This is a genomic window from Acidobacteriota bacterium, assembly GCA_026393755.1.
Lineage (GTDB): Bacteria > Acidobacteriota > Vicinamibacteria > Vicinamibacterales > JAKQTR01 > JBAXOX01.
In genome coordinates this window covers 57,672-115,342 of record JAPKZO010000018.1, presented here as the reverse complement: position 1 = coordinate 115,342, position 57,671 = coordinate 57,672, and the positions used below count along the sequence as shown (strand labels likewise).

46 protein-coding genes and 1 tRNA gene (2 of these 47 cut by a window edge) are annotated in these 57,671 nt (G+C 65.0%); 19 read left to right on the top strand and 28 right to left on the bottom strand.

What is annotated here, in order from left to right; genetic code table 11:
* From NTV05_06855 to NTV05_06845, 3 genes are all read right to left on the bottom strand, one after another.
* On the bottom strand, window positions 1–21 hold the 5' portion of the coding sequence (locus NTV05_06855) for a hypothetical protein (GenBank protein ID MCX6544121.1). It extends 1,845 nt beyond the left edge of the window; only the first 21 of its 1,866 coding nucleotides appear in the window; it begins with the start codon at window positions 19–21; the stop codon falls past the left edge of the window.
* A 75-nt stretch (window positions 22–96) separates the two neighbouring features.
* The gene (locus tag NTV05_06850) at window positions 97–972 is read right to left on the bottom strand and encodes a PEGA domain-containing protein (GenBank protein ID MCX6544120.1); all 876 of its coding nucleotides are present in this window, start codon (window positions 970–972) and stop codon (window positions 97–99) included.
* Window positions 973–1,145: 173 nt separating this feature from the next.
* The gene (locus NTV05_06845) at window positions 1,146–2,423 is read right to left on the bottom strand and encodes a peptide MFS transporter (GenBank protein ID MCX6544119.1); all 1,278 of its coding nucleotides are present in this window, start codon (window positions 2,421–2,423) and stop codon (window positions 1,146–1,148) included.
* Between the two features lie 355 nt (window positions 2,424–2,778).
* Between NTV05_06845 and NTV05_06840 the strand changes: the two genes are divergently transcribed.
* The 3 genes from NTV05_06840 to NTV05_06830 all read left to right on the top strand — a co-directional run bounded on the left by NTV05_06840 (window position 2,779) and on the right by NTV05_06830 (window position 8,713).
* Entirely contained in the window at window positions 2,779–4,122 is a 1,344-nt protein-coding gene (locus NTV05_06840) for an efflux RND transporter periplasmic adaptor subunit (protein MCX6544118.1), read from the top strand.
* A complete protein-coding gene (locus NTV05_06835; GenBank protein MCX6544117.1) occupies window positions 4,119–7,355 on the top strand; it encodes an efflux RND transporter permease subunit in 3,237 nt (1,078 codons plus the stop codon). The genes NTV05_06840 and NTV05_06835 overlap by 4 nt, the downstream gene beginning before the upstream one ends.
* A gap of 131 nt (window positions 7,356–7,486) precedes the next feature.
* The gene (locus NTV05_06830; protein ID MCX6544116.1) at window positions 7,487–8,713 is read left to right on the top strand and encodes a hypothetical protein; all 1,227 of its coding nucleotides are present in this window, start codon (window positions 7,487–7,489) and stop codon (window positions 8,711–8,713) included.
* A gap of 80 nt (window positions 8,714–8,793) precedes the next feature.
* Here the strand turns inward: NTV05_06830 and NTV05_06825 are convergent, their stop codons facing one another.
* Both NTV05_06825 and NTV05_06820 read right to left on the bottom strand, forming a co-directional pair.
* Window positions 8,794–9,807: a DUF72 domain-containing protein gene (locus NTV05_06825; protein ID MCX6544115.1), complete on the bottom strand. Its 1,014-nt coding sequence runs from the start codon at window positions 9,805–9,807 to the stop codon at window positions 8,794–8,796.
* Between the two features lie 88 nt (window positions 9,808–9,895).
* Window positions 9,896–10,690 carry a 4Fe-4S binding protein gene (locus NTV05_06820; protein MCX6544114.1) on the bottom strand — a complete coding sequence of 265 codons (795 nt, stop codon included), beginning with the start codon at window positions 10,688–10,690 and terminating at the stop codon, window positions 9,896–9,898.
* A gap of 71 nt (window positions 10,691–10,761) precedes the next feature.
* Here NTV05_06820 and NTV05_06815 point away from each other — a divergent pair, with 71 nt between their 5' ends.
* Complete coding sequence (locus NTV05_06815) at window positions 10,762–13,272, top strand: penicillin acylase family protein (protein ID MCX6544113.1); 2,511 nt, start codon at window positions 10,762–10,764, stop codon at window positions 13,270–13,272.
* A 561-nt stretch (window positions 13,273–13,833) separates the two neighbouring features.
* Window positions 13,834–14,073 carry a hypothetical protein gene (locus NTV05_06810; protein ID MCX6544112.1) on the top strand — a complete coding sequence of 80 codons (240 nt, stop codon included), beginning with the start codon at window positions 13,834–13,836 and terminating at the stop codon, window positions 14,071–14,073.
* A gap of 56 nt (window positions 14,074–14,129) precedes the next feature.
* On the opposite strand, the gene NTV05_06805 is transcribed toward NTV05_06810, so the two are convergent.
* On the bottom strand, window positions 14,130–14,435 hold the full coding sequence (locus tag NTV05_06805) for a hypothetical protein (GenBank protein ID MCX6544111.1): 306 nt from the start codon (window positions 14,433–14,435) through the stop codon (window positions 14,130–14,132).
* 143 nt (window positions 14,436–14,578) lie between these two features.
* On the opposite strand from NTV05_06805, the gene NTV05_06800 reads away from it, so the two are divergent.
* From NTV05_06800 to guaA, 3 genes are read left to right on the top strand one after another with little or no spacing between them, the layout of a single operon-like run.
* A complete protein-coding gene (locus NTV05_06800) occupies window positions 14,579–16,462 on the top strand; it encodes a gamma-glutamyltransferase (protein ID MCX6544110.1) in 1,884 nt (627 codons plus the stop codon).
* Between the two features lie 16 nt (window positions 16,463–16,478).
* Window positions 16,479–17,657, top strand: a complete 1,179-nt coding sequence (locus NTV05_06795) for a PLP-dependent aspartate aminotransferase family protein (GenBank protein MCX6544109.1) — start codon at window positions 16,479–16,481, stop codon at window positions 17,655–17,657.
* A 57-nt stretch (window positions 17,658–17,714) separates the two neighbouring features.
* Window positions 17,715–19,535 carry a glutamine-hydrolyzing GMP synthase gene (gene guaA / locus NTV05_06790; GenBank protein ID MCX6544108.1) on the top strand — a complete coding sequence of 607 codons (1,821 nt, stop codon included), beginning with the start codon at window positions 17,715–17,717 and terminating at the stop codon, window positions 19,533–19,535.
* 46 nt (window positions 19,536–19,581) lie between these two features.
* Here the strand turns inward: guaA and NTV05_06785 are convergent, their stop codons facing one another.
* On the bottom strand, window positions 19,582–21,942 hold the full coding sequence (locus NTV05_06785) for a glycyl radical protein (protein ID MCX6544107.1): 2,361 nt from the start codon (window positions 21,940–21,942) through the stop codon (window positions 19,582–19,584).
* On the bottom strand, window positions 21,939–22,844 hold the full coding sequence (locus NTV05_06780) for a glycyl-radical enzyme activating protein (GenBank protein MCX6544106.1): 906 nt from the start codon (window positions 22,842–22,844) through the stop codon (window positions 21,939–21,941). Before NTV05_06780 ends, NTV05_06785 begins: the two co-directional genes overlap by 4 nt.
* A gap of 141 nt (window positions 22,845–22,985) precedes the next feature.
* Here NTV05_06780 and NTV05_06775 point away from each other — a divergent pair, with 141 nt between their 5' ends.
* Together NTV05_06775 and NTV05_06770 are read left to right on the top strand one after the other, a co-directional pair.
* Window positions 22,986–23,162, top strand: coding sequence for a hypothetical protein (locus NTV05_06775; protein ID MCX6544105.1), 177 nt, complete (start codon window positions 22,986–22,988; stop codon window positions 23,160–23,162).
* Window positions 23,159–24,157 carry an NADH:flavin oxidoreductase gene (locus NTV05_06770; protein MCX6544104.1) on the top strand — a complete coding sequence of 333 codons (999 nt, stop codon included), beginning with the start codon at window positions 23,159–23,161 and terminating at the stop codon, window positions 24,155–24,157. The genes NTV05_06775 and NTV05_06770 overlap by 4 nt, the downstream gene beginning before the upstream one ends.
* Before the next feature lie 44 nt (window positions 24,158–24,201).
* On the opposite strand, the gene NTV05_06765 is transcribed toward NTV05_06770, so the two are convergent.
* From NTV05_06765 to NTV05_06720, 10 genes are all read right to left on the bottom strand, one after another.
* Window positions 24,202–24,636 (bottom strand): type II toxin-antitoxin system VapC family toxin, encoded by a 435-nt coding sequence (locus NTV05_06765; GenBank protein MCX6544103.1) that lies wholly within the window; start codon window positions 24,634–24,636, stop codon window positions 24,202–24,204.
* Window positions 24,633–24,932, bottom strand: coding sequence for a type II toxin-antitoxin system prevent-host-death family antitoxin (locus NTV05_06760; protein ID MCX6544102.1), 300 nt, complete (start codon window positions 24,930–24,932; stop codon window positions 24,633–24,635). The genes NTV05_06765 and NTV05_06760 overlap by 4 nt, the downstream gene beginning before the upstream one ends.
* Before the next feature lie 82 nt (window positions 24,933–25,014).
* The gene (locus NTV05_06755; protein MCX6544101.1) at window positions 25,015–25,581 is read right to left on the bottom strand and encodes a Uma2 family endonuclease; all 567 of its coding nucleotides are present in this window, start codon (window positions 25,579–25,581) and stop codon (window positions 25,015–25,017) included.
* A 155-nt stretch (window positions 25,582–25,736) separates the two neighbouring features.
* Window positions 25,737–27,485, bottom strand: coding sequence for a hypothetical protein (locus NTV05_06750; GenBank protein ID MCX6544100.1), 1,749 nt, complete (start codon window positions 27,483–27,485; stop codon window positions 25,737–25,739).
* A 152-nt stretch (window positions 27,486–27,637) separates the two neighbouring features.
* A complete protein-coding gene (nrfD, locus tag NTV05_06745; protein ID MCX6544099.1) occupies window positions 27,638–28,813 on the bottom strand; it encodes a polysulfide reductase NrfD in 1,176 nt (391 codons plus the stop codon).
* Between the two features lie 12 nt (window positions 28,814–28,825).
* Entirely contained in the window at window positions 28,826–29,446 is a 621-nt protein-coding gene (locus NTV05_06740; protein MCX6544098.1) for a 4Fe-4S dicluster domain-containing protein, read from the bottom strand.
* Between the two features lie 156 nt (window positions 29,447–29,602).
* Window positions 29,603–30,073, bottom strand: a complete 471-nt coding sequence (locus NTV05_06735) for a multiheme c-type cytochrome (protein ID MCX6544097.1) — start codon at window positions 30,071–30,073, stop codon at window positions 29,603–29,605.
* A 115-nt stretch (window positions 30,074–30,188) separates the two neighbouring features.
* A complete protein-coding gene (locus NTV05_06730; GenBank protein ID MCX6544096.1) occupies window positions 30,189–31,541 on the bottom strand; it encodes an amino acid permease in 1,353 nt (450 codons plus the stop codon).
* Between the two features lie 222 nt (window positions 31,542–31,763).
* A complete protein-coding gene (locus NTV05_06725; GenBank protein ID MCX6544095.1) occupies window positions 31,764–34,001 on the bottom strand; it encodes a TonB-dependent receptor in 2,238 nt (745 codons plus the stop codon).
* Window positions 34,002–34,215: 214 nt separating this feature from the next.
* Window positions 34,216–35,133 (bottom strand): AEC family transporter, encoded by a 918-nt coding sequence (locus NTV05_06720; protein MCX6544094.1) that lies wholly within the window; start codon window positions 35,131–35,133, stop codon window positions 34,216–34,218.
* A gap of 106 nt (window positions 35,134–35,239) precedes the next feature.
* On the opposite strand from NTV05_06720, the gene NTV05_06715 reads away from it, so the two are divergent.
* A complete protein-coding gene (locus NTV05_06715) occupies window positions 35,240–36,763 on the top strand; it encodes a bifunctional UDP-sugar hydrolase/5'-nucleotidase (GenBank protein MCX6544093.1) in 1,524 nt (507 codons plus the stop codon).
* Window positions 36,764–36,776: 13 nt separating this feature from the next.
* Here NTV05_06715 and amrB read toward each other — a convergent pair whose 3' ends face one another.
* Window positions 36,777–38,303: an AmmeMemoRadiSam system protein B gene (amrB, locus tag NTV05_06710; protein MCX6544092.1), complete on the bottom strand. Its 1,527-nt coding sequence runs from the start codon at window positions 38,301–38,303 to the stop codon at window positions 36,777–36,779.
* A gap of 101 nt (window positions 38,304–38,404) precedes the next feature.
* On the opposite strand from amrB, the gene NTV05_06705 reads away from it, so the two are divergent.
* Window positions 38,405–39,601 (top strand): aminotransferase class I/II-fold pyridoxal phosphate-dependent enzyme, encoded by a 1,197-nt coding sequence (locus NTV05_06705; GenBank protein ID MCX6544091.1) that lies wholly within the window; start codon window positions 38,405–38,407, stop codon window positions 39,599–39,601.
* Here NTV05_06705 and NTV05_06700 read toward each other — a convergent pair.
* On the bottom strand, window positions 39,591–40,130 hold the full coding sequence (locus tag NTV05_06700) for an RDD family protein (GenBank protein ID MCX6544090.1): 540 nt from the start codon (window positions 40,128–40,130) through the stop codon (window positions 39,591–39,593). The two genes, NTV05_06705 and NTV05_06700, sit on opposite strands and share 11 nt — an antisense overlap.
* A gap of 136 nt (window positions 40,131–40,266) precedes the next feature.
* Between NTV05_06700 and NTV05_06695 the strand changes: the two genes are divergently transcribed.
* Window positions 40,267–43,029: a UPF0182 family protein gene (locus NTV05_06695; protein MCX6544089.1), complete on the top strand. Its 2,763-nt coding sequence runs from the start codon at window positions 40,267–40,269 to the stop codon at window positions 43,027–43,029.
* Window positions 43,030–43,033: 4 nt separating this feature from the next.
* On the opposite strand, the gene NTV05_06690 is transcribed toward NTV05_06695, so the two are convergent.
* Window positions 43,034–45,337 (bottom strand): DUF5916 domain-containing protein, encoded by a 2,304-nt coding sequence (locus NTV05_06690; protein ID MCX6544088.1) that lies wholly within the window; start codon window positions 45,335–45,337, stop codon window positions 43,034–43,036.
* 169 nt (window positions 45,338–45,506) lie between these two features.
* Between NTV05_06690 and NTV05_06685 the strand changes: the two genes are divergently transcribed.
* A tRNA-Pro gene (locus NTV05_06685) sits at window positions 45,507–45,583 on the top strand.
* A 23-nt stretch (window positions 45,584–45,606) separates the two neighbouring features.
* Here NTV05_06685 and NTV05_06680 read toward each other — a convergent pair.
* The 4 genes from NTV05_06680 to NTV05_06665 form a co-directional block, all read right to left on the bottom strand.
* Complete coding sequence (locus tag NTV05_06680; protein MCX6544087.1) at window positions 45,607–46,038, bottom strand: hypothetical protein; 432 nt, start codon at window positions 46,036–46,038, stop codon at window positions 45,607–45,609.
* Window positions 46,039–46,564: 526 nt separating this feature from the next.
* Complete coding sequence (locus NTV05_06675; protein MCX6544086.1) at window positions 46,565–47,008, bottom strand: hypothetical protein; 444 nt, start codon at window positions 47,006–47,008, stop codon at window positions 46,565–46,567.
* 103 nt (window positions 47,009–47,111) lie between these two features.
* On the bottom strand, window positions 47,112–48,395 hold the full coding sequence (locus NTV05_06670; GenBank protein MCX6544085.1) for a type II toxin-antitoxin system HipA family toxin: 1,284 nt from the start codon (window positions 48,393–48,395) through the stop codon (window positions 47,112–47,114).
* A 9-nt stretch (window positions 48,396–48,404) separates the two neighbouring features.
* On the bottom strand, window positions 48,405–48,701 hold the full coding sequence (locus tag NTV05_06665) for a helix-turn-helix transcriptional regulator (GenBank protein ID MCX6544084.1): 297 nt from the start codon (window positions 48,699–48,701) through the stop codon (window positions 48,405–48,407).
* A 273-nt stretch (window positions 48,702–48,974) separates the two neighbouring features.
* Between NTV05_06665 and NTV05_06660 the strand changes: the two genes are divergently transcribed.
* Window positions 48,975–49,556, top strand: coding sequence for an outer membrane beta-barrel protein (locus NTV05_06660; protein ID MCX6544083.1), 582 nt, complete (start codon window positions 48,975–48,977; stop codon window positions 49,554–49,556).
* Between the two features lie 99 nt (window positions 49,557–49,655).
* Here NTV05_06660 and NTV05_06655 read toward each other — a convergent pair whose 3' ends face one another.
* From NTV05_06655 to NTV05_06645, 3 genes are all read right to left on the bottom strand, one after another.
* Window positions 49,656–51,695, bottom strand: coding sequence for a PAS domain S-box protein (locus NTV05_06655; GenBank protein ID MCX6544082.1), 2,040 nt, complete (start codon window positions 51,693–51,695; stop codon window positions 49,656–49,658).
* A 294-nt stretch (window positions 51,696–51,989) separates the two neighbouring features.
* Window positions 51,990–53,294, bottom strand: coding sequence for an Nramp family divalent metal transporter (locus tag NTV05_06650; GenBank protein ID MCX6544081.1), 1,305 nt, complete (start codon window positions 53,292–53,294; stop codon window positions 51,990–51,992).
* 76 nt (window positions 53,295–53,370) lie between these two features.
* A complete protein-coding gene (locus NTV05_06645; GenBank protein ID MCX6544080.1) occupies window positions 53,371–54,876 on the bottom strand; it encodes a DUF853 family protein in 1,506 nt (501 codons plus the stop codon).
* A 113-nt stretch (window positions 54,877–54,989) separates the two neighbouring features.
* On the opposite strand from NTV05_06645, the gene NTV05_06640 reads away from it, so the two are divergent.
* The 4 genes from NTV05_06640 to ftcD form a co-directional block, all read left to right on the top strand.
* Window positions 54,990–55,280, top strand: coding sequence for a type II toxin-antitoxin system prevent-host-death family antitoxin (locus tag NTV05_06640; protein ID MCX6544079.1), 291 nt, complete (start codon window positions 54,990–54,992; stop codon window positions 55,278–55,280).
* A complete protein-coding gene (locus NTV05_06635; protein ID MCX6544078.1) occupies window positions 55,277–55,786 on the top strand; it encodes a type II toxin-antitoxin system VapC family toxin in 510 nt (169 codons plus the stop codon). The genes NTV05_06640 and NTV05_06635 overlap by 4 nt, the downstream gene beginning before the upstream one ends.
* Window positions 55,783–57,213 carry a PhoH family protein gene (locus tag NTV05_06630; GenBank protein ID MCX6544077.1) on the top strand — a complete coding sequence of 477 codons (1,431 nt, stop codon included), beginning with the start codon at window positions 55,783–55,785 and terminating at the stop codon, window positions 57,211–57,213. The genes NTV05_06635 and NTV05_06630 overlap by 4 nt, the downstream gene beginning before the upstream one ends.
* Window positions 57,214–57,301: 88 nt before the next feature.
* Window positions 57,302–57,671: the 5' portion of a glutamate formimidoyltransferase gene (ftcD, locus tag NTV05_06625; GenBank protein ID MCX6544076.1), read on the top strand. 1,316 nt of this gene lie beyond the right edge of the window; only the first 370 of its 1,686 coding nucleotides appear in the window; its start codon is at window positions 57,302–57,304; its stop codon lies off the right edge, out of view.

Sequence of the window (57,671 nt, the reverse complement as noted above, 5' to 3'; positions counted from 1 at the left end):
GCGTTGCGAGGGGTGTGGCATGGCCGAACAGGAACTCTGGAGGCACCGTGTCGCGCGTAGCGTATCACGCCCGCCCCCTCGGTCTCTTGTGTCGGCCTACTTTCGATCGCTCAAGCTGACGTTCAGCGATACGGTCTCGCCAGCCTTGACCGCGACCTCCGTGGTGAAGGGCACGAAGCCCGGCTTGCGGACATCAATCCTGTGAGGCCCGACAGGCAGGCTGACGACGAGCCGATCGAGGCCCTGCGCGCGCTGCCAGAGCTCGCCGTCAATGACGACATCGGCATCAAACGGCTGCACGCGGACCGTTACCTGGCCCAGCGACACGTCCTCGGCAGCCGGCCGGCGCGGCATCTGGCCCCGAGCCTGGTCATCGCGCATAGGCGGAGGCGCATAGGCGTCGGCGGGCTCGTCGCCGATGCCTTGCGGCGCGTCGGCCGGAACGGGCCGCGGTTCGAACGGATCGCCCGGGCCCAGCCGTTCGAGGGTCCCGCGGATCCTCAGGCTCGAGCGAGGGGCGAAGTACATTCGGCGGACGAGGCTTCGAAACCCGTCCTCGTACACGACGATCTCGTGTGCGCCAGCCGACAGATACAGGCGATCGAAGAACCCGTCGAAATCGCTCACGTTGCCCGCGAAGTAGCCGTCGACGTACACCTCGGCCGACGAAGGCTTTACGTCAACCCTCACCTCCGCCGACGTGTCCACGAACCGATACCGGTACGGCGGATAGGGTCCACGCGGCTGATAGCCGTACGGCGGGTACCACTGTGCATCCCCCATGGCGTACCGCGAATCGACATACCAACCCAACAGGCCGCCAATGGCCACGCCAGCCGCGACGTGCGCTCCGGCGCGAACGCCGCCATGCCCGCCGCGCGATCGACGCGCCTGGGCCTCGGAGGGCTGGGCCGACACGGCCAGCGCCGCCACGATCAGCAGGACGACCATCAGGGGACTCTTGATTCGCATCGGACACTCCTTACAGTTTCGCTGCTCGGTTCCGTGCAACGAAGATGCCAACCAGACCCGCGGCAGACTGGGCCACTTCTTCCGGGTCTTGATGGCGGTCGCGGAGAGCAACGTCCTCTGCAAGCCACACCAGGCGTCCTCTATCAGGCCGTCTCGATCTTCACCACTGGTTGCTACGCGCCCGCTTTCGCGAAGACTCTGTCGAGCCTGGTCTTGGCCAGCGCCGTCAGCGCGGCCGCGACCAGGCAGAGCCCCGCGACCAGGAGGAAGAAGCGGCTGTGCGCCAACGTCTCCCAATACTGGCCGACGAATCCCGCCAGGTACCCACCCGCCGCGGTCGCCACGAACCATGCGCCCATCATCGTCGCGCGATGCCGGGCCGGAGCAACCTTCGTCACCAGCGACAATCCCATCGGGCTCAGGCAGATCTCGCCCAGCGCGATCACCAGGTACGCCGACACCAGCCAGCTCGGCGAAACGCGGCCGGTGTCGCCGCCGACCAGGCCCGCCACGGCCATGATCCCGAATGTCGCGGCCGTCAGCAACATGCCGAGAATGATCTTGCTGACCGTCGACGGCTCGCTGTTGCGCCGCCGGAGCGCGCTCCACAGCATGACGAGCAGCGGCGAGAAGAGGATGATGCCGAGCGGATTGACGAATTGGAACGTCTCGGGAGGAATCGACGTGGCCGTGTTGTTCTTCGCCCAGAACGTGAGCGTGAGTCCGTTCTGATAGAACGCCACCCAGAAGGCAATCACGATGACGAAAACGACCAGCAGCGCGACGATGCGCAGAAACGCGTCGGAGGAGGGTCCATCGGCGGCGGCGGCCGCCGTGTTCGTCTTCTGTGCGCCGGCCGGCAGGTAGCGCTTGCCGGCCGTGAACACCACCACTGCCAGGATCATCGCCACGGCCGCGGACATGAAGGCCGCGCTCCACCCGTAGTGTTCCCGCAGCCACGCCACCACGAGCGGCGCGATGAACGCGCCGGTGTTGATCCCCATATAGAAGATGTTGAATGCCGCATCCCGCAATTGGGGCCGATCGGTGTACAGGCCGCCGACAATCGTCGAGACGTTCGGCTTGAGCATCCCGGTGCCGCCGGCGATCAAGGCGAGGGCCAGGAAGAATGTCGGGCCGCCGCCGGTCGCCAGGACGAACTGGCCGAGCCCCATCAGCACCGCCCCGATGATGACGGCGCGGTAGAAGCCGATCCAGCGATCCGCCAGGAACCCGCCGACCAGCGGCAGGAAGTACACCGCCCCGAGAAAGGCGCCATAGACCTGGGCGGTCTTGGCCTGCGGAAACCGCAGGTACTCATCCATGTAGAGGGTGAGCAGCGCCATCAGGGCGTAGAAACTGTAGCGCTCCCAAAGTTCGGTAAAGAACAGGACATAGAGACCTGCGGGGTGTCTGGCCGAGTTCGGGGATGCGGTCGGTTCGGTTGTCATAGGGCGCTACCTGGGTCGCCGACGGAGTCGATCACTCAGGACCACGTGCTGAGCGAGCGCTTCTCGGCGGATGACCTCGAGCCAGTACCCAACCGTCATGGCGAGTCGAAGCACAAGGCGAACGGCATTGTCGCACGGTTCCGCCCTGGAATCACTCCTGACGTCTCCAGCTGACGTCTCCAGACCGCCTCCTCGGGCGCCTGTAAACACCTGGTTCAGTGAGTCGTATATCGTAGGTGGTCGGGAGGGGTGTGGTCTGTCCTGTCCTGTCGTGGCAGCGCCCTTCGGCCACCGCGTGAGTCCGGGATGTCCCCGGCAACCAGGGCACTTAACGATCTTCCGCAGTCATTACAACATGGCACGTCTTCCTATCGCCCGATATCCGAAGTCTTTTGCGGCCCTTGGTCTGCTGGTCGTAGTGGGCCTGGTGGTGATCTGGACTCAATACAGGAAACCCGCAACCACGCAAGGCGGGCGCGGGTCGCGCGAGGCAGTGGCGGTCCGGGTCACAAAAGTCCAGCGAATCGCCGTCCAGCGGCAGGTGGAACTCTCTGGCACGCTGCTGGCGATCGACCAGGCGAAGGTCAGCAGCGAGGCCGCCGGCGTGATCCGCGACGTGCCGATTCAGATTGGCTCGATTGTCGCCGCCGGCGGACCGCTTGTCGTCCTGGACAAGCGGGAATACGCGCTCTCGCTCGATCGCGCGGAGAGCGCGCTGCGACAGACCCGGGCGCAGTTGGGCATGACGGGGCCGCTTGGGGAGAGTGATAATCCGCCGCCAGACGACGAAGTCGCGTCCGCGCGCAACGCCTACGCGACCTTCGTGGACGCCAAGGCCAGCGCGGACCGCGCCAAAGTCCTTGCTGGCCGGGGCCTGCTCGCCCCATCGGAGTTGCAGGCGACGGACACGAAGCTCAAGGTGGCGGAGGCGGCCTACCAGTCGGCCAGCGACACGGTTCGCGGCCAGAAGGCTCTGCTGCAGGATCGCCGGGCGTCCTACAACCTGGCGCTCAAGAAGGTCAACGACACGGTGGTGCGCGCCCCCTTCTCGGGCATCGTCGCCGACCGGCCCGTGCAGGCCGGCGAGTTCATCGGCGAGCGGACTATTGTCGCGACGATCGTCCGGGTGAACCCGCTGAAGGTGCGCACGGGCGCGCAGGAGAAGCATGCGGGCACGATCCGACCCGGGCAGGAGGTCCAGTTCCGCGTCGAGTCGTATGGCGACACTGTCTTCGGCGGGAAGGTGGCGTACGTGAGTCCCTCACTGGATCAGACCATGAGGACCTTCACGGTGGAAGCGCTGGTGGACAACGCCGATCAGCGGCTCAAGCCAGGGTTCTTCGCCAAGGGCGTCATCCTGACCAAGAAGGACGAGGGCGTGCTGGCGGTGCCTGAGACGGCGGTGTCCACGCTGGCGGGTGTCTCGTCGGTGTACGTCGTCCAGGACGGCCGAATCACCCAGCAGCAGATTACGCTGGGCGTCCGCCAAGGCAATCTCTGGGAAGTCGTCGACGGGCTTAAGGGTGACGAAACGCTGGCTAACAACCGGCTCAACGAGCTGGCGACCGGCACGAGCGTGCAGATTGGCACGGGCGAAGCGGGCGGCGGACAACGTGGCGGCGGCGGCCGGCGCGGGCAGGGCGGCGGTCGGCGCGGAGGTCAGCGCGGCCAGGGCGGCCAGCCGGGAGGCGAGTCATGAAACTCGCGGATGTCAGCGTCCGGCGTCCCGTCTTTGCGGTGATGATGAGCGCGGCGCTCATCGTGCTGGGGTGGTTCTCGTACCGGCAACTCGGCCTCGACCTGATGCCGAAGACCGACTACCCCACCGTGACGGTGAGCGCGTCGCTGCCGGGGGCGAGCGCCGAGGAGATCGAGACGACGGTCACCAAGCCGATCGAGGCGGCCGTCAACACGATCAACGGCATCGACGAATTGCGGTGCAGCTCGAGTCAGGGAAACGCGCGCTGCTCAATCACGTTCGTGCTGGAACGCGAGATCGAGGCGGCCACGCAGGATGTGCGCGACAAAGTGGCGGGCGTGCATTTTCCGCGTGACACGGATCCGCCCAGCGTCACGAAGATGGATCCCGATTCGGCGCCAGTCATCACGATCGTTGTGTACGCCAAGCGAGCGCCGAAGGAACTGACGCAGATCGCGGACACGCAGATCAAGCAGGTGCTCGAGACGGTGCAGGACGTCGGCGAAGTCAGCCTGATGGGCAACCGCCGGCGGGAGATCCGGGTACTGCTGAACCCCAGCCGGCTCAACGCCTATTCGATCACCACGGCTCAGGTCGCCAGCGCGGTCGGCCGGCAGAACATCGAGACACCAGGCGGCAGCTTCACGGCCGGGCCGGCGGACATCTCGATGCGGACGATGGGGCGGCTGCGCGATGTGCGTGACTTCGAGAGGATTGTGCTCGCGTACAAGGAGGGGTCGGTCGTCACGGTGGGTGACGTGGCGCGGGTGACCGACTCGAACGAGGAGGTCCGCAGCCAGACGCGGTTGTGGGAAGCCTCGATGGGCAAGGACGCCCAGGGCGAGAACGCCATCTCGCTCTCCATCCGCAAGCAGTCCGGCACCAATACGGTCGAGGTGGTGGACCGGGTGCTGGCGCGGCTCGACCGCATCAAGTTGAACCTGCCAGCCGATATCAGCGTCAAGACCACGCGCGACCAGTCCCGCTACATCCGGAAGTCGTTCGAGGAGATTCAGTTCCACCTGGTGCTGGGCGGGTTGTTCGCGGCGCTGGTGGTGTTCTTCTTCATCCGGAACATCCGGGTCACGCTGATCGCGGCCGTGGCAATTCCGACCTCGATCATCGGCACGTTCACGGCCATGAAGGCGCTGGGCTTCACGCTCAACAACATGACGATGCTGTCGCTGTCGCTGGCGACCGGTATCGTCATTGACGACGCCATCGTGGTGCTGGAGAACATCTTCCGGTACATCGAGGAGAAGGGGGTCTCGCCGAAGGAAGCCGCGATGAAGGCGACCGGCGAGATCGGCCTCGCGGTGATGGCGACGACGCTGTCGCTGGTGGTCATCTTTCTGCCCGTCGCCTTCATGACGGGCCAGGTCGGACGCTACTTCTACAGCTTCGGGATCTCGTCGGCCACGGCCATCATGATCTCGATGTTCGTGTCGTTCACGCTCACGCCGGCGCTCTGTGCGCACTTCCTGCGGGCGGCAGACGCCCGGCAGGGGCACCAGACACAGACCAAGCAGCGCGGGTTCTACGCGTGGATGGACAAGAAGTACGGCGTGATGCTCGAGTGGTCGCTGGCGCACCGCAGAACCATGCTGGCCATCGCCGGCGGCGTGGCAGTGTCGGCCGCGTTGCTCTATCCGTACGTCGGCAAGGAGTTGGTGCCCGACGACGACCAGAGCGAGTTCAGCGCGAACCTGCGGCTGCCGAGAGGGACCAGCTTCAATCGGACGCTCCAGTACGTGACGCCGATCGAGGGCGAGTTGCGGCAGGCGCTCGGGGACAACCTCGACGCGATGATGGTGTCGATTCAGAACGGCAGCGCAAACTACTCCGTCCAGCTGACGCCGATCACCGAGCGCACGCAGTCGCAGCAGCAGTTGATGCAGGTCGCGCGGAGAGTCCTTGGCAAGTACCGGAACGCCCGGACCAGCGTCTCCGGCGGCACCGACATATCCGGCGCGTCAAGCGGCGGCGGGCCGCGCGGAGGCGGCGGCAGCACGAACCGCCTGACGTTGATCCTCCAGGGACCAGACGTCGAAGAACTGCAGAAACTCGCCTACGCCGGTGCCGATTTGAAGGGCACGATCCAGATGCCCGGCGCCGCGTCTCTGCTCGCCAAACTCCGCGAAATCAACGGCGTCACCGACTCGGACACCAGCTTCGAGCCCACACAGCCCGAACTGCGCATCACGATCGACCGGCAGCGCGCCGCGGACATGGGCGTGCCGCTGGATACGATCTCATCGACGTTGCGGACCCTGGTCGGCGGCGAAGAAGTGTCCAAGTTCAAGGACGGCGACGAGCAGTACTCCGTGACGCTGCGGCTCGACGACCAGTTCCGGCAGGATCCGCAGGCGATGGGCGACCTGGTCGTGCCTGCCAGCGGTGGACGCATGGTGCGGGTGAATGAGGTGGCTACGCTGGCCCTGGGCAATGCGCCGGCCTCCATCGATCGCTACAACCGGATGCGCCAGATCTCGGTCAACGCGAATCTGGACCCGTTGAAGATCAAGCTCGGCGACGCCATCAGCCAGGCCCGCGTGAAGGTGGGCGAACTGGATCTGAAGGCGGGCTATCAGGTGACCTTCGGCGGCAGCGCGAAGACGCTGAGCGAGGCGGGCAGCGATTTCGTGCTTGTCATCATCCTGTCGATCGTCTTCATCTACATGGTGCTGGCGTCGCAGTTCAACAGCTTCGTCCACCCGCTCACCATCATGACGGCGCTCCCGCTCAGCCTGCCGGCCGGTCTCCTGACCCTGATGCTGTTCGGCATGACGATCAACGTCTACAGCGCCATCGGCCTGATGATGCTGTTTGGCATCGTCAAGAAGAACTCGATCCTCCAGGTGGACTACACCAACACCCTGCGCGCCGAGGGCATGGAACGCCACGCGGCGCTGATGGCGGCCAACCACGTCAGGCTGCGGCCCATCCTGATGACGACGCTGTCAATCGTCGCGGGCATGCTGCCGATCGCGTTCGGCCGGGGCGCCGGATCGGGCTCCCGCGCGTCGATGGCGGTGACGATCATCGGCGGCCAGATTCTCTGCCTGCTGTTGACGTTGCTGATTACGCCGGTGGTCTACTCGTACTTCGACGACCTGCGCGAGGTGAAAGCGACCGACGTGCTCAAGGCGCTGTTCAGTCGCCTGGCTGGCCGCAGGGCCGCCAGGGAGGTTCTGCCTGGCGCCCAGCCGACACCTGAGCCGCAGACCGACTGACGCCAACTAATTACACTCCAATCCGGGCCAAGTCGTTGTAGAATTAGCGAGACTTTTCACACGGCGGCCCGGTCTGGCTCCCCAGCGGTCGGACGTCCCGCCAGCACTGCCCCCATTTGGAGACCGTTCCGATGTTTTCAAAATTCTGCGTTCCTCGTACTCTGATTCTGCTGGCGCTGATTGTCGTGCTCGCCGGCGCGATGGATCTGCTGGCCGCCAGCAACGCTTCCGCCCAGGCGGGCGGGGATCAGTACAAGACCCTCGCGAGGCTGGGCGGCGTCAACCGATTCGACCAGCCGATAAAGGACACCAGCGCCGTCCAGAAATGGATCGCCAAGAAGCGGACCCAGGACGGCCTCAAGCAGGTGTTCGACAAGGCCGGGTTGGCCTCGCTGACCACTAACGTCATCGACATCCTGACCAAGGCGGATCCGGCGCAGTTGACGGAGACCGAATTCCAGCCCGGCAGCACGATGGTGTGGATGGCGTTCCGGCGCGGTGGCGGCAGCAAGACCGACATCGTGCGCAACGTGAAGTGGGGGGGCAAGAAGCCGTTCGCGGGCTTCTCGTTCATCATCGACGATATGAGCCAGACCTACACCTTCATCGTGCCGAAGCCGTGCGCGAACATCGCGCTCGTCTCCAGTGAGCCGAGCCGTGAGAAGGCGCGTCTCGATGCGGAGCGCGCGGCGAGGGAGAAGGCCGAAGCCGACCGGCTGGCCGCCGAGAAGGCCGCGGCCGAGAAGGCTCGCCTCGAGGCCGAACGCCGGGCACGCGAAAAGGCCGAAGCCGACCGCCTGGCCGCCGAGAAGGCCGCGGCCGAGCGGCTGGCGAAAGAACGGGCGGAAGCCGAGCGGATCGCCAAGGAGAAGGCGGAGGCCGAACGCCGTGAGTTCGAACGCCTCGAGAAGGCGAAGTTCTTCGTGTCGGGGCTGTTCGGCAAGGAACGCCGGACCCGCACGACCAGCTCGGTTGATACCACCGTGTGCTCGCCGCTGGCCGGCATCAAGGCCGGGGCGGAACTCAAGGTCGGCCCGAACGTGAAGATCAACCCGGGAGCCGGCGTCGCGATCAACTTCGAGAAGTCGAGCAACACCGCGCTGTTCGCGGAAGTCGAGCTCAACGTCTACTCGAAGGACCAGAAGAGCTACATCGGAGCCGGCCTCGGCGTCTGGGACGTGACGCACACGGACTGGGTCTCGCCGACCGCGTCGGTGCAGTTCGGCCGGGAGATGTGGAACAACACGAAGCACAGCAAGCTGTACTTCGTGGGCGAGGGCCGCTTGTTCCTCAACAAGATGTCCGACATCTCGAACAACTACCAGTTCTGGGCCGGCCTGCGCTGGGTCGTCCGGTAGGAGAAGCGGCCCGAGGGCCGCGCCAAGGCTATCACCACGGGCGGTACATCGACTCCACGTCGATGCACCGCCCATTTTGTTTAGCGGGAGTGGAGTTCGGCGACGAACCGCTCGGCGAGCGCTTCGATGGTCAGCGGAGACGAGCCTTCCGCCTTGTTGTTGACGAGCAGGTACACCTGACGACTGCCAGTGGCCGCACGGCGAACGATATCCAGCACATCCTTCCGCATGATCTCGTCGGGCTCGACTAGTTTGTCGAACGGCGCGAACACCTGCCGCTGATCTTCATACCACGTACCCGGCCGCAGCAGCAGCCGGAGCATCACAAACGGCTGGCTCTCGGGGGGAACCGTCCGTGTCTGCGCCCCAGGCAGCGGCATGGCCGACCAGTAGTTGTACACATGCGCGCAGCCGTGCCTGGCCAGCACGTTCTTGTAGGGATCAGTCAGCGCCCACTTGTCTCGAATCTCGACGGCATACTGAAACTGGTCGGGCAGTTGTTCGAGAAACCGATCGAGGGCCTCGATAAACGGTGTGGCGTCTGTGTGTTTGGCGCCAGCCGGCGGCGAGAACTGGAAGATGAACGGTCCGCAGTGGCGCGAGAACGCGCGCGAAAACGGCTCTATCAGTTCCGCCATCACGCGCGCGACCGACAGGAAGTCCGGATTGGCGCTGTGGCGCCCCATCCCCTGCAGGGTGGCCGCAGTGACCGCGGCGGGCGCTTTCGCACAGCACGGGAAGCCCTCCGGGAGCTGCTCCGCATAGTGAAGCAGGTCGTGTTCGTGAACCGGGGCGTAGTAGCTGCGGTCGATTCCGACGGTGCGAAGCAGCGGGTGCTGAGCGTATTCCCGGAGCCCGTCCTTGGCGAGGACCGACGCCGCGCGCTTGCGTGCGTAGACGATGCCTTGCCATCCCGGGAAACTCCAGGAACTGGTCCCCATGTGGAGGTTTGGTGGAAGGCCGGCCGCCAGCACGCGGAACCGCTCGTATCGCTGCTCGAGCGCTGAACCCGGCGAGGGCCAGGCCGCAGCCCGCCCACGGCGCTTCTGACCGCCCGGATCGTGCCCGAACAGGCTGAGTTGATCGTCGGTCACCCCTCGATTCTGGCGCAGACGGGGGGGCGGCGACAACTCCGACCGGCTCCGAGCGATTCCCGCCCGGGTGATGCGGCCGGCAAACGCCCTACGGGTTCGAGTCGGTCAGGACGTCGCCTCGGATGCCGATCTGGATAACGCGGAGCGGGATCTTTCGAGTCGCCGCCGCCAGGGCCTGCTGCGCCAGGCGCACCAACCCCGAACAGCACGGCACTTCCATGATGGCCACCGTCAGCGACTGGATGTCGGCGTGGTCCACCATCGCGGTGAGCTTCGCGACGTAGGACTCCAGATGTTGATCCAGTTTCGGGCACGCGATCGCGAGGCCGCTGCCGTCGAGAAACGCACCCTGAAAGTCAGGCACGGCGACCGGTACGCAGTCGGCGGCCAGCAACACGTGTCTGCCCTGGAAGAAGGGCGCCGTCGGCGGCACCAGATGCAGTTGCACAGGCCACTGGCGCAGCCTCGAACCCGACGCCGATGGCGCCGGTTCAGGCCGGGACGCCTGCGGGGTCCGATCCTGGAGAGGAATCATCCGGGGCTGGGGAATCCGATGGGGTGTCGCCTCTTCGTCGAACACCTGTACGCGGCTTCCGGGACACCCTCCCGTCGCATGCTGCCCGTCATGCAAAGCCTGGCCTGGCTGAGCCGCCCGAGCGGCGACGGCCCGTTCGTCGAATTCCGGCGCGTCGCGCCGAATCACCGTGAGCGCGCCGGTTGGACACTCGCCGACACACGCTCCCATCCCGTCACAGAGCACGTCGGCCACGACCCTGGCTTTGCCGTTGATGATGCGAAGGGCCCCTTCCACACATGAGGGCACGCACTGGCCGCAACCGTCGCAGAGTTCCTCATCGATTGAGATGATGTCCCTGGTCCCCATATCTCGATGATAGTGGCAAAGGGTCACCTTCCGATATGATGTTCCCGAACACGATACGCGACGCTGAACCTATGGCCTCTGCACCCCCTCCCCAGACCGCGCGCCGCTCCGTTCGCCGATGGCTGTGGCGCAGCCTGCTGACCGTGCTCATCCTCTTGGTGGCCGTGACGGCGTTCGTCTTCTGGCGGCTCCGCGCACCGCTGCCGGATACCACAGGCACGCTCCGCGTCGAGGGCCTTCGAGGTCGAGCGGAAGTGGTTCGGGACGTGGATGCGATTCCGCACATTCGCGCCGGAAGCGAGGCGGACGCGCTCTTTGCGCTCGGCTACGTCCACGCCCAGGAACGCTTGTGGCAGATGGAGTTCCAGCGCCGTGCCGCTCAGGGACGGCTGTCCGAGATTCTCGGAGCTCCCGCGCTGAAGACCGATAAGTTGTTGCGCACGGTTGGACTTGCGCGCGCCGCCGCGCTCGCGTGGCCGAAGGTCGCGCCGGACGCGCGGGCACAGATTGAAGCCTACGTGGCCGGCATCAACAGTTTTCTTTCGACCCATCGCGGCGGAAGCCTGCCGGTCGAGTTTGCCATCCTGCGAACCTCGCCAGAGCCGTGGCGGGGTGAAGATGTCCTGGCGTCTCAGAAGTCACTGGCGTGGCTGCTCAGTACGAATTGGACTGACGAGTTGTTGCGCGTGCGCATATCGGCCCGGGTCGGCGAGGTGGCCGCCAGTCACCTGGTGCCCGCGTACACGCCGGACGGTCCGGTCATCGTTCCATCAGAGGGGCTGCCCGAACCAGCCGCGGCCGTCGGGCCTGCGCCCGAGGCGCTTCCGGGACGAAGCGCGCCGGCTCCGGACGATCGGAAGCGGGATCTGACAGGTCGCGCGCCGTACCCCACAAAGGCAGTGCTGGCCGATCTCGCGGCGCTAGCCGACACGATCGGTGAGATTGCGCCAGGGACTCCCGCCGGTGGCGGCAGCAATAGCTGGGTGCTCTCGGGTGCGCGCACGACGACGGGCAAACCGCTGCTGGCCAACGATCCGCATCTGGCCGGACAATCCCCGGCCGTCTGGTACCTCGCGCACATCACCGGCGGCCAGCTCGACGTGATCGGCGCGACCCTGCCCGGCGTCCCGGGCGTGTTGATTGGCCACAATCAACGGATCGCCTGGGGCATCACCGCGCTGCTTGGGGATTCGCAGGATCTGTTCGTGGAACGCGTCACGGCGCGGGACGAGGCGGAGTACGACGGCGCCCTGGAGCCGATGACAATTCTGCACGACGTCATCAAGGTGCGCGGGCAGGCCGACGTGCCGCTGCGCATCCGTACGACGAGGCACGGCCCTATCCTGTCAGACGTGCTCGACCGTCCTCAGGCGACACTGGCGCTGCGCTGGACCGGGCTCGATGTCGAGGACCATACCGTCGAGAGTTTCTCGCGAATCAACACGGCTCGGACGTGGCCGGAGTTTGTCGCGGCGCTCGGATCGATGCACACGCCGCTCCTGAATTTTGTCTTCGCCGATGTCGACGGCAACATCGGCTACCTCGGACCCGGTGCCCATCCGGTCCGTTCCGGTGAGGACGGCACGAGGCCGGTGCCAGGCTGGACGAGCGACTCGGACTGGCGCGGCTACATCCACGAGAGCGAGTGGCCACGCGCCTTCAATCCGTCGCGCGGCTTTCTCGTCACGGCGAACAATAAAGTGATGCCGGACAGCTACCCCTTCCCGCTGGGGTCGAGCTGGGAAGCCCCTTACCGGGCCGCCCGCATCATCGACATGATCCAGAGCGGCGGCCGATTCGCCGTGGAGGATCTGACGCGGATGCAGCGGGACCTCAGGTCGGCGCAGGTCAAGGCCGTGCTGCCGTTCCTGCTCAAGGCCCGCCCGATTGATCCGGCCAGCCGCGAGGCGATGGACCGTCTCCGCGTGTGGGACGGGACCCTGGCGGGCGAGAGCCCGGATGCCGCGCTGTATGAGGCCTGGTATGACGCCACGGCGCGGGGCCTGTTCGAGGACGAGCTTGGCGAGGATCTGTTCAACGAGTACTGGGGAAATCGGAGCGTGGTCGCCAAGGCGATTGATACGATGATCCAGACTAACGATCTGGCGTGGTGCGACGATGTGCGGACGGCAGAGCCGGAAACGTGCGAGACACTGCTCGGCCGGACGCTGCAGCAGGCGCTGGAGGTGATGGGCCGCCGGCAGGGCTCCACGAAGGTCGCGAGCTGGCGCTGGGATAGGGTGAACGCCGCCCGGTTCCCGCATCTGCCCTTTGACAGCATCTCGGGGCTGCGGCGATGGTTCAGCCGAGACGTGCCGCGCGGCGGGGACACGTTTACCGTCACGCCGGTGATGCCGATCCGCGATCGGACCATCGTCTCGTCCTACCGGCAGATCATCGACATGGCGTCGATCGACGCGTCCAAGTTCATCATCCCGATGGGCCAGTCCGGCCACGTCTGGAGCCCGCACTACGCCGACCTGCTCGACAAGTGGAACAAGACCGAGTACCTGCCGATGCGATTCTCGAGAAGCGCGGTCGATGAAGCGACCGCCGAGCGCCTTGTCCTCGAGCCCAGGTAGGCAGCCGGGGAGACGGACAACTCCGGTTGCCATCAGGCCGTGCAAATGCCGCGTTCCAGCTAACCACGGGAATGGCCGCACTCTGCCGTCGACGGCTTTCGACGGTCCCGATTGCTCGGATGCCGAGCAACTCCAACGCCGCAAAGCATTTGTCTCTCACCGACCTTTCCAGGACAATACCGGCGGTAAGCAGCCACGACGCTTGGGGAGGTGGACGGTTTTTGTGTCCGATCCAGGGGATCACGCGATCCACGTATTGAATGTTCGGGGGAATAGAAGAGACAGAAAGACAGGAACACGGACACGGATCGATCTGGGGGCGAACCGGGCTGAGGCGGGCCATGAGGCCCGTCTCGATCAGCTCCGCCGGGCCCGCAGACGTTGCGAACGCTGAGTCCGCGGCACCCGGGTGGAAGTGGTCGGCAGGGCGAAGAATTCCAAGACGACGATTCCGAACAGGCGCTCTACCGGACCGGCGCCGGTGATATCGTGGGCGCCGGCGGGCAAGCGCTTACGTTAGCTGGCCTTGCCGACTGGTAGGTTCTCGGGCACAATCAGCCGGTGACATTCGATGTCATTGGCAGGATCGAACGGATTGAGACGATCGCGGCGGGTCCGAGCGTCAAGATTCTCTCGATTCTTCGGAAGGCGTACGGGCGCGGCCGTTGGCGGAAGTTGAAGGGGATCGCGACTATCCGGCTGCCGAATGGAAATCTGCGTCGGGTAGAGCTACATTGGTACGAAGCCCATGGCATAGGTAAGCGCGATCTCAAGATTAAGGACTACCTGGGCACGCCATGAAGAGACCGGCCAAACAGTTTGCGTTGTGCCTCGAGAACGCGGGGAACGAAGCCTCGCTAATTCTCGGCAAGGTCTATCGAATCCTGCCCGACGCCCGCGCAGCCAAGGACGATCTTGTACGGATCGTCGACGAGAGCGGAGAAGACTACCTTTTCGACAAAGGTCAGTTCGCTTTCGTCGAGTTCCCCCAAGCTGTGAGGAATAGAATCCTCGCTCTTCAGAAAGCCAGCTGACGCGCTGCACGCGACGGCGGCGGTGGGATCGGTTGGGGGAAAGTAGATTCGCGAAGTGCGCGCCAGCCGCGGCTGAAGCGCGAGCCGTCCGACCGCGCGCCTCCTGGTGGGCTCCGACGTGCCGGTCATGTGCAACCGCCAGGGCCCTCCGTTTTCCATGAGAGCATTTGTGGGTCCGAGCGCCGCGCCAGGGCGACCATCATTGCGGCATAATGATCCGACCGCAGGTTTCCCGAGCCGGCAATCAGGCGGCCACGATTCCAGGAGATGCGATGCGTTCAGCTGTGCAGTTCATCACGTTTCGCGCGCGGGTGGTCGTCGCCGCCGTTGTCGTCGTGGCGCTCGCGCTCTCGACATTGCTGTGGGCCCAGCGCACCGTGAAACCCGCGCTCCATGGCCGCCACTGGGTGGCGATTACCGGAAAGCCGCTCGGCGCCACGGCCGGCGCGATGATCTTCCAGCGGGGCGGCAACGCCGTCGATGCCGCATGCGCGATGCTCGGCGCCGTCACGACGATGTGGGACACGCTTAGTTGGGGCGGCGAAACCCAGGCGCTCATCTACAACCCGAAGACGAAGAAAGTCGTGGCCATCAACGCCCTTGGCGTCGCTCCAACCGGCGCGACACCGGCGTTCTTCAAGGGCCGCGGCATGAAGTACCCGCCGGAGTACGGCCCACTGGCGGCCGTGACGCCCGGGACGCCCGGCGGCCTGATGGTCATGCTGGCCGAATTCGGCACGATGAGCCTGAAAGATGTGCTGGCTCCCGCGATCCAGATGGCCGACGGGTACCCGGTTGAACAGCAGCTGACCAACTCGATCGAACGGGAGAAGAAGCGCATCAAGGAGTGGCCGTACTCGAAGGCGGTGTTCCTGCCCCACAGTGGTCAGACGCACGAAGCGCCGGAGCCGGGAGAGGTCTTCAAACAGCCGGACCTGGCGGCGACTCTGCGAAAGCTGGTCGAGACCGAGCAGGCCGCGCGTACGGCGGGCAAGTCTCGCAAGGATGCAATCTACGCCGCCTACGATCGATTCTACAAGGGGGACATCGCCGAAGAGTTCGTGCGGGGGGCGCGGGAACAGGGCGGCCTGCACACCATGGCAGACCTGGCCAGCTGGAAGGTCTACATCGAGGAACCGCTCGTCACCGATTACAAGGGCATCCAGGTCTACAAGCTGAACACCTGGGTGCAGGGCGCGGTGATGCTGCAGGCGCTGAACATGCTGGAGCAGATCGACCTCAACGCGATGGGCTACAACAGCACGCGCTACATCCACACGCTGTACCAGGTGATGAACCTCGCGTTTGCCGACCGCGACTTTTATTACGGCGATCCGACCCTGCCGCCGGCCGTGCCCATCAAGGGGCTGCTGTCGAAGGAGTACGCGAAGGCTCGAGTGAAGCTCATCGACTGGGACAGGAACGATCCCAACGTCAAGCCAGGCGATCCCTATCCGTTCGAGGGCAAGACTAATCCGTTCCAGAAGTTCCTGGATGGCTGGAGCACCAGGCCGGTCGTCGACGCCGCGAAGCTCTCTGCCGAACGGCGCGCGGCCGTCGAAGAGGTGTTCAATCGCGGGACCACCTCCATCGAAGCCGCCGACGAGGAAGGCTGGGTCGTGTCTGTCACGCCAAGCGGCGGATGGGTGCCCGCGGTGATTGCCGGAAGGACAGGCATCGGCATGAGCCAGCGAATGCAGGCGTTCGTGTTGAACGAGGCGGAGTGTCCGTTCAACGTGGTGGCGCCTGGACGCCGGCCGCGATCAACACTGACGCCAGGCCTTGCGCTCAAGGACGGCCGGCCCTTCCTGTCCTCTGCCGTACAGGGTGGCGACACGCAGGATCAGAACCTGCTCCAGTGCTTCCTGAACATCGTCGAGTTCGGCATGAACGTGCAGCAGGCCGTCGAAGCGGCCAATATCAACAGCTACCAGATGCGCAGCACGTTTGGCGCGCACCCGTTCGTGCCCGGCAAGCTGACGTTGAATGAACTGACGCCGCCGGGGGTGAGGGCCGACCTCGGGCGAATGGGCTACACGATCGACTATCAAAGGCTGACCTCCGGCCCCATCAACGCAATCTTCTTCGACCGGGTACACGGGACCATGTGGGGCGGCTCGAGCAACCACGGCGAGGATTATGGCATCGCGTGGTAGAAGACACGAAGGCACCATGACTGATCGCACACTCGGCATCAACACACTCGCCATCCACGCGGGAGAAGCTCCCGACCCGTCGACGGGCGCCCTCGTTCCGCCGCTTCATCTGGCGACGACCTATCACCTCGGCACGACGGAGAACGGCGCGGCCATCTTCGCCGGCGAGAAGGACGCGTTCGTGTACAGCCGGTGGTCCAACCCGACGGTGGCGACATTTGAGCGGAAGGCCGCGGTGCTGGAGCACGGCGAGGCCGCTGTTGCGACGGCCAGCGGCATGGCCGCGATTTCGGCGGCCCTCCTCACCGTGGTCAAGGCGGGCGATCACATCGTCGCCACACGGGCCATCTATCCGAGCACATATCACCTGATGGTGCAGCAGCTCGGATCGCTGGGCGTCGAGTCGACGTTTGTGGATGCGACCGACCCCGCGAACGTGCAGGCCGCCATCCGGCCGGCGACGAAGCTCATCTACCTGGAAACACCCGGCAATCCCCTGCTGTCATTGTGTGATCTCCAGGCGATTGGCCTGATGGCCCGCGCGGCCGGCATTACGTCCATCTGCGACAACACGTTTGCCAGCCCCATCAATCAGCGCCCGCTGGACCTTGGCATCGACGTCGTCGTGCACAGCGCGACGAAGTATTTCTGCGGCCACGGCGACGCCGTCGGCGGGCTGGTCATCTCGACCCGGGCGTTCATCGATCGGTGCCTGACGGAGCCGCTGCGGTACTACGGCGGCATCATGGCCCCGTTCACCGCGTACCTGATGATTCGCGGCACGCAAACGCTTCCCCTCCGCGTCGAACGCCACAATGCCAACGCCCTGCGGCTGGCGCAGTGGCTCGAACAGCACCCCGCGGTGGCGTTTGTCAACTATCCGGGGCTGCCCTCCCATCCGCAGCACGCCCTTGCGAAACGGCAAATGACGGGCGGCTTCGGGGGAATGGTGTGCTTCGATCTCAAGGGCGGAGTCGCGGCAGGGGCGCGGCTGATGAACGCGGTCCGCGTGTGCTCGCTCGCCGTCAGCCTCGGCGACGCGCGCACCCTCATCACCCATCCGGCCTCGACCACCCACAGCGTGGTCTCGCGCGAGGCGCGGCTGGCGCAGGGCGTGACCGACGGGCTGGTGCGGCTCTCGGTCGGGCTGGAGAACGTCGAAGACCTGATGGCGGACCTGGAGCAGGGATTGTAATGGGGTCTGACCCCATATAGCGAAAGGTGATGGGGCCTGACCCCATCGACTGACTTCATGCAGCATGATGCGATTGCGGTTGTGGACTTCGGCGGGCAGTACGCGCACTTGATCGCGACCAAGATCAGACGTCTTCACGTGCTGGCGGAGATCCGCCAGCCCGAAGACGCGGTCGAGGCCTTCCACCGCTACAAAGGGATCATTCTCTCGGGCAGCCCCAGCCTGTCATCGTTCGGCGAGGACTCGGCGTACACAAAGGCCATCTACGATCTCGATGTGCCCATCGTCGGCTTCTGCTTCGGCCACCAGGAGATCGCCAAACACTACGGCGGCACGGTCGTCAATGGCGGGCGCGAATGGGGACCGGCCGACCTGCAGGTGGTGGGCAGTTGCCCGATCTTCAAGGGGCTCGGCACGACTGAGCGAGTCTGGATGAGTCACTTCGATTCGGTGACCAGTGTCGGCCCTGGCTTCGAGGAGGCCGGCTACACGACGCTCGGCGTGTCAGGCACACCACACCGTTTTGCGGCGATCAGTTCAAACAGCCTCCGCCGATATGGAGTCCAGTTTCATCCCGAAGTGGACAACACCGTGCACGGCACCGAGATGATCGCCAATTTCGTCTTCGGCGTCTGCGGCTGCCACCCTTCGTGGACGATGGAGCGGTACGTCGAGGAGCGGGTGGAACAGGTTCGGCGGCAGGTGGGAGACCAGTCCGTGTTCCTGTTGGCCTCCGGAGGCGTGGATTCGACTGTGGCGGCGCGAGTGCTTGGCATGGCGATTGGGCCGGAGCGGCTCCATCTGCTGCACGTCGACAACGGATTGATGAGGAAGGACGAAAGCCAGGCCGTGCTCGACACGTTTCGGCAGTTCGGTCTCGATCGGAATCTCCATTTCGTCGATGCGACTGACGCGTTTCTGACCGCGCTCGACGGTGTCGTTGGGCCCGAGCAGAAGCGGCGCATCATCGGCGACACGTTCATCAAGGTGTTCGAGGACGAGGCCAGGCGCCTGGGCATCGAGGGCCACATGCTCGGGCAGGGCACGATCTATCCCGATACGATCGAGACGGGCGGCACCAAGCGGGCCGACACAATCAAGACGCACCACAACCGGGTGCCGATCATCGAGCGGATGATTGAGCAGGGCCGCGTGGTAGAGCCCCTCGCCGATCTGTACAAAGTCGAGGTGCGCGAACTGGGTGAGAAGCTCGGACTGGCCCACGATCTGGTGTGGCGTCATCCATTCCCTGGGCCCGGACTCGGCGTGCGGCTCCTGTGTTCGACCGGCGTGGAAAGCCGGGACGGATTCGACCAGACGGAGCCGGCCGTCGCCGCTGTGGCCGCCAGATTCGGAGTGGCGGCCATCGCCCTGCCGATCAAGTCGGTCGGCGTCAAAGCCGACTTGCGGTCTTACGAGCACCCCGTGCTCGTGACCGGGCAGGCGCCGTGGGAGACGCTGCTCGAACTGGCAGCGGCGCTGTTTCGTGAAGCCCCCGGCATCAACCGGTGCATCTGGAATCTCGGAGCGGTTCCGCCGGCACGTGTGCGACCGCTGGCCGCAACGGTCACTCGGGCACGGCTCGACGTGTTGCGCGACGCCGATCACCTCGTCATGGACGGCCTCCGCCGTCACGGCATCCACGAGGCGATCTGGCAGTGCCCGACGGTCATGGTGCCGATGGAGATTGATGGACGCGGCCGCGAATTCGTGATCGTGAGGCCGATCCACTCCGAGCGCGCGATGACGGCGACGCCCGCCGAGCTGCCGGCTGCCCTGCTGAGCGAGTTGCGGGATCAGGTTCTGCGGCTTCCGGGCGTGAGCGGTCTGGCGCTCGACATCACCACCAAGCCGCCGGGAACGATTGAGTGGGAATAGCCGCCTTCGCCCTGAGCATCTCGAAGGGCTACGGCGCCCAAGGCCGCTAGAACCCCTGGTGCTCGGTCCTGGCGATGATCTCGTCCTGCAGCGGCCTGGTCAGGTCGCAAAAGTAATCGCTGTAGCCCGCCACGCGCACGATCAGGTCGCGGTGCTTTTCGGGATGCCGCTGCGCCTCGCACAACGTCTCGGCCGTCACGACGTTGAACTGGATGTGATGACCGCCCATGCGGAAGTAGGCGCGGACCAGATGCGCGATCTTCTCGAGCCCGTCTTCGCCCGCGACGACCTGCGGCGTGAACTTCTGATTCAGCAGCGTGCCGCCGGTTCGCGAGTGATTGAAGCGGCTCGCCGACTTCAGCACCGCCGTCGGGCCCCGGCGGTCGGCGCCCTGCACCGGCGAAATGCCGTCCGACACCGGTTCGTACGCCTTCCGGCCGTCGGGCGTCGCCCCCGTCACCGACCCGAAATACACGTGGCACGTCGTCGACAGGTAATTGACGTGATACTCCCCGCCCCTGGTGTTGGGTCGGCCGTCGAGCGTCTCGTGCAACAGATCGCAAATAGCGACCAGGATCGCATCGGCGTAGGGATCGTCGTTGCCGTAGCGCGGCGTCGCGTTCCAGAGCGTTTGACGCAGGGCTTCCCTGCCCTTGAAGTTGGTACGCAGGGCGTCGATCAAGGCCGCCATCGTGATGTCGCGGCGCTCGAAGACGTGCGACTTGATTGACGCGAGGCTGTCGGAGGTCGTGGCGGGCCCGACCGGCATCATGTAGGTGGTGTTGTACCGGGCGCCGCCGTCGTTGTAGTCCTTCGCTCGATCGATGCAGTCGTCAATCAGGATCGACAGGAACGGCGCCGGCATCTCGGTCGCGTAGATCCGCTCGATCACCTGATTGCCGCGCACCTTCACGTCGACAAAGTGCCTCAGCTGTCGGCTGAACGCGGCGAAGGCCTCGTCGTATGTCTGCCAGGCGATCGGGTCGCCGGTCTCGATCCCAACCTGCGCGCCGGTGCGAGGATCGAGCCCGTTGTGCAGGGTGATCTCCAGCACCTTCGGCAGATTGAAGTACCCGGTGAGGATGTAGGCCTCCTTGCCGAACGCGCCCACTTCGACGCACCCGCTGGTACCGCCGCACCGGGCGTCCTCGAGCGACTTGCCTTGGCGCAACAGTTCCTCCACGACGACGTCTGCGTTGAAGATCGACGGCTGTCCCCAGCCCTTTCGCACGATCTCGGCCGCGCGCTTCAGAAAGCGATCGGGATTCCGCGAGCTCAGCTGGATGTTCGACGAAGGCTGCAGAATCCGCATTTCGTCAACCGTGTCGAGCACGAGATACGTGACGTCGTTGACACCGTCAGCGCCTTCCGGGGTCAGACCGCCGGAGTTGATGTTGCAGAAGTCCGTGTACGTGCCGCTCTCGGCCGCCGTCACGCCGACCTTCGGCGGCGCGGGCTGGTTGTTGAACTTGATCCAGAAGCACGCCAGCAGCTCGCGGGCCTGATCCTCGGTGAGCCCGCCCGACTGGAGGCCCGCCTGGTAGAACGGGTTGAGGTGCTGATCGAGCCGGCCGGGGCAGAATGAATCCCAGGTGTTCAGCTCGGTGACGACCCCCAGATGGATAAACCAGTAGGCCTGCAGCGCCTCCCAGAAATCGCGCGGCGCGTGGGCGGGTACGCGGCGGCAGTTCGACGCGATGCGCTGCAGTTCCGCACGGCGCGTGGCATCCGTTTCGGCGACCGCCATCTGTTCGGCGAGTTCGGCGTGGCGTTCGGCGCTGCGGATGACGGCTTCGGCGGCGATGCGCATCGCCGTCAGCTGCTCGCGCTTGTCGAAGGCTCGCGGGTCCGCCAACAGATCCGTTGCGGCCAGCTTGCTGTCGATGCGGCTGATGAAATCGCGCAGGCCGTGCCGGTAAATCTTGCCGTCGACGACCGTGTGGCCCGGGGCTCGCTGCTCCATGAACTCGGTGAACACGCCGGCCTCGTACGCCGACTTCCACTCGCCGGTCATGTGGCCGAACATGATGTCGCGAATCGATCGGCCGCGCCAGAATGGAATCACGTCCTTCGCGTATACCGCACGGACGTCATCGGTGACCGAGAAACGGATCTTCTCGCGGCGGTCGATGATGTCGAGATCGCCCTGCGAGTGACAGCACAACTCGGGATAGGTCGGCGTGCCCTTCGGGGACGGCCCGCGTTCTCCGACAATCAGTTCGCCCGGATTGATGCAGATGGTCTTGTGCTCGAGGACGTACGCCAGCGATCGCGCACGGGCGACCGGCACCGATAGCCCCGCGGCATGGTCACGGTAGAACCGCGTCATCAGTTCCGCACGTTCGCTCGAGATCCACGGCTCGGCCTTCAGGCTTTGGTCTCTGAGCCGTGATACGCGATCGGTCATGGTCTGCCTCCCGCTGCGGCCTGCAGGCCGCAGTCGGTCAAAATGCGTACGGCGCGGGCGCGGTCGTCGCCCGATGGAGGTTCGGATCCGGAAAGCGCATATTCGCGACCGAGCGCCGGGTACTTGCCAGATCCCGCTCGATGGTACGGCAGGACGTCGATGCGTGACAATCCAATCGACCGGACAAAGCGCCCCAGTTGTGCGATATGGTCCGAACCGTCATTGACCTCGGGCACCAGCGGAAACCGCACAATGACGTTCGCCGTGCGATCGGCGAGCGCCGCAAGGTTGGCGAGAATCTGGACGTTGGACGATCCGGTCAACTGGCGATGACGCGCGTCATCGAGGTGCTTGAGGTCGAAGAGGAGTAGATCGGCGCGATCCGCGACGCGGGCCAGCGCCTCGCTCGGGGCGGCTCCGCACGTGTCAACAGCCGTGTGGATGCGACGCGCCCGGCAGCCGTCGAGCAGTGCCATCAGGAACTCGGCCTGCATCAGCGGTTCGCCCCCCGAAAACGTCACGCCGCCGCCGGACTGGTCGAAAAAGATCGTGTCCTGCGCAATCTCCTGAAGCACCTGCGACTCGGTCATCACGGATCCGACCCGCGTCCGGGCACCGGTCGGACAGCCCTCGGCGCAATCGCCGCACCGCCGGCAGACCGACACGTCCATTACCGGCTGGCCGTCCATCAGGCGAATCGCGCCCAATCGGCAGTCGTCCACACACTCGCCGCAGCCGATGCACCGATCCTGGCGGAACATCAACTCCGGCGCCGCCGTCTGGCTCTCCGGGCTGTGGCACCACGTGCACCGCAGCGGGCAGCCCTTGAGGAACACAGTCGTGCGAATCCCCGGGCCGTCGTGCACCGCAAAGCGCTCGATCTTGAGGACGTTACCGGTCACGGAAATCAGAGTATCATGGCGCCGCCGCCTTCGCCGTTGGCTACGGCGTGCCAGGGGCACGGGAACGGCCGCGTCCGCTTTTGGCGGGAAGGCGGGGGTCTGGGGTCGGGGTTAACTATTAGCGTTCACCGGGAGTGACCAATGAAGAACATCTGCTGGACCTTGATTCTGCTGTCCGCGTTGGCATTCGTCATCGGGACGTATCTGGCTTTCGCAAGAATTGGATTTTTGCTCGGGCCGCAGGGCTACTGGCGTGGCGCGATCGGTATGCTGATGTTCGCCATCGCTCTGCGCCTGATGGACGACACGAAGCGATGAGCGCGCTGCTGAGCCCGCTGTCGTTCTCGGGCCTGACCCTTCGGAACCGGATCGCGATGCCGCCGATGTGGTCCGGCAAAGCGACCCCCGAAGGCCTGGTCACCGACGCCATCGTCGAGTACCACCGCGTCCGCGCGGCGGCCGGCTGCGGCCTCGTCATCGTCGAGCATGCGTTCGTGCATCCGCGGGGGCGGCATAGCGGCACGCAGCTCGGTGTCTTCAGCGATGCCTGCGAGGCCGGCCTCACCAGGCTGGCCTCGGCGATCCGGGCCGAAGGCGCTGTCGCGTGTCTGCAGATTTCGCACGCAGGCTCGCGCACGTCATCCAAGGTGACGGGCGGTCTGATCCCGCTCGGGCCGTCGGCCATTCGCCATCGCCGAGAGCCTCACGGAGAGGTTCCCGAGGCGGCCACCCGCGAGCAGATGGCCGGCGTCGCCAACGCGTTCGCCGACGCGGCCGGGCGCGCGCAGAACGCCGGATTCCAGGCGGTGGAACTGCATGCCGCTCATGGCTTCCTGCTGTCCCAATTCCTCTCTCCGTTGACCAATCTCCGGAATGACGAGTTCGGCGGCGATGAGGATCGACGAGGGCGGGCCGTTCTCGACGTGCTCGCGGCCGTCGGTCAACGCGTCGGCGCATCGTTCCCGGTGTTTGTCCGGCTGGGCGCTCACGATGAATACCCGGGGGGCTTCCAACTCGATGCCGCGTGCCGGATGGCGGAACGACTTGCCATCGCCGGAGCCGCACTCATCGACGTGTCCGGGGGCCTGGCCGGATCGGATGATCCCGGGCGGGGCCCGGGTTACTTCGTGCCCTACGCCGCCGCGATCAAGAAGACCGTCACGGTGCCGGTGATGGTGGCGGGCGGCATCGCCGACCCCGCGCACGCCGACCGCATCGTCACGACTGGTGACGCCGACATCGTTGGTATCGGCCGCGCGATGCTCGACGATCCGGAGTGGGCAGCAAAAGCGATCGCCGCGTTGGGGAATTAGATTCGCGAGGCCGACCGATTTGGCGATTGGCCGACCGGCTGGACTCAACCGGCGGTCAGTTCCAGAAGGTCGAAGCCTTCCCGGCCAGCCGCCGTGCGCAACCGGTCGTCGAGTGTGACGAATGTCAGTGTGGATGGCCGGCGCTCGGCGCACGCGAACGCTGCGGCAAGTTGGAGAGCGTCTGCCGCCCGCAGCGGATGAACGCGCAGCAACCGGCGCGCCGTTTCCCGGATTTCGTCTCGCGGTTCCACCTGCACCCAGGCCGCTGCCAGCGCGTCGAGCCGCGCGAACGCGGTGGCCGCATCTTTCGCCGACAGCGCGTCTTCGCGCTCGAGCCTGGCGATAGCCGAGGCGCATTCCACCGGCGTGCCCCACCAGACGGCAACCTCCGGATCCTGCAGGTAACGCTCGTGAATGAGCCCGGTCATCGGTTCGGCCGCCAGCAACGGCACAAGCGCCGAGCTATCCCAGAACCTCATCGCCCGTTCCGGCGCTCGTCGATGATCGCGTGGCTGAGGCTGAACCCGCCCTTGGGAGACGGCGGATCGGCGGCGAGGATCCGCTTGGGCGGCGCGGAGCCGGCGGACCTGACCACACCCTGGCGCACCAGCCGCGCGATCCGGCCGTCGGAACTGTTCCGGCCCGGGGCAGAGACCGGCTCGAGCCTGGCGACCGGCACACCCCGATCCTCGATGACGATGGCGTCGCCGTGGCGGACGCGATCGATGAGCGCGCTCAGGCCGTTCTTCATTTCGGTGATACTAGCCCTTTTCATATGGCTAGAATAGCCTTTTCTGAACGATGCCGCAACCGCCACGGGGAGGTCTGTCGTTCCGGGCCGCCGCCCGCTCAAGCCGTCAGTCCGCCCAGAGCGCGCTCAGTTCCAGTTCGATGTCGGCGAACGGCTCGACGCGCACGACTTCGGCGTCACTGTGTGTGGCCATGATCGTCCAGCGGCCGTTGTCGAGCCGCAGCACCTCGAGCGTCCGATCCAGCGGATCGAGCAACCACGCGTGGCGCACGCCTTCGCGGGCGTAGACGGCCAACTTCTTGGTCCGATCGAGCTTGGCCGTCGAGGGCGACAGAATCTCGCAGATCCAGTCGGGCGGCATGGTGAAGTGGGCCGCGTCGGGCAACTGGGGCATACGCTCCCGCCGCCACCCGGCGAGGTCGGGCACCAGCACGTCGCGCCCCAGATGGAGTTCGGGCTCGTCGAGGATCCACCACCCGCCTGGTCCGCCGATTCCATGGTCGTACGGTCCGCCGATCCGGATGCCGAGCGACGAGTACGCCCGCGCGTGCTTCGTCGCCGGTCTCGGCGTGGCGTGCAACTCGCCATCCACGATCTCCGCAACCATGATGTCGGGGACCTTCATCAGGTCGTCATACGTGGCGGGACGATCGAGCGGAGGCACACGCGGCATCGGCTGCATCATACATCGTCGTCTTGCAGGACCGATGCCGCCGCGGATTGTCGAGGAAATGCTCGAGTTCCCGTGCGTTCCTGGTAGTGGCGTAGCAGAAACTGCCAGATCATCAGGCGCCAACTGCTGCAGCTTCTGCGATGTCTGGTCGGGGGCTACGTCCCCTGGACGCGACCTCTTCGCAGGCGCGGCGCGACGATGAGCGCGGCGCCGTAGAGAGCCATCGCGATAAACAGGGTCGCGGGACGTGAGGTGGTGAAGTCCTGGGCCACCATCTTCAGCCCCGTCCCGATCAAGAGCGGATAGACCAGCCATCCCCACTCTCGGAACCGGTCGTGGCGGCCGATCCAGGCCACGACGAGCGTCGCCAGTGCGAGCACTCCGGTGCGGACCGTGGCCAGGATACCCGGGTCCACGCTGCGGTCGGTCAGCGCTCCCATCACGGGGGCGAGGTAGCCAACGACGCAGCCCCCGGCGGCCCACACAAAGATCAGGATGATGACGAACCTCGGCCCGCTCGCGAATGCACTGCCGTCCGACTCCGGCTGCACCGAGGCCAGCCCTGCCGACAACGCACCGGCGGCGAGCACCACGAGGATGGCGGCACCCGGCATTGCCCACGGCCCGACGGCGGCCCCGGCCACTGCCCAGGTGCAGTAGTTCAACGTGCCGGACACGATGCCGGCCGCAACGATGTAGGCTGCGCCGTGGAGCAGCATAAAGAGGCGTCCAACCCGAGACCACAATCCGGCCGCCACCACCGCGAGCCCCGCGAACACTGCGCCGAGCCACTGCTCGCCGACCAGGAGCGTGAGGCCGGCAACCACGAGCACGAGCGCGAGCGTCGTGTAGAAGTACACGTTGCGGCCGCGGTCTTCGCGCCGGTCGATAAACGCAAAGGCCACGCCGTAGCACGCCGCCCCGAAGATCAGGTTGGCGACTCCCAGCATCGTCGGAAGAGCGCCCGTGGCTCTGGTCACCGAGACGGCGCCGCCAAAGCCGACAATCAGGGCGAGCGTCGTTTGGACGACCTCGAAAGGAATCACGTTGCGCCCGCGCACGAGCGTGCGGATCGCGATGCTGACCACGTACGCGCTCAGCAGGGACAACTGCACGACCATGGCGATCTGTGGTGCGTCCAGATGTTCAGGCGCCAGCGCGCGCATCGTCACTCCGAGGACGACCATGTCGGCGGCCAGCGCCACAGGCCACCGGATCGCCCGCCAGTCGAGTGAGTATCCCATCCACAAGGTGGCCACGCCGAAGGCGATGAGATAGCCGGCAAACGGCACGACGACGCCCGTCTTGGCCAGCATGAAGATGCTGGTCGGCAGCGCCACCATGACCGTGACCCACGCGACCGCGTGCAGACGCCGGCGCCACGCGACCGCAAGCAGGCCGGCTGTCAACACGGCGATGACCAGGGCGCCATCCGCGCCGGACAGGACTTTGAACTTGGTTGTGGCTTCGAGCAGCAGCGGGAACGCAACCATCGCGGCCGCGATCGCGTGAAACACAGCGCTCGGCACGTGCTGGCGCGCGCCCGCACGGTCGGTCAGTCCGAGCCACACCAAGCCGTACGCGAATCCCAGTGCGACGCCGACCGGTTGATCGAGCACCCCTGTGTCGGTCATCGCGCGCAGGAAGAATCCGCCGGCCAGAACGAGAAACAGTCGGCCGAGGAGGGACACGACGAGAAGCGGATCGCGCCAGCCGCGGGAAGCGGCAACGGCCGGAGCCGCCTGCGCCTGGGTAAGGGCAGACTCTTCGGCAAGAGCGTCAGACTCGCCGGTCTGACCCGCGAGGCGCCCGGCCTCCAGCGCGTCGAGGCGTCGCTGAAGCGCCAGCATCTCTGCACGGAGTGTGTCGACCGTGGACTCGAGACGAACGATCCGATCGTCCACGATTCCTCCCTGAGAGCTGTGCCCGGAACTCACTGCTCTCGCCGGGCAATCCGAAGTCGCAGGGGCACGGCATGCCGTGCCCCTACCGGAAGAAGAGCCGCACGGGTGCCATCAACTCGAGCCGCCTTCGGACGAGGATGTCGCACCGCCCGTCAGACCTGCTTGATCTGCGGCTGTTCGTCGTGTCCCCACGGTGGCAGCAGGCGAATCAGCACCCACAGAATCGCGAATGGCAGGAGCATCAGCAGAATGGCCGGCAGCAGCCCTTCGCGCGTCGCGAACTCCATCTTGTAGCTGGTATAGCCGAGGAAGCTCTTGGAGAACAGCTGCCCGCCAATCACGACGTTCCACCGCATCGCAAAGATCCCGATCATGGTGAGGATGCCGGCAAACACGTAGATGGCGCGCCGTGCGGGCTCCTTCAGTCTGACCAACTGCGTGATGCCGAGCATCACAATCGGCAGCACGGTCCCGATGAGGATCTGCACGACGATCTGCGACGTGAACAGCTTGGTCTTCACCATGAAGTCGAGCGCCCGGAACGACTCGTCCGACTCGTAGATGCGCTGGATCAGATCCACCATCTCGAGCGTGAAATCGACGACGAAAGCGTAGAACAGGTACGTGGCAATCGTGTCCACGCACTTCATGTCGACGGTCACCTTCCGGTACCAGCACGTCGCGAAGTACATCAGGAGAATGCACGCGATCCCGGACGTGATGGCGGAGAACAGGAACACGATCGGCATCAGCGGCGTGGACCACCACGGGTTCGCCTTGATCGATCCGAAGATGAACCCCACGTAGCCGTGCAGCAGAAACGCCGACGGAATCCCGATGACCGTGAGCGTCTTGCCGATCCGGTCGTCGAGCTTGAGCGCCGACTCGCTGATGTTGTCGGACCAGAGCGCCATCGCCCCGTAGACCAGTCGCAGCCATCCCTGGCTGGCCCGCCATTTCAGGACGATGTCCTTGCGGTAATCGAGCCAGATCTCGAGCACGAGCACCGCCATGAGGTACCAGAGATAGACGAAGCCAAACATCGCCATTGCCGACGTCGTGTGCGGCGTCAGGTACATCTCGAGTGATCGCTCGGGATGTCCCAGATGCAGCTGCAGCGGCAGCGGCGCCACCAGCAGGAACGCCAATGCCGTCAGCAGCGCCAGGCGGTAGGTGGGCTTGACCGCCTGCACATTGAAGACGCGCTCGAGCGAGGCGAGGATGAACGCGCCGGCCACCAACCCTGTGATGAACGGGTAGAGGACGATCAGCACGCTCCACTGCAACTCGAGCTCGTTCGGATAGATGAACCCTTCCACACCGTTCATGGTCGTTGTCTCCTACCGGACCGAGCCGTCGAGGCCGTTGTAGTACACCTTGGAACCCGTGGCCATCTGGGGCTTCAACACCTGCACCTTGTGGTCGCGGAGAAACGCGTGGATCGGATCCTTGGGGTCCTTCAGATCCGCCAGTGTGCGGGCGCCGGTCGGGCACGTCTCGCAACACGCGGTGGTCAGGCCCCTGGTAATCCGGTGATAGCAGAGCGAGCACTTGTCGACCGTCTCGGTCCGCCGGTCGATGAAGCGGCAGCCGTACGGACACGCCTGCACGCAGTACCGGCAGCCGAGGCAGTAGGTCTTGTCGACCAGCACGACGCCGTCCGGACTCTCGAAGGTGGCGCCCACCGGGCAGACCTGCACGCACGGCGAATGCTCGCAGTGGTTGCACAGCTTGGGCACGAAGAACATCTTGAGGTTCGCGCCGGTCACCTCGTGCTCGTGGAACCCGGCGTAGCCGCCATTCGGCGATTCGACGCGAGGGTGATCGAGATCGGCCGTGTCGACGACGTAGCGTTCCACCCACGTCCGGAAATTGCCGTCTTCGAGCAGCACATCGTTCTCCGTCTTGCAGGCGCGCACGCACGTCCCGCAGCCGATGCACTTCTCGATGTCGATCGCCATCCCCCACCAATGGTCGTTGGTGTTGTAATTCGGCGCGCTCTCCGGCGTGCCAGCCAGCACGTGCTCCCAGGCCAGCGCGGCCGAGGCGGTGAGGATGAGACACTTGCCGGTCTGTCCGAGAAAGGTTCGTCGGTCCTGGTTCATCGCGGTACCTCGTCAGGAGATCTTCGGGTTGTGCGGCTGGACGTGGCACGCCGTGCACGGGCCTTCGGGTGCGTGTTCGGCCGGATCCACCTGAGGGAACGTCTTGGGTTTGGAGATGCTCGCGGTGTGGCAAATGATGCAGGTCTTGCGCGGATCCGGCCTCTGGGGTTTCGACTTCGCCGGATCGTCGGCTTGCGCGTGTGACGCGAGCGCCCCGTGGCACGACTCGCACGCCACCTTGGCGTGCCGTCCTTTCGCGCGGATGTCCGCCTGTTCCGTGTGGCACATCATGCAGGCTGCCTGTCCGGCGAACTTCAGCGGGCGATCCATGTTCTGCTGAAGGGCCCCTGGATTATAGGGGCCCAGCAGGCCGTAGTTCTTCGGCACGAAAATCGACCGCAGCAGAAGAAACATCATGATGCCGACGAGGAACAGACCAGCCATTCGAACCAGATGGCGATAGTCGCTAGGGCGAGGCTCCATCACAACCTCCGAAGGTACAAATCGTCCGACCGGGGCCACAGGCTCCGATGACGAAAATCGGCAATTCCGGTCGAGACAGGCATTCTATCTTGCAACTCCCAATCCCGAACCCCGTCTATGCACGACTCCGCCAGAACAGGTAGGCGGGCACACCGAGCAGAATAATCCCCAGCCCGTACATCGCGTTGGCAAACTGGCTGATCAGCGCGTTCGCAGAGATGAAGAGGGCCGCCAGGACAAACAGGATCGGCGTCACCGGATATCCCCACGTCCGATAAGGCCTGGGCAGGTCCGGACGTGTGCGGCGCAGCACGATGACGGCTGCCACTGTCAGGCCGAAGAAGATCCACTGGCCGAAGACGACGAAGTCGGCCAGCGTGCCAAACGTTCCGCTGACGCTCAGCACCATCGCCCAGAGTCCGGTCGCCAGAATCGAGATGTGGGGCGTGAGGTATCGCGGATGGATGTCGCCGAAACGCTTGAAGAACACTCCATCGCGGGCCATCGCATAGAACACGCGCGGCGCGGTCAGGATGTTTCCGTTGGCCGCTCCCGTAATCGAGCACAGGATGACCAGCCCGAGCACGGTGGCGCCAAGCTCGAACCCGGCCGCCGACATGGCTTCGCTCGCCACCCGCTGGGCGCCGACGAGCCGGTCGAACGGCAGCACATAGAGGTACGCAAGATTGGCGGCCAGATAGAGCGCGATGATGACGAGGGTCCCGGCGAAGAGGCCGAGCGGCATGTTGCGTTCGGGATTCTTGATTTCCCCCGCGCTGAAGCTGACGGCCTCCCAGCCCTTGTACGCCCACAGCGCCCGCTGCAGCGCGAGGCCGAACCCGCCGATCAGGGCAGCGGTCATCGGGGGCGACGGCGGCTCGACGAATCTAGCCGGTAGCCCGTGCGCGAGCGCCAGGATGCCAATCGACACCGCCAGAATCGCGGCGAACTTGATGAACATCAGGAAGTTCTGCACCCGGGCGCCCCACCGTGTGCCGGCGTAGTTGATCGCCACGAGCGTGGCGATCAGCACGATGGCCACCGACTTGGTGCCGAACGTCGAGAGCGGGCCGGTAAACTGCGGCAGGTACTTCTCGGCGAACGCCATCGACAGCGTCGCGATCGCGCCCGAATCAATGACGAGGAAGAGCGTCCATCCGAACAGGAAGGCGATCGGCTTGCCGTACGCCTCGCGCAGATACACGTACATCCCGCCCGCCTGCGGGAACGCCGCGCCCAGTTCCGAGAAGGCCAGTGCGCCGAAGAACGTCAGGACGCCGCCGACGATCCACACGGTCATCACGAGCACTGGCGACTGGACGTAGCCGGCGATGGCCGCCGGGACGATGAAGATCCCCGATCCGATGACCGTGCCGATCAGGATCCCCATGACGTCCACGAAACCGAGCACCCGCGGCAGCTCCCGCGGGGCGCCGTCCGAGCCAGTCGTCTCGATTCGGTGTGTCACCGTCGGTTTCTCCTGTCAGCGAGGGGCTCCCGCCGCCCCCGCAAACAACGAACGGGCCGTGGACAAGGGGTCTCCCCACCCACGGCCCGTGAAGTATGCAACAGAGACTGGCTGCCCGCCTACGCGGCCCCCTTCGGCATCACCGCTTCGGCCTGGTCAGCCGCTCGAACCCGGTACCCGCCTTCGCCAAGGCTTCGGCGGGCTAGCCGCTCGAACCAACGGCTAGAAGGTGATCCGCGCCTCGCCAACGATCTGCCGTTTGATGATGTCACCGAATACGTGCTGCTGCATGTTCTGGTTGAAGATGTTGTTCGCCTTCACCGTGGTGGTCAACTTGCCGCCCGCCCACTTGACGCCGAAGCTGCCATTGACGCTCGTGAACGCCTTGGTCCAGCCGATGTACAGCGGGGCCAGCACGTCCTTCCAGTACGCCTTGTCCTGATAGGACACCGACGCGGAGCCCACGAAGCGGTCGAGCACGAAGTTGAGGCCCGCGTTGGCCCGATTGCGGGGTGGCAGGTTGACGTCGGCGATGGTGTAGTTGGCGCCGGAGGGCTTGGGATCCGGCTGATACGAGTAGTTCGCATACGCGCTCACACCCTTCGCCAGCACCGCATCGAAGCCCATCTCCACGCCGGTGGCTTTGAGCCGCCCCTTGTTGAGATAGGTGTAGTGGGACGGCAACGGTTTGCCGAGCGAGGCCATCAGGTCCAGATACGACGTGGGTAGCGGCCAGCCGGGCGGTACGTTCGTCGAACTGTAGGCCTGATTCGCCTGGAAGAGCATGTCGTCCTTCGTGTCGTTGTAGTACCACGCGAAGCTGATCTGCACGCGTTGGGCGAACGTCCCCGTGTACCCGATCTCATACGCCTGGAGCGAGGTCTGTACCAGATCCGTGTTGCCCTGAGCCGGCATCGGGAACGTGAACACCCGGCCGGCCAACGTAGGACTGAGTAACCCCAGGTCGATCTGCTGCAAGATCGCCGTGTCGAGGTAGTTGTTGACCAGCGACGGCGCCCGATACGCCTGGTTGTACGACAGGCGGAACGTATGCTGCTCGCTCGGCTTGATCATGAACGTCGTGCGCGGCGAGATGACCGCCTTCTTCAGCACGTCGAACCGATCGATCCTGGCCCCGACCAGCCAGCGGAAATGGGGGCTCAGGAAAATCTCGTCCTGCAGATACGCGCCCTGCTCGTTGCGCGACGAGCCGCCCTTCGCCACCGAAAGGTCAAACGTGCTGTACCGCACGTTTCCGCCGTAGCTGATGACGTGGTGTGTCCCGATCGTCGAGATATTCGAGGCCGACAGATCGTAGGTGTAGGTCTTGAAGAGGAACTGGATGGGCTTACCGTCGAGGCCCACGGTGAGCATCGCCGGCGAATCGCCGTTCAGGATGTTGGTAAACGCCTGCACTCTGAGTCCCCCGCGCGAATAGTCCACGCGTCCATAGGCCACGCCGGATCCCTTCTTGATGTCGAACGGCCCGATGCCCGTGTAGACGATCCCGCTCGTGCCGCCATAGCCACCGCCGAAGGTCAAGCGAGACTGGCCATCAGGAAAGTCGTAGTCCACCCGCGCGTCGACCTTCGGCTGACTCGTGCCAGTGTTGACGTACGACGGGTACGCGGACTTGTACGCGTTGTCGATGGTGCCGACTGGCCGCGCGAACGCGTCCTGCCCGACGTACCCGAGCGACAGCTTGTAGGACCACTCCTGGTTGATCACGCCTCCATGGCTGAGGCTCGTGTAAAACGAGCTCCCGGCGCCCGGATCGGATGTCTGGCCGGGAGTCGTCCGATCGAAGGTCCCGAACCCCATCGTGACGGTCGTCCCCTTCATCTCGCGCGGCGACTTCGTGATGACGTTCACCACGCCGCTCATCGCGTTGGCGCCCCAGACGGCCGATGCCGGCCCGCGCACGACTTCAATCTGCTTGACTTCGTTGAAGTTCAACGGCAGAAAGTCCCAGCCGACGAACCCGAAGAAATCGAGATACACGCTTCGGCCGTCAATCAACGCCAACTGCCCCGTGGACAGCGTGTTGGTCGCGCCGCGGCTCGTGATATTCAGATCGCGCGCCGACGTCTGGGACACGTTGACACCGGCCACCGCGCGAAACAGCCCCGCGTAATCGGCTGCCGACTTGGTCGCCAGCGTCTGGGCGGTGATGACGCTGACCGTCGCCGGCGCGTTGACCAGCTGCTGTTCAACCTTGGAAGCCGTGACGACGATCTGTTCCTCGAACTTCGGCGTCTGGGCTTCCTTGTCCTTCTTCTCTTTCTCCTTCTGCTGCTCGGCTTCGGTCATGCCGGGCTTGGCAACCGGAGGCGGCGCCTGTTGCGCGGCCTGCGTCAAGGCCTCCGACGCCACCGGTGCCGGCGAGGGCAAATTCTGGGCAAACGCTGGGACCGACGCCGTCAGTACTGTCAGCAGGACGGCGAGTGCACGGGACGCCATTCGGACCTCCTCTTGAAACAAGACAATCCTTCCGGGCACCCGGGGGCGCCACCCTTCCCGCGCTTGGGGTCGCAGGATCGGGTCCATAAACCAGAGTGTTGGCAGAAGCTGTCGCACGCCTCGCGACAGTAACCGTGCCACTATACAAAAGACGGCGCAAATTGTCAGCGAAACATTCCCGAACAAGCGTTCGGCAACCCTGCAGAATTCGTCGCTAGTAGCCGGACTGCAGCAGCGCAATCACGAGGGCCACGGTCAACGGACTCACCGCCGTGGTCACCACGACGACGGCCGTTACAAACGTCGGCGCCACGTCAAACTCGAGCGCCAGGATGGTGGTAATCACCGCGCTCGGCATCGCGGACTCCACGATGACGGCCTGCCTGGCGCCGCCCGTCAGACCGAGCAGCGCCGCAAGCGCAAACCCCAGCACCGGAGTCACCGCCAGGGTCAGCACGGAGGCGGCGGCCACCAGTCCCGGACGCGCGGGCCAGGCGCTTCGCTCGAGCTGCATCCCCAGCACCAGCAGCATCGTCGGGATGGCGGCGGCACTCAGGAGTTCGATCGGCCGTTCCACGCCGGTTGGCAGGCGCACCCCGGTCCACACCACCAGAACCGCGGCCACCAGACCCCACATGGCCGGCACCTTCAAGAGGCCTTGCGCGGCGCGTCCGATGCTGCTCCGGCCGCTCGACGCGACGACGATGCCCACCGAGTACATCAACATCGCGCTCGTCACGAAGTACACGACCGCACGGGCCAGGACATCGCGGCCGAACGCGAACAGCACGACGGACAGTCCGTAGTTGCCGGCGTTCGAGAACATCACGACGATGAGGAATGCGGCAAGTCCCGGCCGATCAAGCCTGAACGGGATGGCGGCCACACGGGCGACCACCCCGAGCGACGCGACCAGCAGCAGCGTAAAGGCGACGATCCGCCCGAATTCGCCGGCGCTCAGATGGCTGGTGACGATCAGATTGAACACCAGGCAGGGCGCCAGCGCGTTGAGCGTCACACGGGACAGGACGCGCACGTCGATGCGGAATCGTCTAGCGAGAACGAACCCGACGCCGGCAATCAAAAAGATGGGCAGGATGTCGTCTGCGAGAATCGTCAGCAGGAGTTGCATAGAATTGGCGTCCACGGTAGCACAGCCGGGAATTCGATAGAATAACCGGGCTAGTTGTTTTCGAGCAGTGTCTCCGAAGTCTCTGTTTCTGTGTTGAGGTGAACCCGTGACCAGACGCTCGCTTGTTGCTGCTCTCGTCCTGGCGCTGTCGGTGCCTGCGCTCTCCATGGCCCAGACCACGGCGAGCCTCACCATCCTTCACACCAACGACACACACGGTCATCTGCTGCCTTTCAGCTACCCGACCGTCGTCGCCCAGGGGTCTGAGGAAGCCAGGTTGAAGGAGAAGCGGAACATCGGCGGCATCGCCAGGCGCGCGACGCTGGCGGCAGCGATTCGCGCCGATCTGGCCAGGAAGAAGATTCCCGTGTGGTTGATTGACGCCGGCGATTTCTCGGACGGCACGCCGTTCTCGACCGAGTACCACGGTGAAGCGGACGTGGCTGCCATGAACGCGGCTGGATACAACTTCGCGACCATCGGCAACCACGAATTCAACAACCCGATGGCCCAGACCAGGAAGCTGGTGGGTCTGGCGAAATATCCGATTCTGATGGCCAATGCGGTGGACCGGGCCACGCGCAAGCCCATCGGTCAGCCGTGGCGAATCGAGAAGATCGGCACCGTGCGTGTCGGGTTGTTCGGCATGGTGACGCGCGAGGCTGCGCCATATCCCGCCGGCAAAGAAGGCATCGACGTCCTGGACGAGATCGCCACCGCGAAGGATGTGGTGAAGACGCTCCGGAGCCAGGCCGATATCGTCATCCTCATCTCGCACTGCGGCGAGGAACTGGACAACAGGCTCGCGGCTGAGGTGCCCGGACTCGATGTGATCGTCGGCGGTCATTCGCATTCCCGCCTGCCCGTCGGCGAATTCGTCTGGCACTCCGACGATCTCAAGGTTGATGACGTCAACGGCACGATCATCGTTCAGGCCTTCCAGTGGGGCGGCGAACTGGGCCGCCTGGATCTGCTCTTCCGCCGGGGCGCGAACGGATCCTGGTCGGTCGATCGCTACCGTGAACGGCTGCTGCCAATCACCGAGGCCATCGCCGCGGATCCGACCGTCGCAGCGGTGGTGGACAAGTTCTGGCAGCCCATTGCGCAGCGGTTTGGCCAGGTGGTCGGACAGGCGGTGGCCGACTTCAGCACGCGCGGCGATGACGAGGCCCCCTACAACCTGGTGGCCGACGCGGTTCGCGAGATGGTGGGTGCGGAGTTCGAACTGGAGAACGTCGGGGGCGTGCGCGCACCGCTCGTGTCGGGACCGATTACGCGGGCCGATCTGGTGACGATGGATCCATTCGACAACACCGTGATCACGTTCAAGGCGACCGGGCGCCAGATCCGCGACATCCTCAGCCGCTACACGCCGTACGTGTCGGGCCTGCGATACCGTCTGGTCTCGGGCAAACTCGCCGATGTGACGATCAACGGTCAGCCGCTCGACGACGAGAAGACGTATGCGGGCGCGACCAACTCCTACTTCGCCGGCGTCGCGCTGAAGGGGATCACGCAGGAGAACACCGGCCGGAACAGGCTCGATGTCGTGACCGAGTACGTGAAGAAGAAGGGCTCGGTGGAACCAGCATACGACGGCCGGCGAGTGATTATCGGTTCGCGGCGGTAAAGCCGGAGAACGCTCAACGCAGCGTGGCCTCTGAGAAGACGTCCGCCTGGAACGTCAGCAACTGCGCCGTCTTGCCGCGCCACGCGTCGGTGGGGAGTCCCGCCTTCAGGGCGAGATTGTCCAGCAGTTGCTCCCGGTTCCACTTCTGCTCTGTTGCCACCTGGGGAAGAAACACGGCTGAGCGATCGCCGAGGCGCAGGATGACACCATCGCGCCCCACAGCGATGGCGCCCGGACCGGCGACCTGGCGAGGCGGCGTCAGCACCGACACTTCGATGTCGATCTCGCCGAGTTCGCCCGCGCGAACGGGCTCGAACCGCGGATCCCTGAAGGCGGATTCGAAGGCCATCGCCGAGACCAGGCGAACCAGCGTCCCCTGTGCCTGCAGGCGCCCGATACACCCGCGCAATTCCCCGTGTTTCTTGAGCGTGACGAACACGCCGGATTCGCGCAGCAGTCTCGATGACCCGCCGCGCGGGAGCGGCACGGTGTCGCTGGCGAGATACCGGCTGATGGTCTCTCGCGCCAGCCGAAGCAGCAGACGCCTGTCGGCCGCGTCCAGCGCGCGCGTGGCATCGGGGACAGCGCGCGCGAGCGCCTCAACGTCGCTGCCGCGTTCTTCCCCCCGGCTGAACACGACGGCGCCGTAGCCGACGACGCGGCCAGGCTCTCCCAACACCGTGTCGCCTGAGTTGGCATAACTCACCACCGTCCCGCGGGTGGCGCCGAGCGATCGCGCGGCTTCCATCACGACGCGGATGGCTCCTTCGCCGCATGCCCGCGTTGCCAGATTCCCCGCGCGCACGTCATCGGTGCGGGCGAACGCCCGTCCGAGCCGGTTCGGGTCGAGGCTCGCCACCGCCTCGAGGGTATGTGCGTCAACCACAACGGCATCTGGCTGAGCCGGATAGTGGGAGAGATCCGAACTGGCGACGAGCACCGTGCGCCGGCCCTCCAGCGTCTTCGCGAGAGCGCGGCCAAACCGCGCGCACGTTGCGGCGTCGGACGGCCCGACCACGATCGGCACGATCTTCGCGTGCGGCAGCACCGTCTGCACAAACGGAATCTGGACCGCGATCGAATGCTCGCCTTCGTGAGCCGACGAATCGAAGACCGCGTCGATGCCCTCGTTCACGATGGCCGCCGCCAGCGCGCGATCGACGACGGCGCTCCCCAGCGGAGTCAGCAGATCCGGTCCGTCGTACACCGCCATGCGCTGGTCACCTCTGCCGGTGTGATTGGCGCCCAGTATGACGACCGTGTCGAAGGTCCGGCCCGCGAGTTGACGATAGCCATCTGCGGCAATCGGGCCTGAGAAGACGAAACCGGCATGCGGCACAACGATGGCGACAGGATCGCTGGAACGCGACGCGACGGCGTCTCCCAGATAGCCATCGATCGCCGCTCGAAGTCTGGCGGGGTCGGCTGGATAGAACGCCCCCGCGACGGTCGACGGCGAAATCGGCGACACGGATGGGCCAACGGCGGTCGCGCACGCCATCAACGGAAGCCCGGCCAGCAACAACCAACCGATTCGCATCGTGTGCCTGATCCTACTCCGCCCCGGGCGCCTGACAACAGCGTGCTTCCCCCATCGTGGACGTCGAGGGTATGCTAAGGAGCCACCCGTCAAGGATCCATATGGCTCATTCCGATTCGAAGCATCTCAAGACCGACAGCAAGCTGATTCACGCAGGCGCCCATCACGACGCGTTTGGCAGCGCCACGGTTCCGATCTACCAGACGTCCACCTTCTCGTTCGACAACGCGCAGAACGGCGCGGATCGGTTCGCGGGCCAGGCCGAAGGCTTCATCTACACGCGTCTCGGCAATCCGACGATCGCGGCGCTGGAGCGGCAGGTGGCCGAGTTGGAAGGCGGATTCGGAGCGGTCGCCACAAGTTCTGGCATGGGCGCGGTGTCGTCGGTGTACATGGCGCTGCTCGACAAGGGTGCGCACATGGTGGGCACGGCCGGGGTCTACGGCCCGTCGAGAATGCTCGCGGAACAGCACCTCTCGCGGTTTGGCGTCGAATCGACGTGGGTGGATTCGACCAACCTCGACAACGTCCGCCTCGCCATGCGGCTCAACACGAAGATCGTCTATGTCGAGAGTCCGTCGAATCCGGGCATGGGTGTCACCGATCTGGCCGGCGCCGCGGCCATCGCGCACGAGGGCGGCGCGGTGCTCGTCGTCGACAACACGTTCGCCAGCCCTTACCTGCAGAATCCGATCGAGTTTGGCGCCGACGTGGTCCTGCACTCGGTGACGAAGTTTCTCAACGGTCACGCCGACGTGGTCGGCGGCGTCATCGTCTCGGCGACCGAAGCGCTGCACCGCCAGATTCGGTCGATGATGATCATCCTCGGCTGCAATATGGATCCGCACCAGGCGTACCTGGTGATCCGGGGCATCAAGACGCTGGGCGTCCGAGTGGAGCGCGCGCAGGCCAATGCGATGAAGATCGCGCGCTGGCTCGAGTCGCATCCGAAGGTGGAGTGGGTCCGGTACGTCGGTCTGCCGTCGCACCCGCAGCACGAGCTGGCGGCGCGCCAGATGAAGGGCTTCGGCGCGATGATCAGCTTCGAAGTCAGAGGCGGGCTCGAAGGCGGCCGCACGGTGATGGACGCCGTGAAACTGGCGACGCTGGCCGTCTCGCTCGGTGGCGTCGAGACGCTGATCGAACACCCCGCGTTGATGACCCACGCGAGCGTGCCGCGCGAGCATCGGCTGGAAGCGGGACTGACTGATGGGCTGATTCGCTATTCGGTCGGCATCGAGGACGCCGACGATCTGATTGCAGATCTGGCGCAGGCGCTGGACCAGATCAAAGATTGAGTGCGCGAGCCGGCCGGCGAACGACCGCCGTCCGCGCGACGACGTCGTGCAGCGCGCGGTGCTCATCGGTGAAGATCACCGTGCTGCCGGCCACGACCACCAGTGTCGCCAGCGGCACCAGCGCACCGACAAACCACACGCCCGACAGGCCGGCCGCAGCCCCCAGCAGCAGGTGGCAGTTCTTCACCACGTAGCGCCCCGCCCGCACGCCGGCCGGGGCCGGCCGCCCGTCGTCGCCGACCACGACCAGGCCCAGCACGACCTTGCCGAGCGTCGCAGCTGTCCACGCTTCGAGCGACATGTAGAGGGCGCCGACCAAGGCAAAGCCGACGATGATGCCGGCCAGAGCCCCCACAAACGGGTCGCCGGCCAGAGCACTCGCCCAGCCCGCGTCGTCTCCGGCCGGTGCGTTGAGCAGCCCGCCGACGCTGGCGCCCAGGATTGCGCAGAGCCCGGCGATGATGCCGTAGTCGATGGCCGTCGCCGCAAATCGCGGCCAGAAACCCACGCGTCGGAACGTCTCAGTCATGAGAAGAAGCACTCCCGGAGTGATTATGGGCGATCAATCACTCCGGGAGTAATTATGCTCCGCGCGGAGTGGGGCGCGGCGGCCGGGCGACGGCGTGTTACCCTACCATGGTGACCGTTCCGGGAGGACGTCCGGCGTGAAACGCGAGAGCCGCATTCAACTGACAATCCTGTTTGTGGTCCTGCTGGTGGCGGTTGTCTGGCCGTCGCTGGCGGACTACTACACCGACTGGCTGTGGTTTGGCGAAACCGGATACCAGCAGGTCTTCGCCACGAGCATCGTCACGCGCCTGGGCCTCGGCGCGGTGGTTGGTGCTGTCACGTTCGTGCTGCTGTTTGGCAGCTTCCGCCTCGCGCTGCGGTATTTCGATCAGCCCTATCTGGTGCTGGGGGTCTCACCCGCCGATGGCACACCCGTCGTGCTTCAACGACGCGGCGTTGCGCGGCTGATTGGCGGCGTTTCAGTGCTTGGCGCCGTCGGCGCCGGCATGGTCGGATCCGCCCAGTGGATGACGTGGCTGAACTACCGGCATGCGACCTGGTTTGGTGATCGGGATCCGATTTTCGGTCAGGACACCGGGTTCTACGTGTTCCAGTTGCCCTGGCTCGAGTTTGTCCGCGGCGTGCTGCTCGTGGTGATGGTGGCGGCGCTGGCCGGTTCGGTGCTGATCGCGCTGCTCCCCGGACGTGTGGCCGGCGGCAACGGACCGATGGCGCCGCTGCGCGTCGCACGCCGGCACCTGTCGCTGCTGGCGGCGGCGGTGTTGCTGCTGCTCGGCGCGGGCGCCTACCTCGACGCGTTCGGTTTGGTGCTCTCCCGTCACGACATCATTGTCGGCGCCAACTACGCCGATGTGACTGCCCGCCTGCCCGCGCTGCGCATCCTGGGTGTCGTGTCGATAGTCGGGGCGGTGATGGTGGCGGCGCACGCGTTCGCCCGCCAGTCGTGGCTGCTGCCGGCCGGCTTTGGCCTCTACGCCCTCACGTGGATCGGGGGCGCCGTATTTGCGACCGGCGTCCAGCGCCTCGTCGTCACGCCCAACGAACAGGTCAAGGAGACGCCCTACCTGGCGTACAACATCGCCGCGACGCGGAAGGCGTTTGCGCTCGACTCGGTCGAAGAGCGGCAGGTGTCTGGCGACGCGCTGCTGACCAAGAAGGACATCGCCGCCAATCAGGCGACCATCGGCAACGTGCGCCTCTGGGATCGGCAGCCGCTGCTCGACACGTTCGGGCAGATTCAGGAGATCCGCACGTACTACGACTTCGGCTCGATTGACATCGATCGCTACATCGTCAACGGGCAATACCGGCAGGTGATGCTGTCGGCGAGGGAGCTGAACGTCGAGAATCTCCCGTCGCGCTCGTGGATTGCCGAACACCTCACCTTCACGCACGGCTACGGACTGACGCTGGGCCCGGTCAATGAGGTGACGCAGGAAGGCCTCCCGGTCCTGTTCATCAAGAACATCCCGCCGGAATCGTCCATCAACTTCAACGTCAACGAACCGTCGATCTACTTCGGCGAGTTCTCGAACGACTACGTGTTTGTCGGCACGCACGCGCGCGAATTCCACTATCCGCGCGGCGACGAACCGTTCTACAAGAGCTACGACGGGCGCGGCGGCGTGTCGGTCGGATCGCTGGCCCGGAAGATGTTCTTCGCCAGCCGGTTCAAATCGTTCAAGATCCTGCTGAGCGAGGATCTCACGTCCGAGAGCCGCATCCTGTTCCATCGCAACATCATGGAGCGGGCGACGACGATTGCCCCGTTCCTGTCGTTCGACCGCGACCCCTACCTCGTCATTGCGGATGGCCGCCTCTTCTGGATACTCGACGGCTATACGACCACCGATCACTATCCGTATGCGGCGCGCACGGAATCCGGCATCAACTACATCCGCAACTCGGTCAAGGTGGTGATTGATGCGTACAACGGCACGACCACTTTCTATCTGGCCGAGCCGAACGATCCGGTGATCATGACCATCAGCCGGATCTTTCCCGGTCTGTTGCGTCCCTTCCACGAGATGCCGGCGGAGCTGCGGCGGCACGTCCGCTACCCGGAGGGCATCTTCGCGATTCAAAGCGCGATGTTCGCGACGTACCACATGACGCACCCGGCGGTCTTCTACAACAAGGAAGATCAGTGGGAGGTCCCGGCCATCGAGTCGACCGGCACGGCGACCGCGCCCATGGAGCCGTACTACACGATCATGCGGCTGCCGGGCGAACGGGACGAAGAGTTTATCCAGATGCTCGCCTTCACGCCGCGCCGGAAGGACAATCTGGCGGCCTGGATGGTCGCACGCAGTGACGGCGAGCATTACGGCAAGCTGTTCGTGTTCCAGTTTCCGAAGCAGAAGCTCGTGTACGGGCCGCGGACCATCGCGGCGCGCATCAATCAGGACCAGACCATCTCGCCGCAGATCACGTTATGGAACCAGCAAGGATCGGAAGTGATCCAGGGCACGCTGCTGGTGATCCCGATCGAGGACGCGCTGATGTACATCCGGCCGTTATATCTCCGATCGGCCGGCGGCAAGATCCCAGAGCTCAAACGGGTGATCGTCGCGTACCAGAATCAGATCGCCATGGAGGAGACGCTCGAGCTGGCGCTCGACAAGATCTTCCGGCGCGGAGTGGTCATCAAGTTGCCGGACGCCGAACCGGAGGCCGCAGCGACGGCCGTGCCCGACGCCACGGCCGAGACGCCGATCGACGGGCTGGCCGGCCTGGCGCAGCAGCACTACGAGCGCGCGCTGCAGGCCCAGCGCGAGGGCAACTGGGCGCTCTACGGCGACGAGATCAAGCAGGTGGGGACGCTGCTGGAGCAGATGGCGAAGAAGCAGGGGCCAACCGCCGCGACGCCACCGCCCGTGAAAGCACCGAAGCGGTAGTCAATCACATCACCCACGCGTATCCCAGCTTGACGAAGAACGTCCGATCCTGTCTGAGCAGATCCGCCGACTGGCTCGCCGACGCGTTGTCGGAGTAGCCGGCGAAGAGCACCGTTTGAGGATTGAGCTTGTACGAGAACAGATACTGGGAGAACAACCTGCGGCTGTGTCCATCGACGGCCGTTGCGTACAGCGACGGGTCGCGCGTGATGTCCGTGTACTGGAGAATCGCGCGGACGAAGGTGCGCACGTTCAGGTGATACAGCATCCGCAATTGGGTGAGGTTGGCGCGATAGAGCCTCCCCTGCTCCACCGACAACTGGTCGAGGTTGTAGCTGAGGCGAAGGCTGACCCGCGCGACAGGGTTGTAGTCGATCTGAGGACCGAACTGCAGCGCCTGCGTCGCCTTCCTGCCATTCGAGAAATCGACTCCACCGCCCCAGCGGCCGGTCAACTGGATGTTCAGTCCGCTGGACGGCTTCACGCCGGCGTAGAAGTTGGGGCGGGGGTACACGTAGCGAACGCCCTGAAAGACGACGATGTCGCGTGGCATGTTGAACTGGAGGGAGGTCTGATACGGTCCCGTGTAATTGACGAACGCCGCCAGCGTCTGGTCGGTGAGTGTCCAGCCTGAGTCCATCGACTGCCACCCGCGCGCCCCGATGTCGATCGTGTTGAACCACGAGCCCACCCCGCGCTGGAACCTGCGCTGGGCCTGGCCGAACACGTTGCGGAAATCGACGCGCGGCACGTACCCCGTGTCGCTGCGGAACCCGGGGCTGTACGATTCGTAATCCCCGAACGCCGCCCAGGTCCGGCTCATGTGCTGGTAGTCCACCCACACCGCGTTGCCGCCGATGCTCCCGGCGGGCTGGCGATCCCGGGTCACGATGTCCCCTGGGTACGCCGTGTCGCTTCTGAGGTACTGCGCGCGAACCGCGTCTGCCTGGCTGATGCGCCAGTAGCCGTCCAGACCGACCTGGCGGTTGTGGTAGTCCTTGCCCTCACGTCCCGCGTACAAGGCGCCGATGGTCGACCCCGGCCCCACGTCCCGCCGATACCTGCCGACCACCGTGGTGACCGCCTCATCGATGGAGTCGAAGTCGGAGCCTTGGTTTGACGGCAGGACGAGGTTGTTGAGGCGATCATGGGTGACGAAGAGACCCACCGCGTTTGAACCCTGTTTGCCTGTCAGCTTGGCGCCAAAGTAGGGATCACTCACCGTGCGCGTGAAGACCGATTGAATGGGCGTCGTAAAGAAGTCGAGTCCCTCGAGAAAGAACGGGCGCTTTTCCGGATAGAACAGCTGAAACCGATTGTTGACGTCCAGCTGCGCGACATCGGCTTCCACCTGCGAGAAGTCCGGGCTGATCGTCCCGTTGAAGGTCATGTTCGGCGTCACGCTCCACCTGGCCGTCACGCCTGCCTTGGCCTTCACGTCACCGGATGCGAGTGAAGTAGACGACGAGTCCGCGATGGCATCGGTGCGGCCGAAGGTCGCGGTGGGATCGAACTCCAGGTTGCGGCCCTGCGCGAGGCCTGCCAGCCCGGAGATCTTGTTCTCCTGGCACAGCAGGCAGCTCTTGTTGCGATCGCGAAAGGCCGAAGTCATCCGGTGCCGGACGTTGCGGGGCCAGGATCGAAATGCCTCGAAGCCCCACGTCTGCACACCCGCGCCGGGCTGAAACCGGAGCTGTTTGAGCGGGAGCGCCATTTCGATGATGTAGCCATCCGGCGTAATCTTGCCCACCGCGGCCCACATCATGTCCCACGAAAAATCCTCGATGCCGTCCTGTTCGCTGAAGACCGCGTCGGCCTGCACGCCGAGCGGGTTGACGCGGAACTGGAACGCGCGACGTTCGTCGTTGAAGGTGTCGATCATGACGCCGATGTGGTCGTCGAGGATGAGCGTGTCGGTGTCGTCGCGGTCCATGAGGTGCGCGCGGATCTTACCCGGTTCCGGATCGAACGAGCGGAACGCGATGTAGAGGCTCGTGCCGTCGAAGGTCACCAGGCACTCCGTCTTGACCGGCGGCGCGATGCCGTCGCCTGGAGCCCACTCGTACGGCAGTGGAATCACCGCCGCCTTGGCCCACGCGTCTTCGTCGAGCACGCCGTCCACTTTGATTTCGGAGGTGGCGCGGGTGATGGCGAACGTCGCGATCGGCGGCACCGCCCGGGCGGCCGGTTGCGGCGCGGCTGGCGCCTGCGCGGCCGGTTGCGGCACCGTCTGTTGCGCCGACGCGCGGGTGAGCAGGAACGGAGACAGGATCAGCAGGATGGCGACAACGACGGCACGATGCGGCATGAAACCCCCACGGCGACGGCGAAGCTACAAGTGTATCGACTCGCCGCCGAATTCATGAATCGAAAGGTTTAGACGCAGGCGATGGGGAACTGGTTCGCCCGCCAGATCGGGCCCGCTTCAGAACCGTGGTTGCGCCGGACGTGCAACCCCGGTACGATGAGGGGGTTGTCGGGGCGTAGCGCAGCCTGGTAGCGCACCTGCCTTGGGCGCAGGGGGTCGCTGGTTCGAATCCAGTCGCCCCGACCATATTTCAGCGGGGCGATGGAGGTTCATGGCAGCAGTTCCAGAGCCCGAGTGAACCGAGGGCCGATTCGGATCGCGCCGAAATCGCGCCGATCAGTTGTCAACACCCGATAGACCTCCCGCCGCTCGGCAACAGCCGCCACGGACCCGTCAACCAGCCCCATGCGGAGGTCCGTGAACTTCGCGTCGAACTCGAGCGCTCGAACGATGTCGGACGCCAGCGGGAGTTCGTACTCGTAACGCGTCCGCCCGTCGAATATCTCCGCGACCAGCTTCCTCATGGCCGCCCGGTCCTCTCGCAGAAAGTAATCCACCTCCGCCAGGACGAGCCCCGGGACGATGACGAGGCGGGCGGAGGTCAACACGGCTTCGTAGTCTGGGAAGCTCGGACCGCCCTTGCTGTCGCGGGCCAGCGCCCGAAGCAGCCCACCGGTGTCAGCGATGATGGGCGCCGTCAATCTTCCAGGCCCCGGAACAACTCGGACTCATCCCCCAGCTTCGTGTCCGTGCATTCAAACAGACGCGTCGACGGAGGACGCCGGCCTGGGTAGTAGCGCGCAGCCACCACGCGTCGACGGAGGACGCCGGCCTGGGTAGTAGCGCGCAGCCACCACGCGGAGGCCCTTCCGGACGAGCTCAGATGCAGAGAGCCCTGCGGCCCGCGCACGCTTCAAGGCGCGTACATCCTCCTCGCCAAGACGAATCGTCGTCGAAATCAACCGTGCCATACATTCACCATACAACAGTCACGTCGGGAGAGCAACGGCACGCGGACGGCATCGCCGTGCCAGGTTGGTACCTGGTCGGCTGATTGCAACGATAGCGGCCGTCAATGTGAAACCATTATTGGCGGCTGTATACAGCCTGGTCGGGCGTCACACCACCGACCACTGGATCGTGAACAGCGTCTCGGTTCCGGTCCGCTGTGGCAGCCGGCGCTCAGTGGTTACGCATACACTCGGAGCCATCGGCCAGTGTCGAACGTCACCGTTCACCGTCGAAGAGTCGAATAAGCGCCTCGGCGTTTCCGAGCGCGTCGTGTACTGGATGGTGATCGTGTTTCGTCCGGCGCAACCGCTTCCACTTCTGAGTGCTTCGAAAATCACCCACCAGCCCCGCGTAGAAGTCCGCGATGCGCCGCCCGGAATGCCCGAACGGGTTCTCGCCGAAGTAGCGCCAGAAATAGAAGTTGATCCACTGAAAGTCGTATGCCGGGTTGTCTGAAACGAACACAACAGGGCTTCGGGGAGCCAGCCATTCCCGGAACTGACGAAAGGTGTCCTCAGAGCAGTCGACACCATGAAATGTCTCCACACGCCCTTCCCGAAGCGCGTTGACATCGACTGCGCCGAACTCCGTCATGTCACCGACGGAGGGCGCTCCAACCCCGAAGGGCGCTTCGCAGTCAACAATGATCAGTCTACCCATTGGCGATCACCGTCCGTTTCATGCCTGCGTCCAGCTTTCAACCGGCTTGGTCGAGAATTCCGAGGGCACTCGCAAGGGTCGCCCCGACCACGATCTAGAGGTTCTACAGCAGGCGATGCTGCGCCTGAATCCGTTTCGTCTCGCGCGCGCTGATCCTGGCCTGCTTCGCCCGCGAGGGCCACGACTTCACCGCCCGGTTGACGTCCTTGAGAACCCGCGGAGCGGTTCCGATCCCGAAGCGATCCGCGACGGCCAGCAGGTCGTCGCGGACGATGTCAACGAATTTCCCGTTTACGGACATGAGGTGCTGGCAGGTCCACTCCCCTCGCGGGTTGTGCGCGTAGATCACATCGTAGGCCGGCGCCAATTCCCAGACACTCCCCTCGCGCAGGAGAAACGAGACGTTCTTGGTATGGTCGTCGCAGTTGGCGGCCATGATGTTGAACGCGACGCGGCGAAAGGCCTCCTCCTTTGCGAGATAACCTATTTGCAGGCGGTCAATCGTCAGGAACAACTGGCTGACGTCGTGAGTCGCCTTTTGACGATAGTCCAGGTGCGCCATCGCGCACAGCGTCTGGACGTGATGCCTGGTGTTTCCATCGCGATCGAAGCGCCTGGTCATGAAGTGGGCGCGGCCATTCTCCTCGAGCAGTCGGCTCGGCGACATCGCGATGCCGGCTGAGCGTGCCATCAGGTAATAGGCGTACTCAATGCGGCCGTAATCCCGGCTGACCCCAAGTTCGATGTCGGCGCCCAGCCCGTCGAACTTGAGCAGCCAGTGCTCGAACCCTGGGGCCACCTCAAACTGACCTGCGCGAATCTCTTGAGTCGTCGGATTCCAGGCGATGGCCGCCTTCGCGCGAGCCCCGCCGGCTGAGGTGCCGACATGAATGATCTGAGCGAGGGCGGCTTCAGCGAGCGCATCGCTGCCCAGGTCGCCCCGCACGGCGCGCCTGGCGCTTTCCACCAGCGCTGACATCTCGAGTGCCGTCGTTGTCGCCTTCGACGGCCCGCGGACGGGCTTGAACTCCAGGGCGCCCATACTGCGCTTGCCCATGTACGCAAGCCGGTCGAGCGACGTGATGTCCGACTTCTCCACGCCGTGCACCGCCATCCAGGCGTCGATCAGATTGTTGCCGAACGAGTCGGGAAGCGCGTCTGCCACCAGGCCGGGCAACCCCAGATAGGTGGATTCCGGAAGAGCCGGGAACACGAACGGCTCCCGCGCGGCCCCGAGCGGCATCGTCAGCGGCGCGAGTTCAATACCGGACCGAACGAACGCCGGCGCGTACTCGAAGGCGTAGCACCCCAGATTCGGATCAAGCGCGACGGCACCAGCCCGCTGCCCCCAGATGCGAACCTCGATCGCGTCGACCGGCTGGTACACGGGTACCCCCTACGTTCGCTTCCTGGAGGCGCGTTGGCGCGTTGGCTTACGCGTGAGGGCCAGGAGCGGGCTGATGGAGACTTGCGGACAGAGGGCGTCGAGCCAGTCTTCGCGGCCGAGAGCCCGCAGCACCTTCAGGAGAGATCGCGTCGTGCCGCCCTTTCCGGATTCGAGGTTCTTCAAAGCGTTGAGGGCCACGCCCGCACGCGCGGCAAGGCGCTGCTGGTCAACGTTCTGGCGGAGCCGAAGCGCCCGCAGCCGCTGCCCCAGCAATACTGCCATTTGGTCAAGTGTTTGTGTAGCCATTCAATAGACCTACTTAAGTCTATTCAATGTAATTATCTATGTCAATGTACCTATATTAGTCCGTTATTAAACAAATATCATGAACCCACTGCGGTCCTGCCGGAATGCCGTCGTGTGTCTCTGCGGGGGCGTGACATTCTGGCGCTGGCGGCATACGCTGAGGTACGGGACATCACCAGACAGGCAAACGTCAGATCGATAACTCTATGGAGGGTCGGCGGGCGGTCCAACCCGGACGCGGGTATTGACCGCCCCGATTCAAGGAGGACGGTCGTGCGACGAACAACAGTGGCGGCGATCGGGATTCTGGCTCTGCTGCTTGCGCCATCTGCAGCCTCGGCGCAAGGGTATCTCACGCCGTTTGTCGGCGGGAACTTCGGTGGCGATACGGGGACAACGCTCGACCAGAGCATCAACGACACCTCGAGACTCGCGTTTGGCGTCCGGCTTGGCGCCATGGCTCACGGTATCTTCGGCGCCGAAGCCGACATCGGATACACGCGCAACTTCTATGGCATGGGGAGCATCTTCAATTCGTCCAATGTGCTCACGGTCATGGGCAACCTGGTGGTCGGCATCCCGGCTGGGCCCGTGCGTCCGTACGCGACCGGAGGCGTCGGCATCATCCGACGGAACATCGATTTCAGTTCTATCGAGAGCGCGGTCAGCTTTACCGATACACAGTTCGCCTGCGACATCGGCGGCGGGGTGAACATCCTATTCTCCAGGCATGTCGGCATCAATGGCGACGTGAGGTACTTCCGCAACTTCGGGACGGGCAACTCGTTCCTGGATGTCGCGAACCAGAAGTTCAACTTTACGCGTGGATCAGTTGGTCTGGTGCTGCAGTTCTGAGACAGGGGGGCGACGCCATCGACAACCCGGGCGAATGCCCCCAGATTCATCGTCCAGCACGGGCGGCGATGATGATGCCGCCGATCGCCCCCCACTTCTCTAGTCGCGACTCAGGATCTCTCGAACGGCGGCGGCCAGCTCATCGATGGAGAACGGCTTGGGGAGGAATCGTGTCCCATCCTCCACACGACCGCCGTGCGCGATCACGTCGGACGCATATCCCGACATGAACAGATGCTTGAGGTGCGGACAGAAGGACAGCAGTTCCTTGGCAAGCGTCTGGCCGCTCATCTCGGGCATCACGACGTCCGTCATCAGTAGATCGATGTGGTCGCCGTGTTCCATGGCCCGGCGGACGGCGTCGCCCGGGGTACCGGCCTCGATCACCGCGTAGCCCAGCCGTCGGAGGATCAGCGCCGTCAACTTCAAAACGCTCGGGTCGTCTTCGACCAGCAGGATGGTCTCTCGGCCGCGCTGGGGCGATTCCGCCACGCCTTCGGTTCGCGTCGCAATGGCCGTGGCGACATGTCGGGGCAGATAGACCTCGAGCGTGGTGCCCACGCCCGGCTCACTGCGCGCCTGAATGAAGCCGCCGTTCTGCTTGATTGCCCCGTACGCACTGGGCAGTCCCAACCCGACTCCCATGCCGACGGCTTTGGTCGTGAAGAACGGCTCGAATATGTGTGCCAGCGTTTCGTGGTCCATGCCGCAGCCGTCGTCGCCGACGCACAATCGGACATACTCCCCGGGAGTCACGCCCGCGGCATTCGCGCCGGCCGTATCGAGAACGGTGTTGCCCGTGGCAACCGTGATCGTGCCGACGCCGTTGATGGCGTCCCGTGCGTTCACGCAAAGGGTGGTCAGCACTTCGTCGATCTGGGACGGGGCCACCTTCACCCGCCACAATCCCGTCCCCGGCTGCCACTGGAGCCGGATGTTTTCGCCGATCAGCCGCTCCAGCATCTTGAGCGTGCTTGCCACAACCGCGTTCAGGTCCAGAACTCTTGGTGCGACGGTTTGTTTTCGCGCAAAGGCCAGCAGTTGCCGTGTCAGGTCGGCGGAGCGAGTGGCCGCCGTGCGGATGGCCACGAGGTCAGCGTGGAGTGGATCCGTCTGGTCCACTCCATCGAGAGCGATCTCGGTGTGGCCGAGGATCACGGTCAGCATGTTGTTGAACTCGTGGGCCACACCGCCAGCCAGACTGCCCACGAGTCCCATCCTCTGCGCCTGCTGGAGCCTGGCTTCGAGGGCGGCCTGCTCCTCCTCAGCCCTCTTGTGCCTGGTCGTGTCCTGGAAGAAACCGATGACCCTGCGGCGCTCTCTATCCATTTCTCCAATGACGCGCACCCACCGGGATTTGCCGCTCGCGGTGGTGACTTCCAATTCCATGTCAAGCGGCTGCTCAAGCTCGATGGCGCGCAGCACGGCCTGTTCAACGGCGGGTCGGTACGCGGGCGCATAGAAAGCAACTCGCCCGATCGCCGGCCGCCCGGAATCAACCTTCATCTGTTGGTTGCGGTAGAACTCGCTCGTCCATTTGAGTTGCTTCGTATCAATATCAAATTCCCAGCCACCGACGTTCCCTATCCGCTGTGCTTCTCCGAGCAGCCTTCTGTCCTCTTCCACGGCCTTCTCGGCGCGCCGGCGCTCGGTGACGTCCTCGACCAGCGCCTGGACACATGCTTGCCCACCGAGCTGCGTCTGCTTGAGTGTGAGCAGTGCGTCGTAGGGCGAGCCGTCCTTCCGACGGAACTGCACCGGATGGTTCTTGAGAATGCCCTCTTGACGGAAAAGCGCCTGAACCTCATCCCTCTGCCGCGGGTCGTAGTAGAGGTCGGCGACCGTGTCCAGTTTCTTGATGTCCTCGCGGCTGTACCCCCCGGGTTCCATGAAGGCCTCGTTGTACGCCACGAAGCGGCCCGCCGGGTCGACGACGCCAATGCCGATTGGCACGAAGTCACACAACGCGCGGAACCGTTCCACGTCCTGAAGAGACGACTCCGCGACCCGCGGATGTGTTTCCGCGGGAGGCTGGGACTCCGTGTTCGCCGGAGACGCATCGGCGTTCGTCTGGATGACCGGTTCGGTCCCGCCGCAATGTTCGGCGGGGCGGCTGGGTCGGGCATCGTTGCTTGTCATGAAAGCGGTCTCCGTTGGTAGCGAGACTTGTCTGAAACCTGGCGCGCTGCGGCGTCGAGAGGGAACGCCAACCGGACGCGGCCAGCCGACCGCTGCAAGCGGCCCGAAGGCATGGTCGCCGTTTGTGGGGGAACTGAACGAGCAGACACTTCTTGACTCGCCGGACGAGCTGACCGGCCGCAGGCGGAACTGTATCACATGTCTGCGCCGGGGGAGACTTCCGCTGTCGCGTTGCGACCCGGTAGGTGCCTCCGGAAAGCCTCGATAATGAGAAGACTCCGATGCTCGCCTCTCCTACATCGTCAGAAACATCCCGACGGCGGCGGCAGTCATGATCGCGGCGGTTGCCCATCCCAGATAACGCAACGGGCGTGAACTCACTCGCGTGCCCATGACGTCAGGGTTGCTCGTCAGCAGCACGACCAGGACAATGAGCGGAGGCGCCAACACCCCGTTGAGCACAGCCGAATAGAAGAGCATCTTTACGGCGTTGAAGCCGATAAAATCCAGGACCAGGCCGAGCATCATCGACACGGCGACGACCGCGTAGAACTTGCGCGACACGCTCGGGCGGTCTTCCAATGTCCCCCGCCACATTCTGGCTTCGGCCACCGCGTACGCGGCTGAGCCGGCGAGCACGGGAACAGCCAGCATGCCTGTCCCGATGAGACCGAGTGTGAAGAGCAGATAGGCTCCCCTTCCGGCCAGGGGCCGCAGTGCTTCAGCCGCTTCCCGCGCCGTTTCGATGTGTGTTTGTCCGTGCGCGTGCAGTGTGGCAGCGGTCGTCAGGATGATGAAGTACATCACGAGGTTCGAGAAAAACATCCCGGTCAGGACGTCCGTTCGAGCGACACGCAACTCCTGATTGGTCGCACCGCTGCGCTGTTTGACCGTCACTCTCCCCTGCGCACGCTCGTCTTCGACCTCCTGTGATGCCTGCCAGAAGAACAGGTAGGGTGAGATCGTCGTGCCGAGTATGCCGACCAGCGTTGCCAGAAACGCGCTCGACCATTCCACCCGCGGGACAAGGGTCGCGCTGAAGACGGCGCTCCAGTCCGGGCGGGCGAGGAAGGCGGCCGCAATGTACGCGAAGAGGATGAGGGTCAGCCACTTAAACACGCGCGCGATGCGACGGTATGAGGAGAAGAAGAGCAGGGAGACAATCAGTGCGGCGTACACCGGCGTCCAGAAGTGAGACTTGATGCCGGTCATCATTTCGGTCGCCTCTGCCATGCCTCCCAGGTCGGCGCCGATGTTGAATACATTCGCGACAATCAGGAGCGCGCAGGCGCCCCACAGCACAGCGCGGGGATAATGGCGCCGCACGACGCCAGCCAGCCCGCGCCCCGTGACCAGACCGAGACGCGCACACATCAGCTGCACGGCAGCCATCAGCGGAAACGAGAACAGCGCCGTCCACAGCGGCATGTAGCCGTACAACGCGCCGGTCACTGAATAGGTTGAGATGCCTGACGGGTCGTCATCGGCAGCGCCGGTGATCAAACCGGGGCCCAGATCGGCGAAGAACCGTCGGACTCTCTCCAGCGAGCGCGGTTTCGGTCCCGCCGGTTTCTCAACATCCGAGTTGGGGTTGTTCATGCGTTGAACGTGTCACTCACGGTCGTGGACGCGCCTGCGTGATCGAGCGAGCTTCGCGGGTGCGCCGCCAATCCTGCTAGCGCCGCGAACCGCCGAAGATGCCGCCCAGCACGCCGCGGAGGATCTGCCGGCCGACCTGGCTGCCGACGGTTCGGGCCGCCTGTTTGGCCATGGTCTCCACCATCCCCTGCCGGCGGGTGGTGCCCCACAGCAAACCGCCCAGCATTCCGCCGCCGGCTTTGGGTTGCTGCCCTGATTGGGCGGACCCGGCCTGCGTGGGAGCCGGCTGCGCGGTTGGCGCGATGGCGGCCGCGGCCCGCCGGTTCAGGATCTCGTACGCGGACTCGCGGTTGATCGCGGAGTCGTACTTGGCGCCAATCGGACTGCGCGCCCGCACGGCGGCGCGTTCCTCCACGGTGATCGCGCCCATCCGGCAGCGCGGCGGCGACATTAGCGTGCGCGCCACCGGCATCGGCACGCCGTTCTCCTGCAGTGTGGACACCAGCGCCTCGCCGACGGCGAGCTGCGAGATGACCGTCGTGACGTCGAGCGCGGGATTGGCCACGAACGTTTCCGCAGCCGTCCGCACGGCCTTTTGGTCGCGCGGCGTGTACGCACGCAGCGCGTGCTGGACGCGGTTGCCCAGCTGGCCCAGAATCTCGTTCGGCACATCATCCGGCAACTGCGAGCAGAAATACACGCCGACGCCCTTCGAACGAATCAGCCGCACCACTTGCTCCACCCGCTGAAGCAGCGACGCCGGGGCGTCGTCAAACAACAGGTGGGCTTCGTCAAAGAACACGGCCAGCTTCGGCTGCTCGAGATCACCCACTTCGGGCAGCTTCTCGAACAATTCAGACAGCAGCCACAGCAGGAAGCTCGAGTACAGCCGCGGTTTCAGGATGAGCTGGTCGGCGGCCAGGATGTTGATGATGCCGCGGCCGGTCAAGTCCGTACGCATCAGGTCGACCAGCTCCAACGCCGGCTCGCCGAAGAACGCCTTGCCGCCCTCGCGCTCGAGCGACAACATCGCGCGCTGGATGGCCGCCACCGACTGGGTGCTGACCAGACCCACCTGCGCCGACACTTCCTTGTGGTTGTCGGCGATGAACCCGAGCAGCGCGTGCAGATCGTCGAGGTCGAGCAGCAGCAGGCCCTGATCGTCGGCCAGCTTGAAGACGATCTCCAGCATGCCCTCCTGCGTGTCGTTGATCTCGAGCATCCGGGCGAGCAGTGTCGGTCCAATCTCGCTGACCGTCGTACGCACCGGATGGCCCGCCTTGCCGTACAGATCCCAGAACACGACCGGGCTTCCCTCGCAGGCGTAGCCCTCGACGCCAATTCGTTTGACGCGCTCCTGGAGTTGCTCGCTCGCGACCCCAGCCATCGCCAGCCCGGCCACATCACCCTTCACGTCCGCGATGAACGACGGCACACCCATGCGCGAGAAGCCCTCCGCGAGGACCAGCAGCGAGATGGTCTTTCCCGTCCCTGTAGCGCCGGCCACCATGCCGTGGCGGTTGCCGTACTTCGCAAGCAAATGGACCGGCTGCTCGGCTTTGCCAATGAGTATCTGTTGCACGCGCGTCCTCCGTGTTGAGGATGCTACCCGTTCGGGGGACGGGCTGCAACGAGGGAGCGGCCCCCGAATGTTCCCGCTTGACAATGTAGCTACATGTAGCTACATTGCCCGGCGTGAAGACTGTGGGCATCCGGGAGCTCAAGAACCGCCTCAGCGAATACGTCCGCGAGGTCCGGCTTGGCGAACGGGTGCTCGTCAGCGACCGGGGAACGATTGTCGCGGAGTTGCGTGAGGCGGGCGCGGATGAACACGACGGTGTGCCGTCGGGCCTGGCTGCCCTCGCCAGGGACGGACAGGTCACGCTCGCCTCGATCGACAGCCCTCCTTCCTACCCAAAGCTGCGGCGCGTGGCTGCGGGCCTCTCCACGCGACAGATCCTGAACGCCGGCCGAGGCGCCCGATGAGGCTCTACGCGGAGTCGAGCGCCATACTGGCGTGGCTTCTCGGCGATGCGGCCGCGGACCCGATCCGCGCCCTTCTTCAGCAGGCGGAGCTGGTCATCACGTCGGACCTGACGCTGGTCGAATGCGATCGCGCCCTGCACCGTGCGCAGCGCGCCACACAGTTGTCCGAGGCCGACGCGGCCGACCGGCGCGCCCACCTGAACGAAGCGGCGGCGGCCTGGCACGTCCTGCGTCTGCATCCCACGGGCGTCGAGCGGGCCCGTCGCGGCTTTCCCAGCGAACCGCTCGAAACGATCTCGGCGCTCCATCTGGCGAGTGCGCTCGTGGCGCGCTCGGCCATCCCGGGCCTCGCGGTGCTCGCGCTGGACGAAGATGTCCGGCGCAATGCCCACTTGCTGGGCTTCCGCGTGGTTCCGGCGACCACACCGTCGACGTCCAGTGAAAAGGCTGCGCCCGGCGTCCGCCAGCCCGCGCGGCCGATATCCGGCGGAGGAGGCACGGTATGACCCCTGCAACGCAGGATCGGCACAAGGTCTACATCGTCGACACGAGCGTCCTGGTGTCGGCACCCGAAGCGCTCCAGAACCTGACGGACGGCAATACCGTTGTGCTGCCCTTCCCGGTCTTGCAGGAGTTGGATCGGCGCCGGACCAGCGCCAATGGCGTCGGGTACACCGCGCGCCAGACCATTCGTTTTCTCGATCAGTTGCAGATGCAGGCGTCGCTCGACGAGCTCCAGCACGGCATTCCGCTCAACGGCGGCACGCTGCGCTTCCACCGCGGCGAGCTCGACATGACGCGCGCGTGGCCCGGCTTCAACTCGACCTATGCCGATGATGCGATCATCCTGCTGGCCGGCAGCTACCAGGAGGCGCATCACAACGAACCGGTCGTACTTGTCACCCGGGATGCCGCGATGCGCTGCAAGGCGCGGGCGCGCGGCATCAGCGCCGAGGACTACTACAGCGATCGCCCCGTCACCTCGCCCGACAAGTTCTACTCGGGGCGGGCGCGCATCGAGATCCCGGCCGAACAAGCCGGCCTGCTGTCGACGCTCCATCACGAACACCGCCTGCCGATGGATGCGGTGGCCGGGTTCACCGACGTCTCACAGATGTTCCCCAATCAGTGCTGCGAGCTGCACGTGCGCGGCAACGGCAAGAGCGCGTGGGGCATCTACAAGCAGCACGACGGCACGGGATACCTGCGGCGCGTCAACACCAAGGTCGGCGAACGCTTCGGCCCGTGCAATCCCGAGCAGGCGTGCGCCCGCGACCTGATCCTCGACGACCAGTCCCTGATCGTGTCGCTGGTGGGCATCGCCGGCACGGGCAAGACGCTGATCGCGCTGCTCTGCGCGTACGAGCTCTACCGCGCCAGCAAGATCTCGAAGATCGAGGTGTACCGCGTCAACGCGGAGGCCGGCCGTCAGCTGGGCTTTCTGCCAGGCGATCTGGGCGACAAGATGGCACCGTGGGCCAAGCCCATCATCGACAACTTCGATTTCATCATGCGGCGCCTGAACGGCGGCGCGCGCTGGACCAACCAGCTCGCGGAGCAGCAGGCCGACAAGGCCCACGCGCCCGTCCCCGTCGGTCCGACCGTGGACGAGTTGATCTCGAACCACACGCTCGAGATCTCGCCCATCAACTACCTGCGCGGCCGCTCCATCCATGACGCGGTGATCATCGTGGACGATGGGCAGAACCTGACGCAGGAAGACATGAAGCTGGTGCTGACGCGGGCCGGCGAGGGCGCGCGCGTCATTCTGACGGGAGACCCCGATCAGATCGACCGCGCCGAGGTGGATTCGTTGTCGAACGGGCTGGTGCAGGTGGTCGAGCGCTTCAAGGGCGAATCGTGCTTCGCCCATCTCACGATGAAGGACGTTGTGCGCTCGCGCATTGCAGAACTGGCGGCGAAACTGCTGTAGTGATGTGTGGCTGCCCGGGCCCTTGCCGGCCTGGCCCGGACAGGCGTACGCTGAACGGCTGACCCGGCAGCCTCACGAGGTGGATCTGATGTCTCGACTCGTTGAATGTGTGCCCAACTTCTCTGAAGGCCGCGATCGCGCCGTTATCGACGCGATCGCGCAGGCCCTCTCCGGCGTCAGCGGCGTGAAGCTGCTCGATGTCGATCCGGGCGCGGACACGAATCGCACGGTCTATACCTGCGTCGGTCCGCCGGACCTGGTCGCCGAAGCGGCCTTCCGCGCCGCGAGAAGAGCCACGGAACTGATCGACATGACGTCGCACCGCGGGGCGCATCCGCGAATGGGCGCGCTGGACGTCTGCCCGTTCGTGCCGGTGGCCGGGATCACGATGGAGGAGTGCGCGGAACTGGCGAGGACGCTGGGCCGGCGCATCGGCACCGAACTCGGCATTCCAGTCT

Excerpts from the sequence above, each read along its gene's own strand:
- NTV05_06850 (MCX6544120.1), bottom strand. The coding sequence starts at position 972 with ATGCGAATCAAGAGTCCCCTGATGGTCGTCCTGCTGATCGTGGCGGCG.
- NTV05_06845 (MCX6544119.1), bottom strand. The coding sequence starts at position 2,423 with ATGACAACCGAACCGACCGCATCCCCGAACTCGGCCAGACACCCCGCA.
- NTV05_06840 (MCX6544118.1), top strand. The coding sequence starts at position 2,779 with ATGGCACGTCTTCCTATCGCCCGATATCCGAAGTCTTTTGCGGCCCTT.
- NTV05_06835 (MCX6544117.1), top strand. The coding sequence starts at position 4,119 with ATGAAACTCGCGGATGTCAGCGTCCGGCGTCCCGTCTTTGCGGTGATG.
- NTV05_06830 (MCX6544116.1), top strand. The coding sequence starts at position 7,487 with ATGTTTTCAAAATTCTGCGTTCCTCGTACTCTGATTCTGCTGGCGCTG.
- NTV05_06820 (MCX6544114.1), bottom strand. The coding sequence starts at position 10,690 with ATGGGGACCAGGGACATCATCTCAATCGATGAGGAACTCTGCGACGGT.
- NTV05_06815 (MCX6544113.1), top strand. The coding sequence starts at position 10,762 with ATGGCCTCTGCACCCCCTCCCCAGACCGCGCGCCGCTCCGTTCGCCGA.
- NTV05_06805 (MCX6544111.1), bottom strand. The coding sequence starts at position 14,435 with ATGACCGGCACGTCGGAGCCCACCAGGAGGCGCGCGGTCGGACGGCTC.
- NTV05_06800 (MCX6544110.1), top strand. The coding sequence starts at position 14,579 with ATGCGTTCAGCTGTGCAGTTCATCACGTTTCGCGCGCGGGTGGTCGTC.
- NTV05_06795 (MCX6544109.1), top strand. The coding sequence starts at position 16,479 with ATGACTGATCGCACACTCGGCATCAACACACTCGCCATCCACGCGGGA.
- guaA (MCX6544108.1), top strand. The coding sequence starts at position 17,715 with ATGCAGCATGATGCGATTGCGGTTGTGGACTTCGGCGGGCAGTACGCG.
- NTV05_06785 (MCX6544107.1), bottom strand. The coding sequence starts at position 21,942 with ATGACCGATCGCGTATCACGGCTCAGAGACCAAAGCCTGAAGGCCGAG.
- NTV05_06775 (MCX6544105.1), top strand. The coding sequence starts at position 22,986 with ATGAAGAACATCTGCTGGACCTTGATTCTGCTGTCCGCGTTGGCATTC.
- NTV05_06770 (MCX6544104.1), top strand. The coding sequence starts at position 23,159 with ATGAGCGCGCTGCTGAGCCCGCTGTCGTTCTCGGGCCTGACCCTTCGG.
- NTV05_06765 (MCX6544103.1), bottom strand. The coding sequence starts at position 24,636 with ATGAGGTTCTGGGATAGCTCGGCGCTTGTGCCGTTGCTGGCGGCCGAA.
- NTV05_06760 (MCX6544102.1), bottom strand. The coding sequence starts at position 24,932 with ATGAAAAGGGCTAGTATCACCGAAATGAAGAACGGCCTGAGCGCGCTC.
- NTV05_06755 (MCX6544101.1), bottom strand. The coding sequence starts at position 25,581 with ATGCCGCGTGTGCCTCCGCTCGATCGTCCCGCCACGTATGACGACCTG.
- nrfD (MCX6544099.1), bottom strand. The coding sequence starts at position 28,813 with ATGAACGGTGTGGAAGGGTTCATCTATCCGAACGAGCTCGAGTTGCAG.
- NTV05_06740 (MCX6544098.1), bottom strand. The coding sequence starts at position 29,446 with ATGGCGATCGACATCGAGAAGTGCATCGGCTGCGGGACGTGCGTGCGC.
- NTV05_06735 (MCX6544097.1), bottom strand. The coding sequence starts at position 30,073 with ATGGAGCCTCGCCCTAGCGACTATCGCCATCTGGTTCGAATGGCTGGT.
- NTV05_06725 (MCX6544095.1), bottom strand. The coding sequence starts at position 34,001 with ATGGCGTCCCGTGCACTCGCCGTCCTGCTGACAGTACTGACGGCGTCG.
- NTV05_06720 (MCX6544094.1), bottom strand. The coding sequence starts at position 35,133 with ATGCAACTCCTGCTGACGATTCTCGCAGACGACATCCTGCCCATCTTT.
- amrB (MCX6544092.1), bottom strand. The coding sequence starts at position 38,303 with ATGCGAATCGGTTGGTTGTTGCTGGCCGGGCTTCCGTTGATGGCGTGC.
- NTV05_06705 (MCX6544091.1), top strand. The coding sequence starts at position 38,405 with ATGGCTCATTCCGATTCGAAGCATCTCAAGACCGACAGCAAGCTGATT.
- NTV05_06700 (MCX6544090.1), bottom strand. The coding sequence starts at position 40,130 with ATGACTGAGACGTTCCGACGCGTGGGTTTCTGGCCGCGATTTGCGGCG.
- NTV05_06690 (MCX6544088.1), bottom strand. The coding sequence starts at position 45,337 with ATGCCGCATCGTGCCGTCGTTGTCGCCATCCTGCTGATCCTGTCTCCG.
- NTV05_06675 (MCX6544086.1), bottom strand. The coding sequence starts at position 47,008 with ATGGGTAGACTGATCATTGTTGACTGCGAAGCGCCCTTCGGGGTTGGA.
- NTV05_06665 (MCX6544084.1), bottom strand. The coding sequence starts at position 48,701 with ATGGCTACACAAACACTTGACCAAATGGCAGTATTGCTGGGGCAGCGG.
- NTV05_06655 (MCX6544082.1), bottom strand. The coding sequence starts at position 51,695 with ATGACAAGCAACGATGCCCGACCCAGCCGCCCCGCCGAACATTGCGGC.
- NTV05_06650 (MCX6544081.1), bottom strand. The coding sequence starts at position 53,294 with ATGAACAACCCCAACTCGGATGTTGAGAAACCGGCGGGACCGAAACCG.
- NTV05_06635 (MCX6544078.1), top strand. The coding sequence starts at position 55,277 with ATGAGGCTCTACGCGGAGTCGAGCGCCATACTGGCGTGGCTTCTCGGC.
- NTV05_06630 (MCX6544077.1), top strand. The coding sequence starts at position 55,783 with ATGACCCCTGCAACGCAGGATCGGCACAAGGTCTACATCGTCGACACG.